51 protein-coding genes and 1 riboswitch (2 of these 52 cut by a window edge) are annotated in these 56,303 nt (G+C 77.3%); of the genes, 22 read left to right on the forward strand and 29 right to left on the reverse strand.

Features of this window, described 5'->3' with window-relative positions; all coding sequences use genetic code 11:
- The 5 genes in view from murF to rsmH are tightly spaced (at most 53 nt apart) and all read right to left on the reverse strand, a layout consistent with a single transcriptional unit that may run on beyond the window.
- Positions 1-431: the start of a UDP-N-acetylmuramoyl-tripeptide--D-alanyl-D-alanine ligase gene (gene murF, locus LO771_RS04205; RefSeq protein WP_230648206.1), read on the reverse strand. The gene continues 997 nt to the left of window position 1, outside the view; only the first 431 of its 1,428 coding nucleotides appear in the window; it begins with the start codon at positions 429-431; its stop codon lies beyond the left edge, outside the window.
- A gap of 6 nt (positions 432-437) precedes the next feature.
- Complete coding sequence (locus LO771_RS04210) at positions 438-2,147, reverse strand: UDP-N-acetylmuramoyl-L-alanyl-D-glutamate--2,6-diaminopimelate ligase (protein WP_374228061.1); 1,710 nt, start codon at positions 2,145-2,147, stop codon at positions 438-440.
- 20 nt (positions 2,148-2,167) lie between these two features.
- Positions 2,168-4,306, reverse strand: coding sequence for a penicillin-binding protein 2 (locus LO771_RS04215; RefSeq protein ID WP_230648207.1), 2,139 nt, complete (start codon positions 4,304-4,306; stop codon positions 2,168-2,170).
- A complete protein-coding gene (locus LO771_RS04220; RefSeq protein ID WP_230648208.1) occupies positions 4,303-4,842 on the reverse strand; it encodes a septum formation initiator family protein in 540 nt (179 codons plus the stop codon). The genes LO771_RS04215 and LO771_RS04220 overlap by 4 nt, the downstream gene beginning before the upstream one ends.
- A 53-nt stretch (positions 4,843-4,895) precedes the next feature.
- Positions 4,896-5,918 (reverse strand): 16S rRNA (cytosine(1402)-N(4))-methyltransferase RsmH, encoded by a 1,023-nt coding sequence (gene rsmH, locus LO771_RS04225; protein ID WP_255743722.1) that lies wholly within the window; start codon positions 5,916-5,918, stop codon positions 4,896-4,898.
- 748 nt (positions 5,919-6,666) lie between these two features.
- Between rsmH and LO771_RS04230 the strand changes: the two genes are divergently transcribed.
- The 4 genes from LO771_RS04230 (at position 6,667) to LO771_RS04245 (ending at position 12,493) form a co-directional block, all read left to right on the forward strand.
- Positions 6,667-7,161, forward strand: coding sequence for a CAP domain-containing protein (locus LO771_RS04230; RefSeq protein WP_230648209.1), 495 nt, complete (start codon positions 6,667-6,669; stop codon positions 7,159-7,161).
- Between the two features lie 415 nt (positions 7,162-7,576).
- Positions 7,577-8,578 carry a MoxR family ATPase gene (locus LO771_RS04235; RefSeq protein WP_230648369.1) on the forward strand — a complete coding sequence of 334 codons (1,002 nt, stop codon included), beginning with the start codon at positions 7,577-7,579 and terminating at the stop codon, positions 8,576-8,578.
- Between the two features lies 1 nt (position 8,579).
- Positions 8,580-10,064 (forward strand): DUF58 domain-containing protein, encoded by a 1,485-nt coding sequence (locus tag LO771_RS04240; protein ID WP_230648210.1) that lies wholly within the window; start codon positions 8,580-8,582, stop codon positions 10,062-10,064.
- The gene (locus LO771_RS04245) at positions 10,061-12,493 is read left to right on the forward strand and encodes a DUF3488 and transglutaminase-like domain-containing protein (RefSeq protein WP_230648211.1); all 2,433 of its coding nucleotides are present in this window, start codon (positions 10,061-10,063) and stop codon (positions 12,491-12,493) included. The genes LO771_RS04240 and LO771_RS04245 overlap by 4 nt, the downstream gene beginning before the upstream one ends.
- A gap of 422 nt (positions 12,494-12,915) precedes the next feature.
- Here the strand turns inward: LO771_RS04245 and LO771_RS04250 are convergent, their stop codons facing one another.
- The 4 genes from LO771_RS04250 to LO771_RS04265 all read right to left on the reverse strand — a co-directional run bounded on the left by LO771_RS04250 (position 12,916) and on the right by LO771_RS04265 (position 15,879).
- Positions 12,916-13,302, reverse strand: a complete 387-nt coding sequence (locus LO771_RS04250) for a DUF3040 domain-containing protein (RefSeq protein ID WP_230648212.1) — start codon at positions 13,300-13,302, stop codon at positions 12,916-12,918.
- A gap of 522 nt (positions 13,303-13,824) precedes the next feature.
- Complete coding sequence (locus LO771_RS04255; RefSeq protein WP_230648213.1) at positions 13,825-14,577, reverse strand: methyltransferase domain-containing protein; 753 nt, start codon at positions 14,575-14,577, stop codon at positions 13,825-13,827.
- 231 nt (positions 14,578-14,808) lie between these two features.
- Positions 14,809-15,516: an SAV_6107 family HEPN domain-containing protein gene (locus LO771_RS04260; protein WP_308188831.1), complete on the reverse strand. Its 708-nt coding sequence runs from the start codon at positions 15,514-15,516 to the stop codon at positions 14,809-14,811.
- Between the two features lie 15 nt (positions 15,517-15,531).
- Positions 15,532-15,879 carry a DUF6504 family protein gene (locus LO771_RS04265; protein WP_230648214.1) on the reverse strand — a complete coding sequence of 116 codons (348 nt, stop codon included), beginning with the start codon at positions 15,877-15,879 and terminating at the stop codon, positions 15,532-15,534.
- Positions 15,880-16,190: 311 nt separating this feature from the next.
- On the opposite strand from LO771_RS04265, the gene LO771_RS04270 reads away from it, so the two are divergent.
- The 5 genes from LO771_RS04270 to LO771_RS04290 all read left to right on the forward strand — a co-directional run bounded on the left by LO771_RS04270 (position 16,191) and on the right by LO771_RS04290 (position 22,558).
- Positions 16,191-17,051 carry an ATP-binding cassette domain-containing protein gene (locus tag LO771_RS04270; RefSeq protein ID WP_230648215.1) on the forward strand — a complete coding sequence of 287 codons (861 nt, stop codon included), beginning with the start codon at positions 16,191-16,193 and terminating at the stop codon, positions 17,049-17,051.
- Positions 17,038-19,308 carry a YhgE/Pip domain-containing protein gene (locus tag LO771_RS04275; RefSeq protein ID WP_230648216.1) on the forward strand — a complete coding sequence of 757 codons (2,271 nt, stop codon included), beginning with the start codon at positions 17,038-17,040 and terminating at the stop codon, positions 19,306-19,308. Before LO771_RS04270 ends, LO771_RS04275 begins: the two co-directional genes overlap by 14 nt.
- 47 nt (positions 19,309-19,355) lie before the next feature.
- On the forward strand, positions 19,356-19,946 hold the full coding sequence (locus tag LO771_RS04280) for a TetR/AcrR family transcriptional regulator (protein WP_230648217.1): 591 nt from the start codon (positions 19,356-19,358) through the stop codon (positions 19,944-19,946).
- Between the two features lie 480 nt (positions 19,947-20,426).
- Complete coding sequence (locus LO771_RS04285) at positions 20,427-21,053, forward strand: DUF4126 domain-containing protein (RefSeq protein ID WP_230648218.1); 627 nt, start codon at positions 20,427-20,429, stop codon at positions 21,051-21,053.
- 11 nt (positions 21,054-21,064) lie between these two features.
- Complete coding sequence (locus tag LO771_RS04290) at positions 21,065-22,558, forward strand: NAD(P)/FAD-dependent oxidoreductase (protein ID WP_230648219.1); 1,494 nt, start codon at positions 21,065-21,067, stop codon at positions 22,556-22,558.
- Positions 22,559-22,606: 48 nt separating this feature from the next.
- On the opposite strand, the gene LO771_RS04295 is transcribed toward LO771_RS04290, so the two are convergent.
- The gene (locus tag LO771_RS04295; RefSeq protein ID WP_230648220.1) at positions 22,607-23,560 is read right to left on the reverse strand and encodes a hypothetical protein; all 954 of its coding nucleotides are present in this window, start codon (positions 23,558-23,560) and stop codon (positions 22,607-22,609) included.
- A gap of 160 nt (positions 23,561-23,720) precedes the next feature.
- Positions 23,721-24,641 carry a methylenetetrahydrofolate reductase [NAD(P)H] gene (gene metF / locus LO771_RS04300; protein ID WP_230648221.1) on the reverse strand — a complete coding sequence of 307 codons (921 nt, stop codon included), beginning with the start codon at positions 24,639-24,641 and terminating at the stop codon, positions 23,721-23,723.
- A 138-nt stretch (positions 24,642-24,779) separates the two neighbouring features.
- On the opposite strand from metF, the gene LO771_RS04305 reads away from it, so the two are divergent.
- Complete coding sequence (locus LO771_RS04305; RefSeq protein WP_230648222.1) at positions 24,780-25,907, forward strand: polyprenyl synthetase family protein; 1,128 nt, start codon at positions 24,780-24,782, stop codon at positions 25,905-25,907.
- A 273-nt stretch (positions 25,908-26,180) separates the two neighbouring features.
- Here LO771_RS04305 and thiE read toward each other — a convergent pair whose 3' ends face one another.
- From thiE to LO771_RS04320, 3 genes are all read right to left on the reverse strand, one after another.
- Positions 26,181-26,846 carry a thiamine phosphate synthase gene (thiE, locus tag LO771_RS04310; protein ID WP_230648223.1) on the reverse strand — a complete coding sequence of 222 codons (666 nt, stop codon included), beginning with the start codon at positions 26,844-26,846 and terminating at the stop codon, positions 26,181-26,183.
- A 4-nt stretch (positions 26,847-26,850) separates the two neighbouring features.
- Entirely contained in the window at positions 26,851-27,216 is a 366-nt protein-coding gene (locus LO771_RS04315; RefSeq protein WP_230648224.1) for an Rv2175c family DNA-binding protein, read from the reverse strand.
- Positions 27,217-27,331: 115 nt separating this feature from the next.
- Positions 27,332-28,543 (reverse strand): NAD(P)/FAD-dependent oxidoreductase, encoded by a 1,212-nt coding sequence (locus LO771_RS04320; RefSeq protein WP_230648225.1) that lies wholly within the window; start codon positions 28,541-28,543, stop codon positions 27,332-27,334.
- A 72-nt stretch (positions 28,544-28,615) separates the two neighbouring features.
- Between LO771_RS04320 and LO771_RS04325 the strand changes: the two genes are divergently transcribed.
- The 6 genes from LO771_RS04325 (at position 28,616) to LO771_RS04350 (ending at position 34,307) form a co-directional block, all read left to right on the forward strand.
- Complete coding sequence (locus LO771_RS04325; protein ID WP_230648226.1) at positions 28,616-29,065, forward strand: SHOCT domain-containing protein; 450 nt, start codon at positions 28,616-28,618, stop codon at positions 29,063-29,065.
- Between the two features lie 64 nt (positions 29,066-29,129).
- Positions 29,130-29,223, forward strand: a riboswitch (TPP riboswitch).
- Between the two features lie 7 nt (positions 29,224-29,230).
- Positions 29,231-30,406 carry a glycine oxidase ThiO gene (gene thiO, locus LO771_RS04330; protein ID WP_230648227.1) on the forward strand — a complete coding sequence of 392 codons (1,176 nt, stop codon included), beginning with the start codon at positions 29,231-29,233 and terminating at the stop codon, positions 30,404-30,406.
- Positions 30,403-30,633: a sulfur carrier protein ThiS gene (gene thiS, locus LO771_RS04335; RefSeq protein WP_230648228.1), complete on the forward strand. Its 231-nt coding sequence runs from the start codon at positions 30,403-30,405 to the stop codon at positions 30,631-30,633. The genes thiO and thiS overlap by 4 nt, the downstream gene beginning before the upstream one ends.
- Positions 30,634-30,636: 3 nt before the next feature.
- Positions 30,637-31,434: a thiazole synthase gene (locus tag LO771_RS04340; RefSeq protein WP_230648229.1), complete on the forward strand. Its 798-nt coding sequence runs from the start codon at positions 30,637-30,639 to the stop codon at positions 31,432-31,434.
- A 137-nt stretch (positions 31,435-31,571) separates the two neighbouring features.
- The gene (pknB, locus tag LO771_RS04345) at positions 31,572-33,593 is read left to right on the forward strand and encodes a Stk1 family PASTA domain-containing Ser/Thr kinase (protein WP_230648230.1); all 2,022 of its coding nucleotides are present in this window, start codon (positions 31,572-31,574) and stop codon (positions 33,591-33,593) included.
- 123 nt (positions 33,594-33,716) lie between these two features.
- Positions 33,717-34,307 carry a GNAT family N-acetyltransferase gene (locus tag LO771_RS04350; protein WP_230648231.1) on the forward strand — a complete coding sequence of 197 codons (591 nt, stop codon included), beginning with the start codon at positions 33,717-33,719 and terminating at the stop codon, positions 34,305-34,307.
- 45 nt (positions 34,308-34,352) lie between these two features.
- On the opposite strand, the gene LO771_RS04355 is transcribed toward LO771_RS04350, so the two are convergent.
- The gene (locus LO771_RS04355; RefSeq protein WP_230648232.1) at positions 34,353-34,994 is read right to left on the reverse strand and encodes a sulfite oxidase-like oxidoreductase; all 642 of its coding nucleotides are present in this window, start codon (positions 34,992-34,994) and stop codon (positions 34,353-34,355) included.
- A gap of 274 nt (positions 34,995-35,268) precedes the next feature.
- On the opposite strand from LO771_RS04355, the gene bfr reads away from it, so the two are divergent.
- A complete protein-coding gene (gene bfr / locus LO771_RS04360; RefSeq protein WP_230648372.1) occupies positions 35,269-35,748 on the forward strand; it encodes a bacterioferritin in 480 nt (159 codons plus the stop codon).
- Positions 35,749-35,789: 41 nt separating this feature from the next.
- Here bfr and LO771_RS04365 read toward each other — a convergent pair whose 3' ends face one another.
- Positions 35,790-36,041 (reverse strand): bacterioferritin-associated ferredoxin, encoded by a 252-nt coding sequence (locus tag LO771_RS04365; protein WP_230648233.1) that lies wholly within the window; start codon positions 36,039-36,041, stop codon positions 35,790-35,792.
- A gap of 168 nt (positions 36,042-36,209) precedes the next feature.
- Positions 36,210-37,544: a class II 3-deoxy-7-phosphoheptulonate synthase gene (locus LO771_RS04370; RefSeq protein WP_230648234.1), complete on the reverse strand. Its 1,335-nt coding sequence runs from the start codon at positions 37,542-37,544 to the stop codon at positions 36,210-36,212.
- 332 nt (positions 37,545-37,876) lie between these two features.
- On the opposite strand from LO771_RS04370, the gene LO771_RS04375 reads away from it, so the two are divergent.
- Together LO771_RS04375 and LO771_RS04380 are read left to right on the forward strand one after the other, a co-directional pair.
- The gene (locus tag LO771_RS04375) at positions 37,877-39,898 is read left to right on the forward strand and encodes a chorismate-binding protein (protein WP_230648235.1); all 2,022 of its coding nucleotides are present in this window, start codon (positions 37,877-37,879) and stop codon (positions 39,896-39,898) included.
- A 102-nt stretch (positions 39,899-40,000) separates the two neighbouring features.
- A complete protein-coding gene (locus LO771_RS04380; protein WP_230648236.1) occupies positions 40,001-41,155 on the forward strand; it encodes a P1 family peptidase in 1,155 nt (384 codons plus the stop codon).
- On the opposite strand, the gene LO771_RS04385 is transcribed toward LO771_RS04380, so the two are convergent.
- From LO771_RS04385 to LO771_RS04405, 5 genes are all read right to left on the reverse strand, one after another.
- Complete coding sequence (locus LO771_RS04385) at positions 41,122-41,652, reverse strand: AAA family ATPase (protein ID WP_230648237.1); 531 nt, start codon at positions 41,650-41,652, stop codon at positions 41,122-41,124. The two genes, LO771_RS04380 and LO771_RS04385, sit on opposite strands and share 34 nt — an antisense overlap.
- A gap of 114 nt (positions 41,653-41,766) precedes the next feature.
- Positions 41,767-42,792, reverse strand: coding sequence for a 6-phosphofructokinase (locus LO771_RS04390; RefSeq protein ID WP_230648238.1), 1,026 nt, complete (start codon positions 42,790-42,792; stop codon positions 41,767-41,769).
- A gap of 127 nt (positions 42,793-42,919) precedes the next feature.
- On the reverse strand, positions 42,920-43,564 hold the full coding sequence (locus LO771_RS04395) for a response regulator transcription factor (RefSeq protein ID WP_230648373.1): 645 nt from the start codon (positions 43,562-43,564) through the stop codon (positions 42,920-42,922).
- 119 nt (positions 43,565-43,683) lie between these two features.
- Positions 43,684-44,856 carry a MacS family sensor histidine kinase gene (macS, locus tag LO771_RS04400; protein ID WP_230648239.1) on the reverse strand — a complete coding sequence of 391 codons (1,173 nt, stop codon included), beginning with the start codon at positions 44,854-44,856 and terminating at the stop codon, positions 43,684-43,686.
- 188 nt (positions 44,857-45,044) lie between these two features.
- Complete coding sequence (locus LO771_RS04405; RefSeq protein ID WP_230648374.1) at positions 45,045-45,896, reverse strand: 1-acyl-sn-glycerol-3-phosphate acyltransferase; 852 nt, start codon at positions 45,894-45,896, stop codon at positions 45,045-45,047.
- A 149-nt stretch (positions 45,897-46,045) separates the two neighbouring features.
- Here LO771_RS04405 and LO771_RS04410 point away from each other — a divergent pair, with 149 nt between their 5' ends.
- Together LO771_RS04410 and LO771_RS04415 are read left to right on the forward strand one after the other, a co-directional pair.
- Positions 46,046-46,813 (forward strand): carboxylesterase, encoded by a 768-nt coding sequence (locus tag LO771_RS04410; RefSeq protein ID WP_230648240.1) that lies wholly within the window; start codon positions 46,046-46,048, stop codon positions 46,811-46,813.
- 40 nt (positions 46,814-46,853) lie between these two features.
- Positions 46,854-47,564, forward strand: a complete 711-nt coding sequence (locus tag LO771_RS04415; RefSeq protein WP_230648241.1) for a hypothetical protein — start codon at positions 46,854-46,856, stop codon at positions 47,562-47,564.
- Between the two features lie 178 nt (positions 47,565-47,742).
- Here the strand turns inward: LO771_RS04415 and LO771_RS04420 are convergent, their stop codons facing one another.
- From LO771_RS04420 to LO771_RS04445, 6 genes are all read right to left on the reverse strand, one after another.
- A complete protein-coding gene (locus LO771_RS04420; RefSeq protein ID WP_230648376.1) occupies positions 47,743-48,483 on the reverse strand; it encodes an endonuclease/exonuclease/phosphatase family protein in 741 nt (246 codons plus the stop codon).
- Positions 48,484-48,717: 234 nt separating this feature from the next.
- Positions 48,718-49,662: an ROK family glucokinase gene (locus LO771_RS04425; RefSeq protein ID WP_230648242.1), complete on the reverse strand. Its 945-nt coding sequence runs from the start codon at positions 49,660-49,662 to the stop codon at positions 48,718-48,720.
- 222 nt (positions 49,663-49,884) lie between these two features.
- Positions 49,885-50,400, reverse strand: a complete 516-nt coding sequence (locus tag LO771_RS30985; RefSeq protein WP_304944755.1) for a DUF5304 family protein — start codon at positions 50,398-50,400, stop codon at positions 49,885-49,887.
- A gap of 209 nt (positions 50,401-50,609) precedes the next feature.
- A complete protein-coding gene (locus LO771_RS04435; RefSeq protein ID WP_230648243.1) occupies positions 50,610-51,830 on the reverse strand; it encodes an ArsA family ATPase in 1,221 nt (406 codons plus the stop codon).
- 151 nt (positions 51,831-51,981) lie between these two features.
- Positions 51,982-52,416 (reverse strand): SRPBCC family protein, encoded by a 435-nt coding sequence (locus LO771_RS04440; RefSeq protein ID WP_230648244.1) that lies wholly within the window; start codon positions 52,414-52,416, stop codon positions 51,982-51,984.
- Positions 52,417-52,521: 105 nt separating this feature from the next.
- Positions 52,522-53,289 (reverse strand): metallophosphoesterase, encoded by a 768-nt coding sequence (locus LO771_RS04445; protein WP_230648245.1) that lies wholly within the window; start codon positions 53,287-53,289, stop codon positions 52,522-52,524.
- A gap of 284 nt (positions 53,290-53,573) precedes the next feature.
- Here LO771_RS04445 and LO771_RS04450 point away from each other — a divergent pair, with 284 nt between their 5' ends.
- Positions 53,574-55,367, forward strand: a complete 1,794-nt coding sequence (locus LO771_RS04450; RefSeq protein ID WP_230648246.1) for a long-chain fatty acid--CoA ligase — start codon at positions 53,574-53,576, stop codon at positions 55,365-55,367.
- Positions 55,368-55,448: 81 nt separating this feature from the next.
- On the opposite strand, the gene LO771_RS04455 is transcribed toward LO771_RS04450, so the two are convergent.
- Positions 55,449-56,303, reverse strand: partial view of a glycosyltransferase family 4 protein gene (locus LO771_RS04455; protein ID WP_230648247.1) — the 3' portion only. It continues 285 nt past the right edge of the window; 855 of the gene's 1,140 nt are visible here — the last part of the coding sequence; its start codon lies beyond the right edge, outside the window — the gene reads right to left on this strand; the stop codon is at positions 55,449-55,451.

A 56,303-nucleotide genomic window follows, 5' to 3' on the forward strand; every position in this document is an offset into this window, starting at 1 on the left:
CCGATCTCGTTGTTGAAGCTGCCGGTGGGGCAGATCGTCGGGCCGACGCGCTCCAGGAGCTGGCCGATCAGGTCCTTGGTGCTGGTCTTGCCGGCCGAGCCGGTCAGGCCCACCACCGCGGTGGTCTCCCGCAGCCGGTCGACGACGGCGCGGGCGAGGCGGCCGAGCGCGTCGACGACGTCGTCGACGACGACGGCGGGGACGCCCACCGGCCGGGCGGCGAGCACGGCGGCGGCGCCGTCGGCGGCGGCCCCGGCGGCGAAGTCGTGCCCGTCCGCGTGCTCGCCGCGGACGGCGGCGAACAGCCCTCCCGGCTGCACCTGGCGGGAGTCCACGACCACCGGTCCGGTGATCCGGGCCTGCGGGTCGGGGGCGTCGTGCAGCGTCCCCCCGACGGCCGTGGCGACCTCGGCGAGGGTCAGTGCGATCACTGGGGGTTACTCCTTGGAGTCTGCCGCGCCGGCGCCCGCGGGGCGGGGCTCCTGTGCCGCGGCCTCCGGGTGGCTGCGGACGATGGCGTCGCGCAGCACCTCCCGGTCGTCGAAGGGTCGGATCTCGCCGCGGACGTACTGGCCGAGCTCGTGGCCCTTGCCCGCGACGAGGACGGAGTCGCCCGCATGGGCGCGGGCGACTGCGGCGGCGACCGCGTCGGCCCGGGAGGGCACGACCAGGACGTCGCCGCGCTCCGCCTCGGGGACCTCCAGCGCGCCGCCGAGCATGGCGGCGAGGATGGCGAGGGGGTCCTCGGTGCGGGGGTTGTCGCTGGTGAGGACGGCGGTGTCGGCGAGCCGGGCGGCGATGGCGCCCATGGGGCCGCGCTTGTGCGGGTCCCGGTCGCCGCCGCAGCCGACGACGAGGTGCACGCGGCCCTTGGTGACCTCGCGCAGCGACTCCAGGACGGACCGCAGGGCGTCCGGCTTGTGGGCGTAGTCGACGACGGCGACGAAAGGCTGGCCGGCGTCGACCCGCTCCATGCGGCCGGGCACGCCGGGCACGGCGGCGACGCCCGCCACCGCCTGCTCCAGCGGCAGCCCGGCGCTCGCCAGGGCCGCGATCGCGGCGAGGGCGTTGGCGACGTTGAACGGGCCGGGCAGCGGCACCGAGGCGTCGGCGGCGGCGCCGTCCGGGCCGACCACGCGGAACGTGGAGTCGGCCGGGCCCAGGTGGACGGCCTCGGCCCGCCAGTCGGCGTCCGGGTCGCCCTCGGCGGAGAAGGTGGTGACCGGGATGCCCGCCTCGGCGGCGAGGCGGCGGCCGTAGGGGTCGTCGAGGTTGACCACGCCCCGGCGGGCGCGGCGCTCGGTGAAGAGCTGCGCCTTGGCCCGGAAGTAGTCCTCCATGTCGGGGTGGAAGTCGAGGTGCTCCGGCGTCAGGTTGAGGAAGACCGCGACGTCGTAGACCACGCCGTCGACCCGGCCGAAGACCAGGGCGTGGCTGGAGACCTCCATGGCGACCGCGTCGGCGCCCTGCTCGCGCATCAGCGCGAGGACGGCGTGCAGGTCGGTGGCCTCGGGGGTGGTGCGCTCGCTCGGGATGCGGCGGTCGCCGACCCGCATCTCCACGGTGCCGATGACGCCCGGGGCGCGCCCGGCGCCGCGCAGGCCGCCCTCGACCAGGTACGAGGTGGTGGTCTTGCCGCTGGTGCCGGTGACGCCGACCATGAGCAGGTCCTCGGCGGGCCGCCCGTACACGGCGGCGGCGAGGGCGCCCATGCGGGCCCGCGGCTCGTCGACGACGAGGACCGGCAGGCCGCAGGCGGCTGCCTGCTCCGCCCCGGCCGGGTCGGTGAGCACCGCGACGGCCCCGGCGGCGGCCGCCCGGTCGGCGAAGGCCGCGCCGTGGTGGTTGGCGCCGCCGAAGGCGACGTACACGTCGCCGGGGCGCACCGCCCGGGAGTCGTGGGTGATGCCGGTGACCTCGGCCTCCGCGGCGGCCCCGGCCACGGCGGCGGACGGGACCGGGCCCAGCAGGGCGGCGACCTCGGCGAGCGGGGTCGGCCGCACCGCGTCGGGGCGGGGCGGGCCGGGGTGCTTCGGGGGCTGATCAGGTTTCGGCACGGCAGGCAGGGTATCCGGAGCGGCGGCGCCCGGGCCACGCGAGAGGCCGGGGGCGGACCCCGCGGGCTCCTGGGGTGTGATCGAGGTCACGTCGGCTCTCCTGTCGCTGCTCACGGGGAGGGCTTCCACTCGACGGGGAGCCCGGGGGCTGGGGCGCCGCTGGGCGGCACCTGGAGGGACTTCAGGGCGAACTCCATCACCTGCTTGAACACCGGCCCGCACAGCTGGCCGCCGAAGTGGCCGTTGACCGGGTCCTGGATGGTGCAGGAGACGGTGAGCCGGGGCCGGTCGGCGGGGGCGAAGCCGATGAAGGAGGCGGTGTAGCCGGAGTAGCGGCCCGTCCTCGGGTCGACGCGGTTGGCGGTGCCGGTCTTGCCGGCGACCCGGTAGCCGGGGATCTGCGCCCTGGCGCCGGTGCCCTGCTCGTCGGAGACGACCGACTCCAGCATCCGGGCGAGGGTCCCCGCGGTCTGCGGGCCGACCACGCGGGTCCGCCCGGGGGCGGGGGCGGGGGTGAAGCGGCCGTCGGGGCCGGTGGTGCCGCGCACGAGGCTCGGGTCGACCCGCACGCCGCCGTTGGCGATGGTGGAGTAGACCGAGGTCGCCTGGAGGGCGTTGAGCGAGAGGCCCTGCCCGAAGGGGATGGTGTACTGCTGCGAGCCCTGCCAGTCGGCCGCGGCGGCGAGGATGCCGCGGGTCTCGCCGGGGAAGCCGAGGCCGGTGGGGCGGCCGATGCCGAACTTCCGCAGGTAGCCCTCCAGGACCCGGTTGGACTCCTTCTGGGTCTTCCCGAGGTGCTCGGCGGCCTCGATGGTGCCGATGTTGGAGGACTTGGCCAGCACCCCGTTGAGGGTGAGGTACCAGGTGCCGTGGTCGACGTCGTCGTGGAAGATCCGGTCGGCGCGGTGCAGGGTGCCGGGGACGGTGACGTGGGTGTCCCAGGCGGCGGTGCCGGTGTCGAGGACCGCGGCCATCGTCATCAGCTTGGCGGTGCTGCCGGGCTCGTAGGCGTCCTGGAGGGCGGGGTTGCCGAGGGCACCGGGGGCGGCGTGGGCGAGGTCGCCGGCGTTGAAGCCCGGGGCGGTGGCCATGGCCAGCACCTGCCCGGACCGCACGTCCTGCACGATGACGTAGCCCTTCTCCGCGCCCGCCGCCCGCACCTGGTCGGTGATGGCGCGCTGGGCGGCCCACTGGATGTCGCGGTCCAGGGTGAGCCGCAGGGTGGAGCCGGGGACGGCGGCGCGCTCGTGGAAGCCCGCGGTGGGCACCAGCTGCCCGCCGGACTGGGCGTACGTGATGCGGCCGTCGCGGCCCGCCAGCTCGGCCTGGTACTGCTGCTCCAGGCCGCCCGCGCCGAGGCCCTCGCCGTTGACGAAGCCCACGACGTTGGAGGCCAGGCCGCCGTCGGGGTAGACGCGGCGGCTGGTCCCGCGGTGGAAGACCCCGGCCAGCACGTCGGCGCAGCCCGCGTCCACGGAGGTGCGGCCGCCCTGGTCCGCGGGCCTGCCGACCTGCGCGGCCTGCGCCTGGCAGGCGGGTGTGGCGGCCTGCTTGGCGAAGGCCGCCTTGAGCGCGCTGATCTGGGTCCAGGCCTGCGGCGGCTGGCGGCCGGCGAGGAGCGCGTACCGCTTGCCGGGGGCGCTGAGGGCGGCGGCGAGCTTCGCCCGGTCGGTGCCGAGGATCGGGGCGAGCAGGGCGGCGGCCTGCTGCGGGGCGTCGGGGACCTTCGTCTGCGCGGGGGTGAACATCGTCGGGTCGGCGGTGATGTCGTCGGCGTCGACGGTCGCGGCGAGGACGGCGCCCGAGGCGTCCGTTATGGCACCGCGGTCGGCGGGGAGCACGTCGTCGACGTACCGGTTGACGGCGGCCTCCCCGGCGAGGGCGGAGGCGTCCACCAGCTGGAGCTGGACGAGGCGGCCGACGAAGAGGGCGAGGACGGCGGCCAGGACGGCGGTGACCACCCGCAGCCGGCGGCGGGGGTCGCCCAGGCGGATGGCCTTCCCGGCGGACCCGCGGGCCGCCGGGGGGCGGCCGGGCCGGGCGGGGCGGCCCGGCCGCCCCTCGCGGTCCTGCGGCCTCTCGCGGTCCTGCTGCCTCTCGCGGTCCTGCCCGCGGTCGGGCCGGCCGGTACGGGGGCGGGGCGGGCGCGGCGCGGCGGCCCCGGCCGCCGGGCGGCCGCCCGCGGGCCGGGGGGCGGGGGCGGGCCGGGCCGCCGCGGGGCGGCGGGGCCGGCGGGGTTCGTCGGTCACCGGGCGGCACCCCCCGCGGCGGCCGGCGCGGCCTGGATGACGCCGTCGGCGCCGGCGGGCGCGGGCGCGGCGGCCTGGGGGCTGGGGCTGGGGACGCTCCACAGGGCGCCGGAGGAGCGGGTGACCGGCGGAGTGCCGACGGCCTTCCCGGGCTTCCCCAGCACCGTGCCGTCGTCCCGGAGGAAGGCGGGGCTGCCGCCGGGGACCATGCCGAGCCCGCGGGCGCGCCGCTCCAGCGCGTCCGGGGCGGACAGCTGCGCGATCTGCTGCTCCAGGCTCTGCTGCTCGTCGGTGAGCCGGGTGGTCTCGCTCTGCAGGCGCGACAGCTCGAAGGAGCCCTGGTTGAGCGCGGTGTTGAGGGTCAGCAGGCCGATCAGGCCCGCCGCCAGCAGCACCACCACCAGGACGGCGAAGGGCGTGCGGCCGCGGGCCGGGCGGCGGGGGGCGGAGAGCCGGCGGACGGTCGGACGCGGACCGGCCCCGGGGCGTCCCGGCTGCCGCCGCGCCCCCGCCGTCCCCGCTGCGGGCACCCTCAACTCCCTGCTCCTTCCCTCCCCCGGCGGACGCCCCGGGCGCCGCCGCGGGGCCGCTAGCCCCGGTCCGCCTTCCGCTCCCTGATCCTCTCCGCCGCGCGCAGCCTGGCCGGGGCGGCGCGCCGGTTCTCCTCGATCTCCGCCTCGGTCGGCAGTTCGGCGCCGCGGGTGAGCAGCCTCAGCCAGGGCTGGTACTCCTCCGGGACGACCGGCAGGCCGGGCGGGGCGGTGCTGGTGGCCCCGGCGGCGAGGTACTGCTTGACGAGGCGGTCCTCCAGGGAGTGGTACGAGAGCACGGCGATGCGGCCGCCGACCGCGAGCGCGTCCAGCGCGCCGGGGATCGCCCGGTCGAGCACCGCCAGCTCGCCGTTGACCTCGATGCGCAGCGCCTGGAAGGTGCGCTTGGCCGGGTTGCCGCCGGTGCGGCGGGTGGCGGCGGGGATGGCGTTCCGCACCAGGTCCACGAGGCGGGCGCTGGTGGTGAACGGCTCCTTCTCCCGCTCGCGGACGATCACCGAGGCGATCTTCTTGGCGAACCGCTCCTCGCCGTACACCTTGAGGATGCGGGCCAGCTCGCCGTGGCTGTAGGTGTTGAGCACCTCGGCGGCGCTCAGGCCCCGGGACTGGTCCATCCGCATGTCCAGCGGGGCGTCCTGGGCGTACGCGAAGCCGCGGTCGGCCTCGTCGAGCTGCATGGAGGAGACACCGAGGTCGAAGAGGACGCCCTGGACGCGGGGGATGCCGAGGCGCTCCAGCACGGCCGGGATCTCGTCGTACACGGCGTGCACCAGGGACGCCCGGTCCCCGTACGGGGCGAGGCGCCGCCCGGCGAGCTCCAGCGCGGCCGGGTCGCGGTCCACCGCGACCAGCCGGGCCTCGGGGAAGGTCCGCAGCAGCGCCTCGCTGTGGCCGCCGAGGCCCAGGGTGGCGTCCACGACGACGGCGCCGGGCTCGGCGAGGGCGGGGGCGAGGACGTCCAGGCACCGCCGGAGCATCACCGGGACGTGCCGGGGGCCCTGCTCCTGCCCGGTCGCCCGGCCTCCCGCGGCGGCGGTGCGTGCGGGGTCGTCGGTGCTCATGGCGGGGAGGGGCCCTTCTCGTGGTGCCGTCGCCCCGGGGCGGGGCGCCGTGCCGTCCCATGGTGGACGACGGCCCGCCGGCCCGGTCGCGCGGGGTGGGGGCGGCCGGGAGGGGGCCGCGCGCGGCGGGGCCCGCCCGGGGTGCGGACGCGGCGTCTGGTCCCCGCCCGCTCACTGGGGGAAGTGACCCTCCTGGCGCCGGGGAAGGGGAGCCAGGGGGTGCGGAGCGGGAGGAGGCCGGGCGCAGCGTCCGGCGGGTGGGGGCGGGGGCCGGCGGGCGTCGTCCCGCGGTGGACTGACGGCGTGTGACGACCCGTGGCGCTCCGCCGTCACTCTACTCCACCGCCTGCCGGGGTCAATCGTCCGCGACGGCGCACCACCCGTGCGGCGCACCGCGAAAGGCCAGGTCGGCGGGGAGCGGGGCGGCGGCGGCCGGGGCGCACCGCACCCGGTCCCGCGCCGGGCGGCCACCCGGGCGGGTGAAGGTCCGGCGGGCGGACGCGGACGGACGCGAACGGACGCGGTGCCGGCCCGGGGGCGGGCGCGGCGCCGGACCGGGGGCGGGGGCGGGCGGCACCGGGGGCGGCCCGCGGGCGGCTGGGCCGAACCGGCGAGCCGCCTCCGTCCGGTCGGCCGCAAAGCGTCCCCTCCCCGGGTGACACGGGGCGCCGCGGCGGGACAGGGCCCCCGGAACCGGTGATCGGGTGCCGGTGAGCCCCGCAGCCCCCTGCCCCGAGTGAGGTCGTCCGTGCGGAACCAGCGCAGCACCGCCCCCCGTCCGAGAGCGGCCGTCGCCGCGGCCGCCTGCCTGCTGGCGGTCGGCGCCCCCGCCGCGGCCCGCGCCGAGGGCCTGCACGTCTTCTCCGGGCAGACGGCGAACCGGGTGCTGGACCTGGTCAACGAGGAGCGGTGGCGCGCCGGGTGCGGGTCGCTGGTCCTGGAGGAGCGCCTGAACGCCTCCGCGCGGGAGCACAGCCGGGACATGGCCGTCCGCCACCTCATGTCGCACCAGGGATCCGACGGCTCCGGCCCGGTGGACCGCATCCGGCGCAGCGGCTACCGCCCCTCGGCCTGGGGCGAGAACGTCGCCCGCGGCTACGGCAGCGCCGAGGAGGTGGTGCGGGCGTGGATGTCCAGCCCCGAGCACCGCTGGAACATCCTCGACTGCGGGTACCGGGAGATGGGCCTCGGGGTGGCGGATCCGGGCGGCTACTGGACGCAGGACTTCGGCACCCCGCGGTAGCGCGCCGCGCGACGGCCCCGTCCGGCGGCGCCCCCTCCCCCTCCCCGCCTTCCCGTCCGGTTCCGCCCTCCCGCCCCAGCCCGGTCCGGTCCGCAGCGCACTCCCGATCCCGGGCAAAGCGGGCGTGTCGCCCGGCCGGGTGACTTGTGACACCGATGCAGGGAAGAATGCGTGGGGCAGGCCGGGTCCCCGCACCACCTGGGGCGGCCTGCCCGCGTGCCCGGAGCCGGGCGGCCGGTCCCCCTGGAACCGATCAGCCGGGGTGCGCGTAATCCGGGGTGGAGGGGCCGGTCCCTGGACCAGGAACGGCCGACAGGACGGGTCCGAGGAGCAGCGGGTGACGACCTTCAACGAGCGTGCCGGTCTCGACGGTCAGGGACCGGCCGGCGCCGCCTACCCCCGGGCGGGTGGGCCGGTGCCGGAGTTCCGGCGCGGGCCTGCGGCGCTGGACGAGCTCCGGGCCGTCGTGGAGCGGGTGCGGTCGTCCGTGGAGAGCGTCATCGAGGGCAAGCCGGAGGCGGTGCGGATCGCGCTGACGGTGATGCTGGCCGAGGGCCACCTGCTGATCGAGGACGTGCCCGGCGTCGGCAAGACGATGCTGGCCAAGGCGCTGGCCCGGTCGGTGGACTGCACCGTGCGGCGCATCCAGTTCACCCCGGACCTGCTGCCCTCCGACGTCACCGGCACCAACGTCTTCGACCAGAACCGCCGCGACTTCGAGTTCCGGCCCGGCGCGATCTTCGCCCAGATCGTCGTCGGCGACGAGATCAACCGCGCCTCGCCCAAGACCCAGTCGGCGCTGCTGGAGTCCATGGAGGAGCGCCAGGTCACCATCGACGGCACCAGCTACGAGCTGCCGTCGCCGTTCATGGTGATCGCCACCCAGAACCCGGTCGAGATGGAGGGCACCTACCCGCTGCCCGAGGCCCAGCGGGACCGCTTCATGGCCCGCATCTCCATCGGCTACCCCGGCCCCGAGGCCGAGCTGGCGATGCTGGACACCCACGGCGGCGCCTCGCCGCTGGACGACCTGCAGCCGGTGGCGCACGCCCACGACGTGCTGAAGCTCGTCGAGGCGGTCCGGGGGGTGCACGTCGCCGACACGGTCCGCCGGTACGCCGTCGAGCTGGTCGGCGCCACCCGCACCTCGCCCGAGCTGCGGCTCGGCGCCTCCCCCCGCGCCACCCTGCACCTGCTGCGGGCGGCCCGCGCGGCCGCCGCACTGGAGGGCCGCGACTACGTGCTGCCGGACGACGTGCAGGCGCTGGCGGTGCCGGTGCTCGCCCACCGCCTGCTGCCCACGGCCGAGACCCAGCTGAGCCGCCGCTCCACCGAGCAGGTCGTCCGGGACATGGTGCAGCGGCTGCCGATCCCGCGTCCGTTCGGGGACCAGGGCGCGCCGCTGCGGAGGGGCTGAGGTGGCCCCCCAGGGCCAGGGGGAGGCGTCGGGACTGCGCACCGGGCTGCGGGGGCTGACCACCCGGGGCCGCTCCTTCCTGGCGGCCGGCCTGACCGCAATCCTCTGCTCCTACCTGCTGGGGCAGGGCGCCCTGCTGCGGGTCGGCATCCTGCTCGCCGCCCTGCCGCTCGCCTCCGCGGTGCTGCTGCTGCGCACGCGCTACCGGGTCGCCAGCGGCCGCCGCCTCACCCCGCACCGGGTGCCCGCCGGACAGGAGGCACGGGTGCACCTGCGGGTCGACAACGTCTCGCGCGTGCCCACCGGGCTGCTCATGCTGGAGGACCGGGTGCCGTACGTCCTCGGTCCGCGCCCGCGCTTCGTCCTGGACCGGGTGGAGCCGCGCGGCCACCGCGAGGTGTCCTACCGGGTCCGCTCCGACCTGCGCGGCCGCTACCCGCTCGGGCCGCTGCAGCTGCGGCTGTCCGACCCGTTCGGCATGTGCGAGCTGGCCCGGGCCTTCACCGCGGCCGACACCCTCACCGTGGTGCCGCAGGTCGAGCCGCTGCCCCCGGTCCGGCTGGCCGGCGAGTGGACCGGCCACGGCGACAGCCGGTCGCGGGCGGTGGCGCTGGCCGGCGAGGACGACGTGGTGCCGCGCGGCTACCGGCACGGCGACGACCTGCGGCGGGTGCACTGGAAGTCCACCGCGCGCTACGGGGAGCTGATGGTGCGCCGCGAGGAGCAGCCGCTGCGCTCCCGCGCCACCGTCCTGCTGGACACCCGCGGCGTCGGCCACCGCGGCAGCGGGCCCGCCTCCTCCCTGGAGTGGGCCGTCGCCACCGCCGCCTCGGTCGCGGTGCACCTGCTGGAGCGGGGGTACGCGGTGGGGCTGCTCACCGACACCGGGCTGTCGGTGCCCGGCACCGCCGGGGAGGGCGGGGCGGCCTCCGAGACGTCGGGGCTGATCCTGGACACCCTGGCCGTGCTGCAGGCGTCGGACGGCGGGGGGCTCTCCCGCGCCGAGGACGTGCTGCGGCTCGGCGGCGAGGGCCTGGTGGTCGCCGTCCTGGGGACGCTCGACGAGGAGCAGGTGGCGCGGCTCGGCAGACTGCGGCGCCGCGCCGGCGCGGCGGTCGCCTTCCTGCTGGACACCGCCACCTGGGCCGCCGTGCGCACCGCGGCGCACGGCGCGGACGCCCTCGGCGCCGGCACCGGGGAGCGGCTGCTGCGGGAGGCCGGCTGGACGGTGCTGCGCGCCGCCGCCGGGGACACCGCCGCCGCGCTGTGGCGGCAGGCCGACCGCGCCGCCCGGCCGGGGCCGCGGGAGGCGTCGGGGGCGGCGGGCCCGCCCGGGGGCGCGCCGCAGGGGACCGGCACCGGGGCACGGGCCGACGGGACCCGGGCCGACGGGACATGGACCGACGGAACCTGGACCGACGCGGCACGGACCGCCGCAGCGCGGGCCGAGGGAGCACGGACCGACGGAGAGGGGGGTCCGCAGTGACGGGCCGCACCCGGCTGACGCTGTGCTCGGCGGCGGCCGTCATGCTGGTGTCCTTCTGCCTGGAACCGCTGGTGAAGCCCGCAGGGTGGATCCTGCACGCCGCGTTCCTGACCGCGGCCGCAACGGGCGTCGGCGCCCTCGGGCGGCGGCTGCGGCTGCCCCGCCCGCTGACCCCGGCCGCGCAGGTGGCCGCGGTGGGGTGCCTGCTGGCCCTGGGGTTCGCCCGCGACGCCGCCGTGTACGGGCTGCTGCCCGGCCCGGCCTCGGTGAGCCGGCTGGTCCAGGTGCTGCAGGGCGGCGTGAACGACGTCGGCAACTACGGCACGCCCGCGCCCGCCACCCCCGGCCTGCGGCTGATCCTGGTCGGCTCGGTGGCCCTGGTCGCGGTCGCGGTCGACACGCTGGCGGTGACCTACCGGCGGGCCGCGCTGGCGGGCCTGCCGCTGCTGGCCCTGTACTCGGTGGGAACCGGCCTGGACGACCGGGGGCCCGCGTGGCTCTGGTTCCTGCTCGCGGCGGGCGGCTACCTGGCGGTGCTGTTCGCGGAGGGCCAGGACCGGCTCTCCCGCTGGGGCCGGGTCTTCCACGGCGCGGGCGGCGGCTCCGGCGGTCCGCTCACCGGCGGCGGCCGGCGGGCCGGGGTGGCGGCGCTGGCGGTCGCCCTCGCGGTGCCGTTCTTCCTGCCGGACCTGGACGGGGGCCTGATCGGGGGCCGCCTGGGCCACGGGGGCGGCAAGGGCGGGGGGACCATCACCGCGATCAACCCGGTGGTGTCCCTCCAGTCCGACCTGAACCAGCCGGACAACATCGAGCAGCTGAGCTACACCACCACCTCGAAGAACGCCGGCAGCATGTACATCCGGGTGGCGGTGTCGGACGACTTCGACGGGGTCGAGTGGCGGCCCTCCCCGCAGCGGGTCGAGGACGTCCCCTCGCCGCTGCCGGACCCTCCGGGGCTCTCCGGCGCGGTGGAGCGCACCGAGGTCACCACCCGGATCGCCGTCGGCAGTCATCTCAGGCAGGAGTGGCTGCCCATGCCGTACCCCGCCTCCCGGGTGGACGTGCCGGGCAGGTGGCGGTTCGAGCCCAACAGCCGCACGGTGGTCGGCGACAACGGGCAGAAGACGCTCGGCCTGTCGTACACGGTGACCAGCCTCGACCTGGACCCCACACCGGAGCAGCTGCGCGCCGCGGCGGCGCCGCCCCAGGACATCGCCGAGCGCGACCTCGCGCTGCCCGCCGACCTGCCCGACGTGGTCCGCACCACCGCCCGGCAGGTGACCCAGGACGCCGACACCCCGTACGACAGGGCGGTGGCGCTGCAGGACTGGTTCTCCCAGTCCGGCGGCTTCTCGTACAACACCGAGGTGCGGGCCGGCACCGGCATCGACGCCATCACCTCCTTCCTCCGCCGGAAGGAGGGCTTCTGCGTGCACTTCTCCGCCACCATGGCGGCGATGGCGCGCACCCTGGGCATCCCCGCGCGGGTGGCCGTCGGCTTCACCTCCGGCAGCCCCCGGTCCGACGGCAGCTGGACGGTGGGCAGCAAGGACGCCCACGCCTGGCCCGAGCTGTACTTCGAAGGGGCGGGCTGGATCCGCTTCGAGCCCACGCCCAGCCGAGGCACCACGCCCGACTACACCCGGCAGCAGACGCCCGCCGCGCCGGGCGCCGACGACCGGGAGCCGCGGACCAGGCCGACGGCCCGGCCCTCGGCCGGTCCCAGCACCGCCCCCGGCTGCACCGTCCAGGAGCGGCGGGCGGGCGAGTGCGGCAAGCAGGTCGCGGCCGTGCCCGAGGCGGCGCCGCGGCGGTCGGCGTGGCCGACGGCGGCCGTGCTGGCGGGTGCCGGGGTCGGACTCCTGCTGCTGGCGCTGCTGCTCGTCCCCATGCTGTGGCGGACCAGGCTGCGGCGGATCCGGCTGCGGCCGGTGGACGGCGGCGGGGGGAGCAGGGGCGGGCCGGAGGGCGCGTCCGGACCGCCGGAGCTGACGGAGGCCCAGGTGATCGCCGCCTGGCAGGAGCTGGTGGACTCGGCCTGGGACCTGGGCATCGCACCGGACGGTGCGGAGACCCCGCGGCGCACCCTGGAGCGGATCGCGGCGGCGGCGCCGCTGGAGGACGGGCCGCGGGAGGCCGCCGGGCGGGTGGCGCTGGCCACCGAGCGGGCGCTGTACGCGCGCTCCGCGCAGGCGCCGGCCGGGCTGGGCGACGACGTGCGGGCGGCCAGCGAGGGGCTTCGGGCCGCCGCGGGCAGGTGGACCAGGGTGCGGGCGGTGGTGCTGCCGCCGTCCTCGGTGCGGATGGTGTGGCGGGTCGCCGGGCGGTACGCCGCCGTGCGGGACACGGTCCGGGACGCCTGGTGGTCGGCGCGGCGGCGGGCCGCGGACGCGGTCGGCGGGCTGCTGCGGCGGGGCGGGCGCGGCTGACCGGGCGCGGCGGGTGGACGGGCACCGTTGAACGGGCGCGGCTGCGCAGGCGCGGGTGGACAGGCGCGGGTGGACAGCCGCCGTGGCCCCGGCGGGCGGCGAGCGGGCTGCCGGCGCCGGACGGACGGGGGCGCGGCCGGGGACGGGTGCCCGGGCCACCCCTCCGGGCGGCGGCCGGGCCGTCCGGCCGGGGGCCGTGCCCCGCTCCGGCGGGGCGGGCCGGGATGCGGACCGGTGGCGGTGCAGGCCACCAGGGGCAGGGCGCCGTCACCGGCGGGGACCAGGACGAGGACGGGGACGGAGACGGGGATGGGGGGGCGGCCGGGCCGCCGAGGACCGGCCGCGCACGAGGGCGGCGGGCGGACAGTGCCCCTGTCCGCCCGCCGCCCGCCCCGTGCCGCCGCGCCCCGGAGGCGCGGCCCTCAGGGGCCCTGCTGCTCGTCCCGGCGCCGCTGCCAGCGCTGTTCGATGCGGTCCATCATCCCCGCCCTGCGGCGCGGGGCGGGTGCGGAGCGGGGACCCCGGTCGCCGAGTCCGCGCGGTGCGCGCCTCCACCCGGTGACGGCGAGGACGGCACACCCCAGCATGACCAGGAAGCCGACCACACTGACCGGCACGATCTTGGCGACCATGCCCCCCATCAGGAGGCCGACCCCGACCACGAACCCGGCGGCGGCCAGGTAGACGCGCCGGCGGGTGTAGGTGCGCAGTCCGGTTCCCTCAAGCGCTGTCGCGAACTTGGGATCTTCGGCGTACAGCGCTCGCTCCATCTGCTCGAGCAGTCGCTGCTCGTGCTCCGAGAGCGGCACGGAGTCCTCCTACTCGTCGGTCGCGGGGGCGACCGTCGCCACCCCGGCGGGGGTAGCGAGTCCCTTCAGGATAGGCAGGGAGGCGACTCCCCGGAACCCAGCCCGATGCAGACGGACACAGCGCGGTTCCGGACGGTTGCGACTCCGCCATGCCATCCGGGCCCTGATGTGGTCCATATGCCCCATGCGCCTGGCTGCCATGCTTCGTTGCTTTACCCAGATCATACGGTTCGGCGCCCTGTCGTGGTGGGGTCACCCGAAGGTGCGTTGGACCACTCCCGGGCGGCGACCCGCCGTCCCTCCAACGGCGGAAGGGGGCGGGGAGTGCCCGCCGGGCCGTCCCGCGGGTCCGGCGGCCGCCCGTCGCCTCCGCACCGGGGGGCGGACGGACACGGGTGGACGCGGTCCGGCGGCCGGCCGGAGCGGGGCGGCCAGGGCGGTGGCGCGGGGCGGAAGGACGCGGGGCGGCCAGGCCGGTGGCACGGGGCGGCCCGGCGGGCGCGAGGGTCGGGCGGAGGGGGGTCAGGCGAGCTCGGCGAGGAGGTGGAGCTGGGTGGCGACCGCGTGGAAGGCGGGCTGCCGGGCGGCGGCCTCCTCCAGCCTGAGCAGCGACTCCAGGGCGCCGGGCTCGCTGTCCACCAGCACGCCGGGGACCAGGTCCGCGAAGACCCGGATGCCGTGCACCGCGAGCACGTGCAGCCCCGCGCCGCCGGCCAGGCCCCGGAGCTCGTCGGCGGTGAAGCGGCGCGGCACGGGGTCGCCGGCGCCCCAGCGGCCCGTCTCGTCCTCCAGCGCGTGGCGCGCCTCCGCGAAGTGGCCCGCCAGGGCGCGGGCGAGGACGGCCCCGTCCCGGTTGGCGGCGAGCAGGCTGGCCAGGCCGCCCTTGCGCAGGACCGCCGCGAGGCCGGACAACGCGTCGGCCGGGTCGTCCACGACCTCCAGGACGCCGTGGCAGAGCACCGCGTCGACACTGCCGGGCTCGACCAGGTCGGCCAGGGTCTGGGTGTCGCCCTGCACGGCGCGGACCAGGTCGGTGACGCCGGCCTCGGCGGCGCGGCGCTCCAGGGCGAACAGGGCGTCGGGGCTCGGGTCGACCACGGTGACGCGGTGGCCGAGGCGGGCGACGGGCACGGCGAAGTTGCCGGTGCCGCCGCCGGTGTCCAGGACGTCGAGCACCGGCCGGTCCTGCTCCGCGGCCCGGCGGTCGAGGGCCTCGCTGAGCACCTCCCAGACCACGGCGGTGCGCAGGGAGCTGCGGGGACGCGTCGGGTACACGGAGGGACTCCTCAGGCACGGCGGGACGGGACCGGACGGGACCACCTTAGAGCGTGGACCCGGGGCGCGGCGCACCGGCGCGGCCCGACGGCCGGGACCCCGGCGGACGACAGGTCGGCAGCCCGCCCGGCGCCGGGACGTCCGGTCAGGAGCCGTGCGGCCAGGAGGGATCGGGTCAGGAGGGGTCGGGTCAGGGGGTCGGGTCAGGGGGTCGGGCCCGGGGGCGCCCGTTCAGCCGGTCCGGGGCATCGGCGGCGCCGGGTCGTCCCCCGCCCCGCCGCGGGCGTCCGGGTCGCCCACGTCACCGGGGGCACCCGCGTCGCCGAGCGGGAGGGTCGGGTCGAGGTCCGGCCGCAGGGAGAGCAGCCGCTCGACGATCCGCAGGAAGAGCGCGGTGTTGCGGACCAGGTCGTCGGCGTCGCGCAGGGTGGCGGCCCCCTGGATGCCCGCCTCGGCGGCGGCGCGGCGGCGCGCGCCCGCGGCGAAGTACACCGCCCACTCCGCGAGTTCGGGGGCGACCTCGGGGAGGACGTCCCAGGCGCTGCGGATGGCCTTGCGCCTCCGGGGGCTCTTCTCCGGGCGGCCCCGCACGGCCAGGACGGCGGCGGAGGTCCGCAGCGCCGCGAGGTGGGCGGCGGCGTAGCGCTCCAGCGGGTCCTCCAGGGAGCGGGCCCCGTCGAGCGTGCGGTGGGCGTGCGCGAGCAGGTCGAGGGCGGCGGGCGGCGCGGCGGCGCGGCGCAGCACCGGGTGGACGTCGGAGGGCGGGCGGTGGGGGGAGCCCCGGTGGCCGGCCGGCGCGCCGCCGGGCCCGCCCCACGGGTGCCCGGCCGGTCCGCCGAGCGGGCCCGGCCCCGCGGCCTGGGCCTGGACGGGCAGGGTGCCCTGGACGGGTCCGCCGCCCAGGCGGATGACACGGGCGTCGCCGCCGGTGGTCGCCATCTGCTCCAGCCCCCTTCAGTCGGCGGTCCGGGTGAGGGTCCATCGGCCGGCGGGGTCGAGGCTGAGGTCGTAGACCCCGGCGGCGAAGGCCCGGCCGGGGCTCGCCTCGACCCGCCACACCTCGCGCCCGGTCCGCTCGGCGCGGATCCGGCCCGCCGCCGCGGGCGGGGGCGCCTCGGCCACCGGCCGGGAGCGGCCGGCCGCGGGCGCGGCGGACCGCCGGGCGCCCTCCGGCCGGGGCACGCCCTCCCGCCAGTGGCCGAGCACCTCGCGGACCGCGTAGACCCGGTCGTGCCAGAGGAAGTGGGTGGGCCTGTCGCCGGTGCCCCGGACCTCGACGGGGTCCGGGTGACGCCTGGTCATGGTGCCTCCTGGCTGTTCCTCGTGCCGACGGTCCGGGCCGCGGGTGCGCCGCCCGGGGACGCCCCGCACCCTCGGTCGAAAACCCGTTCGAACGCCTTCAAGGTAACCCCGTGGTCGGACACCACGTCAACGCCACCCCCTCCGCCCGCCGTACGGGCCCGAACGGCCCGCACGTCCCATGGTGGACGCCGCCACTGACAATCCGGCCGGAGCGCGGGGGGTGCGGGAGCTCACACCGGGGGCGCACATGGGCCGTACGGACCCGGGCTAGTATTTAAACTGACCAGTCAGTGCAAAAGGGGGAACGACAGATGACCGACCCCGGATCGGGCGCGGCCGTCACGGCGCGGGCCCTGTCCCTGCGCGGTCCGCGCGGCTGGGTGTACCGGGACGTGGACCTCGCCGCCGGGCCCGGCACCCTGGCCGCCGTCGAGGGGCCCGCCGGCTCCGGCCGCACCTCGCTCCTGCTCACCCTGGCCGGGCGCATGCGCCCCACCGGCGGCGAGGCCGCCGTGGACGGGCTGGAGCTGCCCCGGCAGGCGGCGCGCGTGCGGCGGATCGCGGCCCTCGGGCACATGCCCGGCGTCAACCAGCCGGACCCGGCGCTCACCGTGGGCGAGCACCTGCGCGAGCGGCGGCTGCTGCACGCGCCGGTCCTCTCCCTGCTGGGCCGCGGCCGCGACCGGCAGGTGTCCGACGCCCTGGCCCGGGCGGGACTGGCCGTGGACGGGCTGCCGCGCGGTGCGCGCACCCCCGTCCGCGACCTCGACGCCCTGCAGCTGCTGCGGCTGACCGTCGGCCTCGCGCTGGCCGGACGGCCCCGGCTGCTGTGCGTGGACGACACCGACGACCGGCTGCACGCAGGGGACCGCGAGGCCGTCTGGCGGCTGCTCCGCTCCGTCGCCGAGGACGGGGTCACCGTCCTGGCCGCCACCACCGACGCCGCCGCGGCCGGCGGCCTGGCCGGCCTGGTGGTGCGCCTGCCGGGCGGCCCCGCCGACGACGCCCCGGACGCTCCGCGGGACCGTCCGGGCGACGACGCCTGTCCGGCGGGCGGCGGGGACCGCCGGGGACGAGGCGGTCGCAGCGGCGACGGCACCGGCAGCACCGGCGGCGAGGGCCGCCGGGACGACGACGAGAACGAGGGGGAAGCCGCGGATGCGCGCGTTTAGCCTGGCCCGCCTGGAGCTGCGGAGGTTCGCCCGCGGGCGCCTCCCCCGGGCCGCGATGGCGGCCCTGCTGCTGCTCCCCCTGCTCTACGGCGCCCTGTACCTCTGGTCGTTCTGGGACCCGTACGGACGCCTGGACCGGCTGCCCGTCGCCCTGGTCGTCCAGGACCGGCCCGCCACCGTCCACGGCACCCGGATCGACGCGGGCCGGCAGCTGGCCGGGGAGCTGGAGCGGCGCCGCGTCTTCGACTGGCGGGAGACCACCCCGCAGGAGGCCGCGTCGGGCGTCGCCTCCGGGAAGTACTACCTGTCCCTGACGGTCCCGCAGGACTTCAGCCGGAACATCGGCTCCAGCGACAGCGACCACCCCGAGCGCGGCGCCCTGCAGGTGCGCACGGACGACGCGAACAACTACATCGTCGGCCAGATCTCCCGCTCCGTCTTCACCGAGGTCCGAGCCGCGGCCTCCGCGAAGGCGTCCGCGGGCTTCTACGACCGGATCTTCGTCGCCTTCTCCGACCTGCACGACCGGACGGCGCAGGCGGCCGGGGGCGCCGACCGGGTCCGCTCCGGCGCCGACCGGGCCCACCGGGGGGCGGGCGAACTGGCCGACGGCGCCGACCGGGCCGAGAGCGGCGCCGGGGCGCTCGCCTCCGGCGCGGACCGGGCGCAGCAGGGAGCGGGCGCGCTCGCCGACGGCCTCGCCCGGGCCCGGAAGGGCAGCAGCGCCCTCGCCGACGGACTGTCCGGCCTCGACCGCGGCGCGGCGCAGCTCGCCGCGGGCAGCCGCGAGGCCGCCGCCGGCACCCAGCGCCTCGCCGACGCGGTCGACCCGCTCGCCGCGGACGTCTCGCCGCTGCTCCACGGCCACCCGGAGGAGATCGCCGCCTCGGCCCGGCTGGTCGCCGACGCCGCGCACGCGATCTCCGCCGACCTGGGGAGGCTGCCCGCCGCCTCCGCCGAGGCGCTCGCCGACGCACGGTCGGCCGCCGCCCGGATGGACGCCGTGTACGCCGCGCAGTGCCCCGGCGGCTCCCCCGCCGCGCCCCCGGGCCCCTCCGGTGCGGCGGCCGACTGCGCCGCCCTGGGGCGGGCCGACCGGGCCGCCCGCCAGGTGGTGGACGCCGCCGAGCGGGTCGACGCGGCGGTGCGGCGGGCGGGCCCGCGGCTCGACGGCCTGGCGGCGGACGCCGCCCGGGTCGAGCGGCTCGCCCGGCAGCTCTCCCGGCCCGGCCTCGCCCGCGACGTCGACCGGGCGGTCGCCGACGTCCACCGCCTGAACGCGGGCGTGCACCGGCTCGCCGCCGGATCCGCCGAGCTCAGCGACGGCACCGGCCGGGCCCTCGGCGGCGCCCGCGCCCTGGACTCCGGCCTCGGCCGGCTCGCCGACGGCGCCCGGTCGCTCAGCGGCGGCCTGTACCGGCTCTCCGACGGCGCCCGGAGCCTCGACTCCGGGCTGGGGGCCCTCGCCGACGGCGCCGACCGGCTCGACTCCGGGCTCGGGCGGCTCACGGACGGCGCCGGCACCCTGGCGGACGGCCTCCACGACGGCGCCGCGAGGATCCCCGACCACGACCGGGCGCAGCGGGACGCCCGCGCCGCGGCGATGAGCGACCCGGTGCAGCTGGCGAGGAACGAGCTGCACCGGGCGCCCAACTACGGCACCGGCTTCGCGCCCTACTTCATCCCGCTCGCCCTCTGGGTCGGCGCCATGGTCGCGTACATGCTGCTGCGGCCGCTCAGCCCCCGGGCGCTCGCCGCCAACGCGCCCTCCTGGCGGGTGGCGGCGGCCGGCTGGCTGCCCGCCGCCGGGATCGGCGTGCTCCAGGCCGGGGCGCTGCTGGCGGTGCTGCACTGGGGCGTCGGCCTGCAGATGGAGCGGGGCGCCGGGGTGGCCGCCTACCTGGTCCTCACCGTGCTCTGCTTCACCGCGCTGATGCAGTGGCTGAACGCCCGCTTCGGCCCGGCGGGGCGGCTGCTCGCCCTGGCCCTGCTGATGCTCCAGCTCACCTCGGCCGGCGGCACCTACCCGGTGGAGACCAGCCCCGGGTTCTTCGGCGCCGTGCACCCCTTCCTGCCCATGACGTACGTGGTGCAGGGGCTGCGGCGGCTGATCAGCGGCGGCGGCCTGGCACCGGTGTGGACGGGCTGCGCGGTGCTGGCCGCCTTCTGGGCCGCGGCGCTCGTCCTCACCGCGCTCACCGCACGCCGCCGCCAGGTGTGGTCGGTGTCCCGCCTCCACCCGGAGCTGGCGCTGTGACGGCGGCCGTGGCGGCCGCACGGCCCGCCGGCGGCGAGAATGGCGCCATGAGCACCAGCAGCACGCGGCGCGACGCGACCCGGCAGAAGCTGTACGAGGCGGCGGTGACCCTGATCGCCGAGCAGGGCTTCTCGGGGACGACCGTGGAGGAGATCGCGGACCGCGCCGGGGTCGCCAAGGGCACCGTCTACTACAACTTCGGCAGCAAGACCGAGCTGTTCGAGGGACTGCTGCGGCACGGGGTGGGGCTGCTGACCGACGCGCTGCGGCGGGCGGCGGCGGACCGGCCGCCGGTGGAGGGCCTGGAGGCCATGGTGCGGGCCGGGCTGGAGTTCATCGCCGCCTACCCGTCCTTCGCGCAGCTCTTCGTCGCGGAGACGTGGCGGACCAACCGCGCCTGGCACGACACGCTGCGGCTGCTGCGGGACGAGGCGGTGTCGGTGGTGTCCGGGGTGCTGGACGAGGCCGTGCGGCAGGGCGCGCTGGCGGCGGACCTGGACACCCGGCTGACCGCCTCGGCGCTCTTCGGGATGGTGCTGGTGGTGGCGCTCGACTGGCTGGCCTTCCAGCCGGAGCGCAGCGTGGACGACGTGCACGCGGCCCTGGTGCGGCTGCTGCGGGGCCGCATCCGCGGCTGAGGGCGGCCGGGGGCGGCCCGGGGCGCGTTCGCGGGGCCGCGGGGCGGGCCGTCCCGGCGTCCCCCGGGCCGGCCTCCCCGCGCCGCCCGCCGGGTCCCGCTCCGCCGCCCCGTGTCGGCGGTGCGGGACCCGCGGCCGGCTCCCCCGCGACGGCCGTGCCCGGCCGGTACCGGGGGGAGCACGGCCCCCGTGTCCCCCGTGGCCCGTGCTCCCCGCCGGCCCCCGTACCCGCCGGGCACCGTCCGTCGCGCCCGGGCCGGCGGCGCCTCGCGGCCCGCCGTCCCGGTCCCCACACTCTGCCGTCCGCGCAGGTCGGACGGCATCCGCGCAGATACTCAGAACCGCGGGCGAGTACCTCTGAGTACGCGTACTCAGGTTCCCCGGACGCCGGGCCGGGCGGAACCGGCCGCCCCGGTGCGGACGTCCCCTCCCCTACCCTGTGGAGGGGCCCCGGGACCGCCGGGAACGAGGGAGGCGGACGTGTCGATCGTCCCGATGATCTTCACCAGCGGCTGGGCGAGCGGCATCAACGCCTATGCGGTGGTGCTGCTGCTCGGCCTCTTCGGCCGGTTCGGCGGTGCGGACTCGGTGCCGCCCGCCCTGGAGCGCACGGACGTGCTGGTCGCGGCCGGCGTGCTCTTCCTGTTCGAGGCGGTGGCCGACAAGATCCCGTACGTGGACTCCGCGTGGGACGCCGTCCACACGGTGATCCGCCCGGTGGCGGGCGCCACCGTCGGCGCCCTGATGGCCGGTCACGCCGACGGCTCGCTGGGCGAGGTCGCGGCCGGCGCGGTGGGCGGCACCACCGCCCTGCTCAGCCACCTCACCAAGGCGTCGCTGCGGATGGCGGTGAACACCTCGCCCGAGCCCGCCAGCAACATCGTCGTCAGCACCGCGGAGGACCTCTCCGTCGCCGGGATCGTGACCCTCGCGGTCTTCCACCCCGTGGCGGCCGCCTCGATCGCGGGCGCGCTGCTGCTGGCCGGGCTGCTGCTGGTCTGGTTCGCCGTCTCCCGCATCCGCCGCTTCCTGGAGCGGCGCCGCGAGCGCAGGGCCCTGCGGGCCGCCGCCGCGGGCGCCGCGCAGCCGGCCGCGGGGCGCCGTTAGGATCCTCCTCCATGGCGAGGATCGTGGTCATCGGTGCGGGTATGGGAGGTCTGGCGGCCGCGGCGCGGCTGGCCACGGTGGGCCACCGGGTGCTGGTCTGCGAGGCGTCCGGCACCTACGGCGGCATGGTCGGCCGGTACGCGCGGGACGGCTTCGCCTTCGACACCGGCCCGGCGCTGCTCGCCCTGCCCGCCGTCTACCGCGACCTGGCGCTGAAGACCGGCCGGGAGCGGCTGGAGGACCTGGTGGACCTCGCCCCGGTCGACCCGGAGAGCCGCCACCTGCTGCCCGACGGCACCGAGGTGCTGCTGCCCAACGTCTCCCGCGCCGGGGTGGTGCGGGCGCTCGACGACGCGTTCGGCGCCGGGGCGGGCGAGCGGTGGGGCGCGGTCATGGACCGCGGCCGGCAGGTCTGGGAGGCCACCCGCCGCCCCCTGCTGGAGGAGCCGCTCGCCGACGACCCCCGCCCGCTGCACGCCGACCCCTACCCCGCCGTGCGGCGCGGCCTGGCCCGGCTGCGCCGCGGCCCGTGGACGCTCGCCGACGTGGCCCGCCACGAGCTCGGCGGGCAGCCGGGGCCCGCCGCGCTGCTGGGCGAGTACGCGCTGCGCCACGGCCTGGACCCGCGCCGGGCGCCCGCGAGCACCACCGTGGTGCCCTACATGGAGCAGACCTTCGGCGTGTGGCGGGTCGGCGGCGGCCTGCGGGCCCTGGCCGACGCGGTGCACGCGCGCTGCGAGCAGCGGCGGGTGGAGTTCCTGTACCACGCGCCGGTCTCCGAGGTGGTGGTGGAGGACGGCCGGGCGGCGGGCGTGGAGCTCTCCGACGGCAGCCGCATCGACGCCGACCTGGTGGTCTCCGCGATCGACGTGCGGGCGCTGTACGGGCAGCACCTGGTGCCGTGGGAGCGGCAGGACGCGTGGCCGCCGGTGCCGGCCCCCGCGCCGGGCCGCCTCACGGTGCTGCTGGCGCTGCGCGGCGCCCGCCCGGAGGGGACCGCCCACCGCACGGTCGTGCACGCCGCCGACCCCGCCGACGAGCTCGACGCCCTCTTCTCCGCCTCGCCGCGGCCCTGCGACCGGCCCACCGTGCAGGTGCTGCGGCCCGGCGACCCGGCGCAGGTGCCGGACGGCGCCCACGAGGCCGCCGTGCTGACGGTGACGGTGCCCCGGCACGGGCCGGTGGACTGGACGGCCCCGGGCCTGGCCGACGCGTACGCCGACCGGGTGCTCGCCCACGTGGACGCGGCCGGGCTCGGCCTGGCCGGACGGGTGCTGTGGCGGGTCGTGCGCACCCCAGCGGACACCGAGCGGGAGACCGGCGCCCCGGGCGGCTCGGTGCCCGCGCCGTCGCTGGCGGGGGCGGGCGGCGCCTTCCTCGCGCCGGCGAACCGCTCGCCGCTGCCGGGCCTGCTCCTGGCGGGCGGCTCGGCCCACCCCGGCGGCGGGCTGCCGCGGGCGGGGATGTCGGCGGCGGTGACGGCCGCGCTGGCCGGCACGCCCTGAGAGCGGCGGGACCCGGGCGCGGGGGCCGCCCGGCGCACCGGCGCAGGGCTAGGCGGAGGGCTGCCAGGTGCCGGTCTGCGGCTCGTAGTGGTACTGCTGGTGCTGCTGGGGGTCGCCGCCCTGCTGCGGCACGGTGTACCCGGCGTAGGCCTGCTGCGACCAGTCCGCCTGGGCGTACTGGCCCTGCTGGGCGTAGGCCTGGGCGTACTGGGCCTGCTGGTCGTAGCCGCCCTGGGCGGCCGCCGCGTACGGGTCCTGCTGCGGGTGGCCCGCGTAGGAGGCGTCGTACCAGCCCTGCTGGGCGTAGCCCTGGGCGTACTGGGTCTGCTGGCCGTAGCCGCCCTGGGCGGCCGCCGCGTACGGGTCCTGCTGCGGGTGGCCCGCGTAGGAGGCGTCGTACCAGCCCTGGCCGTCCGCCCCCGCCGCGGCGCCCGGGTCCGCGCCGACGCCCGCGCCCGCGCCCGCGCCCGTGTAGACGCCGTAGCCGTCGGAGTCGTCGTCGTGCAGCGGCTGCATCTCGTAGACCTGCTGCCCGGCGGGCGCCTGCGGCCCGCCGTGGCCCCCGCCGTCGTGGCCCCCGCCGTCGTGGTCCGCGCCGTCGTGGTCGAACCCTGCGGACCCGAACTCGACGGGGCCGACCTCGCCGACCGGCTCGGCCGGCTCCTCCCAGGGCTCCCCGGCCGGCCCGGGGCCGGCGGAGAGGAACGGCAGGCGTCCCAGCGGGCCGGGCAGCGAGCCGTCCGGGCGGTGCAGGGACCAGCCCGCCTCGTAGCCGCGCTTGACGGAGAGCGTGACGAAGGTCTGCCCCACCGCGAAGGCCGCCGCGCCCAGGCCGATCACCGCGACGGAGGCCATCCGCATCCCGCCGACCACGCCGAGGAACCCGGCCAGGGCGGCCGCCCGCCAGACCAGGGGGGCCTTGTACTGGAGCAGCAGCTCGCCGACCAGCCAGAGCGCCACGACCGCGAACGCGGCGTACAGCAGCAGGTACCCGACGCCCATCGAAACCTCCACTCCGCGGTCCGGCACCGCACCGGCCGGCCCCTCCGCGCCGCGCGCGGGTCGAGCGAGCGTACCGCGCCCGCGCGGCGGTGGGGCCGCACCGTGCCGGGTGCGCGCACGGGCTCCGGACGGGCCGGGGCGCCGGGCCGCGCGGCCCGCGTCAGCGGACCCGCTCGTGGAGCCCGAGGCTCTGGTAGATCTCCAGCGTCGCGGTGGAGTGGTTGAGCGTGATGAAGTGCAGGCCGGGCGCGTCCTCGGCCAGCAGGCGCTCCGCCATCCCGGTGGCGTACTCCACGCCGATGGCGCGCACCGCCGCCGGGTCGTCGGCGACGGCCAGGATCCGCTCGGCCAGCGCGGGCGGGAAGTCGGCGTTGCTGAGCTTGGCGAAGAAGTCGATCTGCCGGACGTTGGTGACCGGCATGATCTCCGGGATGATCGGCACGTCGCAGCCCGCGGCGGCGACCCGGTCGCGCAGCCGCAGGTAGTCCTCCACGTGGAAGAACATCTGCGTGATGGCGTAGTCGGCCCCCGCCCGGACCTTGGCGACGAAGTGCCGGACGTCCTCCTCCCAGGTGGCCGACCGGGGGTGCATCTCGGGGAAGGCGGCGACGCCGACGCAGAAGTCGCCCGCGTCCTTGATGAGCTCCACCAGCTCGCTGGCGTAGGAGACGCCCTGCGGGTGGCGGACCCACTCGCCCATCGGGTCGCCGGGCGGGTCGCCGCGCACGGCCAGCACGTTCCGCACGCCCTCGTCGGCGTAGTGGCCGATGATGTTGCGCAGCTCGGCGACCGAGTGGCCGACGGCGGTGAGGTGCGCGACGGGCGTGAGGGTCGTCTCGCCGGCGATCCGGCCGACCATGTCGACGGTGCGGTCGCGGGACTTGCCGCCCGCGCCGTACGTCATGCAGACGAAGTTGGGGGCCAGCGCCTCCAGGCGGCGGATGGCGTCCCACAGCCGGCGCTCGCCCTGCTCGGAGCGCGGCGGCATGAACTCGAAGGAGAACGAGCGGTGCCCCTCCGCCAGCAGCTCGCGGACGGTCACCGCGCGGTCCGTTCTGGTCGAGGGGATGCCGAGTGCCATAAGGGCAGGTTATCCGCGATACGGACGGCCGGGGCACCTCGCGTCCACCCCGTGAGACGCGGCACCGGCCAGGTGATCGCGCGATGCGCGCAGGCGGCCGGTTAGGCTGGCAGCCCCGTCTTCCACCGGAGCCGCATCGTGACCCTGCCCGCCGACGCAGCCGCACTCCTCGACGAGAACGCCGGCAACCCCGTGGACCGGGAGGGGCTGCGCATGCGCGTCAACGACGCACTGGCGGACTTCCTGGACCGCCAGGAGGCGGTGCTCTCCTCCATCTCGCCGCGGCTCTCCGACGCCTCGACGGCGCTGCGCGACTTCCTGCTGGACGGCGGCAAGCGGCTGCGCCCGGCCTTCTGCTACTGGGGCTGGCGCGGCGCGGGCGGCGCGACGGGGTCGGACGGGATCGTCGCGGCCGCCGCCGCGCTGGAGCTGCTGCAGGCGAGCGCGCTGGTCCACGACGACCTGATGGACCGCAGCGACACCCGCCGCGGGCTGCCCTCGGTGCACCGGCGGTTCGAGGCGCTGCACCGCACGAGCGGCTGGCGGGGCGACCGGGGCCAGTTCGGCACGGCCGCCGCCGTGCTGCTGGGCGACATGCTGCTCTGCTGGTGTGACGAATTGTTTCTGCGCTGCGGGCTGGAGCCGTCGGCGGTCCTGGCGGCCAAGCCCGTCTTCGACGTCATGCGCACCGAGGTGATGGCGGGCCAGTACCTGGACGTCCTGGAGCCGGTCGCGGGCGGCTCGATGGGCGAGGGCGCCGCCGAGCGGGCCCTGGCGGTGGTCCGGTACAAGTCGGCGAAGTACTCGGTGGAGCGGCCGCTGCAGGTGGGGGCGCTGCTGGCCGGCGCCGGACCGGAGCTGGTGGAGGCGTACTCGGCGTTCGGCCTGCCGCTGGGCGAGGCCTTCCAGCTGCGCGACGACCAGCTGGGCGTCTTCGGCGACCCGACGGTCACCGGCAAGCCGGCCGGCGACGACCTGCGGGAGGGCAAGCGCACCCTGCTGGTGGCGCTGGCCGTGGAGTCCTCCCCGGCCGCCGACGCCCGCATCCTGGACGACCGGCTGGGCGCCCCCGACCTGGACGGGGACGAGGTGGAGCGGCTGCGCGGGATCATCGCCCGCAGCGGCGCCGCCGAGCAGGTGGAGCGGCGGATCGACGCGCTGCTGGGCCAGGCGCTGGAGGCGCTGGAGGCGGCGCCGCTCGCCGACGGGCCGGCCCGCGACGCGCTGCGCTCGCTGGCGACGGCGGCGACCGTCCGGCGGTACTGAGCGGGACGGGGCGGGGCCGGGCGGGGACAGGGCGGGGACGGACGGACTCCGGGGCCCGGCGGTCCACCGGGAGCGCGGGCCGGGGCGGGCGGCCGGTGCCGCCCGCCCCGGCCGTCCGGTACGGGTCCCACGGGTCCCACGGGTCTGCGGCCCGTCGGACGGCGCGGTCGTGCGCCGCGCCGCCGGGCGGGCCCTGCCGGACGGTCCGGCCACGAGGCCGGGCCGGACGGCCCTTCCGGACGCCCGGTCAGGTGCCCCTGCCGGACGGCCCGGTCAGGCGGTGCGGAGCCTGCGGGCGAGGTCCGCGGCGGCGGCCCCCGGGTCGTCGGCCGCGGTGATCGCCCGGACCACCACGACGCGCTCCGCCCCGGCCTCCAGCACCCGGTCGAGGTTGCCGGCGTCGATGCCGCCGATCGCGAACCACGGCCGGGCCTGGTGCAGCCCCGCCGCGTACTCCACCAGGCCGAGGCCGGGCGCGGGCCGGCCGGGCTTGGTCGGGGTCGGCCACACCGGTCCGGTGCAGAAGTAGTCCACCCCCGGCTCGGCGGCGGCCGCGTCCACCTCCGCCTCGGTGTGGCAGGACCGGCCGACGAGGATGCCGTCGCCGAGGATCGCCCGCGCGTGCCGCACCGGCAGGTCGCCCTGCCCGAGGTGGAGCACGTCGGGGCGGGCGGCGTGGGCGACGTCGGCGCGGTCGTTCACGGCCAGCAGGCGGCCGTGGCGGCGGCAGGCGTCGGCGAGGACCTCCAGGACCTCCAGCTCCTCGGCGGCCTCCAGGGCCTTGTCGCGCAGCTGGACGACGTCCACGCCGCCGGCGAGCACGGCGTCCAGGAACTGCGGCAGGTCGCCCTGCTCCCGCCGGGCGTCGGTGCACAGGTACAGGCGGGCGTCGGCGAGACGGGCCCGCGCCGCGGCGGCGCGGGCCTGCGGTTCGGCCACCGGCTCAGACCGCCATCGCCTGGGCGCGGCGCTTGACCTCGGTGCCGCGGTTCTCGCGCAGTGCCTGGACGGGCGTGCCCGGGAGGGTCGGGTCCTCGGTGAAGAGCCACTCCAGGGCCTCGGCGTCGCTGAACCCGGAGTCCCGCAGGACGGTCAGGGTGCCCAGCAGCCCCTTGACGGGCTTGTCGTCGCCGATGAAGTCGGCGGGGACCTGGAGGGCGTTGTTCTCGCCGCGGCGCACCGCGATGAGGTCGCCCTCCTTCACCATCTGGCGGACGCGGGTGACCTCCACGCCCCACCGCTCGGAGATGTCGGGAAGGTACAGCCAGGCCGGGACAAGGGCCTCAATCTTGGGATCGATCTCGCTCACCCGTCCAGACTGCCATCCGCAGGGCCCGGATGGGTAACTCCGGGCCCCGGCGGTGTCGCGCCGCGCCGCCCCGGCGCGCGGGGGCCGGGGCGGCGCGGGACCGCGGCGGCGGGGCTCAGCGGACGGCGGACTTCAGCGGCACGGCCGGGTCGGCGGCCGCCGCCGGGTCCAGCGGCGTGCCGCGCTCCAGGAGGCGCCGCCCCTGGGCGAGGTCGCGCGGCCGGTCCACGGCCAGCAGGGCGACCGGCACGTCGCCGCGCAGCCACAGCACGGTCCAGGCGGGGTCGTCCGGCGAACCGCGCCACAGCACGCGGTCACCCGACGGGTGGTGCCCGGCGTACTGGACCGTACGGCCGAACTGCTCGGACCAGAAGTACGGCACCGGGTCGTACGGCGGCACGTCGAGGCCGAGCAGGTCGGCGGCGGCGGTGCGGGCGGCCTGCACGGCGTTGTCCCAGTGCTGCACCGTCAGCCGGGCGCCGTAGCGGGCGGAGGGGAAGGAGGCGCAGTCGCCGATCGCGTGCACGCCGGGGAGGGTGGTGCGCAGCCGGTCGTCGGCGAGGACCGCGCCGTCGTCGCCGAGGGCCGCCCCGGAGTCGCCCAGCCAGCCGGTGGCGGGCCGGGCGCCCACGCCGACGACCACGGCGTCGGCGTCCAGGCGGGTGCCGTCGGCCAGGTGGACGGCGCCGGGCTCGACGTCCGCGACGGGCGCGCCGGTCCGCAGGTCGACACCGGCGGCGTCGTACCAGGCGCGGGTGAGACGGCCGATCTCCGCGGGCAGGGCGCCGGACAGCGGTTCGGCGGCGGCCTCCACGACGGTGGCCTCGCAGCCGAGCGCCCGGGCGGCGGTGGCGGTCTCGGCGCCGATCCAGCCGGCGCCGACGACCACGACCCGGGTGCCGGGGCGCAGGGCGGCGCGCAGCGCGAGCGCGTCGTCGACGGTCCGCAGCAGGTGGACCCCGGGCACGCCGAGCGCGCCGGGCAGCGGGGCGGCGGAGGCGCCGGTGGCGGCCACCAGCCGGTCGTAGGGGACGGGTCCGGCGTCGGTGAGGACGGTGCGGTCGGCGCCCTCCAGGCGCAGGGCCCGGCGCCCGGTGAGCAGCTCGACGTCGAGGGCGGCCCAGTCGAGGTCGAGGGTGGAGGAGTCGGCCTTGCCCAGCAGCACGTCCTTGGAGAGCGGCGGCCGGTCGTACGGGGCGTGCGGCTCGTCGCCGAGCAGGGTGACCCTGCCCGTCCAGCCGTGCCCGCGCAGGGCGGCGGCGGTCTGGGCGCCGGCGACGCCCGCGCCGACGATCACGATCCTGTCCTTGCCGGTCGGTTCAGCCATCCGGTCAATCTAACGGCTCAGCGCCGCGGCCCCCGGGGTGCGGGGGCCGGACGGCGGGGTTCCACTCGCACCATGGACGACACGTACCCGCAGGGCGGTCTGCTCCTCACCGCGAGCAGCACGGACTACCCGCTGCTCAACCTCTTCCTGACGATGCTCTGGATCTTCGTCTGGGTGCTCTGGTTCTTCCTGCTGTTCCGAGTGATCACGGACCTGTTCCGCGACCGGTCGCTCAGCGGCTGGGCCAAGGCGGCGTGGCTGATCTTCGTGATCGTGCTGCCGTACCTCGGCGTGCTGGTGTACCTCATCGCGCGCGGGCGCAGCATGGGCGAGCGCGAGGCGGAGCGGATGCAGGAGCAGAAGCAGGCCATGGACGCCTACATCCGCGAGACCGCCGGCGGCGGCGGGGGCGGGGGCGGGGGCAGCAGCGTGGACCAGCTCCACAAGCTGTCCGAGCTCAAGAGCCGCGGCGACCTGACCCAGGAGGAGTACGAGCGGGCCAAGGCGAAGCTGCTGCCCTGAGCCCCGCACCCCGCCCGGGCCGCCCCTCCGGGAGCGCCCCGGGCGGGGATAAGCTGGACCGCGTACACACGGGAGCCCGGCGCACCGGGCTGAGAGGGAGGCTGGCGCGGCCTCCGACCGTCGGAACCTGATCCGGGTCATGCCGGCGAAGGGAGAGTCGCGGCCGTGGCGCGCACACCCACCGACGTGCTGGTCGTCGGCGGCGGGATCATCGGACTGGCCGTCGCCTGGCGGACGGCGCAGCGCGGCCTGTCCACGGCGCTGCTCGACCCCGACCCGGGCCGCGGCGCGGCGCAGGTGGCGGCCGGGATGCTGGCTCCGGTCACCGAGCTGCAGTACGGCGAGGAGCCGCTGCTGCGCCTGGGCACGGCGTCCAACGCCCGGTACGCGGCGTTCGCCGCCGAGCTGGAGGACGCCTCCGGCCTGCCCACCGGCTACCGCGCCTGCGGCACCCTGGCCGTGGCGCTCGACGCCGACGACCGCGCCGAACTGCGCGAGCTGCACGCCTTCCACCGGCGGCTGGGCCTGGAGTCGGACTGGCTGACCGGGCGGGAGGCCCGCCGCCTGGAGCCGATGCTGGCGCCGTCGGTGAGCGGGGGGCTGCTCGCCTCCGACGACCACCAGGTGGACGGCCGCCGGGTCGGCGCCGCCCTGGTGGAGGCCTGCCGGCGCGCCGGCGTGGAGCTGGTGCGGGGCTCCGCGCAGCGGCTCCTCGTGGCGGGGGGCCGGGCGGTCGGGGCCGCCGTCGACGACGGCGGGGAGCTGCACGCCGGACAGGTCGTGCTGGCCGCCGGGAGCCGCAGCCACCTGCTGCCGGGCCTGCCCGAGGGCGTGCTGCCGCCGGTGCGGCCGGTCAAGGGCCAGGTGCTGCGGCTGCGGGTGCCGCCCGTGTACGCGCCGTTCCTCTCCCGCAACGTCCGCGCCGTGGTCCGCGGCCACCACGTCTACCTGGTGCCGCGCGCCGACGGCGAGCTGGTGGTCGGCGCCACCACCGAGGAGATGGGGTACGACACCACGGTCACCGCGGGCGGCGTGTACGAGCTGCTGCGCGACGCGCACGCACTCGTCCCCGGCATCACCGAGCTGCCGCTGGTGGAGACCGGCGCCGGGCTGCGCCCGGGCTCGCCGGACAACGCCCCGCTGCTCGGTCCGACCGCCCTGGACGGGCTGGTCGCCGCCACCGGCCACCACCGCAACGGGGTGCTGCTCACCCCGGTCACCGGCGACCTCGTCGCCGCGTACCTGGCGACCGGCCGGGTGCCGGACCTCGCCGCGCCCTTCCTGCCCACCCGCTTCGCCCGCACCACCCGCACCACCGCCGCCCAGGAGGCCCAGCGATGACCGCACCCGACCGGACCGCCCAGGAGATACCGCTGTCGGTGAACGGCGAGCCGCGCCGCTTCCCGGACGGCGCCACCCTCGCCGACGTCGTGGCGACGCTGAGCGCCGCGCCCTCCGGCGTCGCCGCCGCCGTGAACGAGGCCGTCGTGCCGCGCGGCGCCTGGGGCGGCACGCCGCTGGCCGCCGGCGACCGGGTCGAGATCCTCACCGCCGTGCAGGGGGGCTGAGCCGTGGCCGACGATCCGCTCGTCATCGCCGGGACGCCCTTCTCCTCGCGCCTGATCATGGGCACGGGCGGCGCCCCCAGCCTGGAGGTGCTGGAGCAGGCGCTGCGCGTCTCCGGCACCGAGCTGACCACGGTGGCCCTGCGCCGCGTGGACCCGACCGTCAAGGGCTCGGTCCTGGAGGTGCTGGCCCGCAACTCCATCCGGGTGCTGCCCAACACCGCGGGCTGCTTCACCGCGGGCGAGGCGGTGCTGACCGCCCGGCTGGCGCGGGAGGCGCTCGGCACCGACTGGGTGAAGCTCGAGGTGGTCGCCGACGAGCACACCCTGCTGCCGGACCCGGTGGAGCTGCTGGACGCCGCCGAGACCCTCGTCGACGACGGCTTCACCGTGCTGCCGTACACGAACGACGACCCCGTGCTGGCGCGGCGGCTGGAGGACGTGGGCTGCGCGGCGGTCATGCCGCTGGGCTCGCCGATCGGCTCCGGCCTCGGCATCCGCAACCCGCACAACTTCCAGCTGATCGTGGAGAACGCCGGGGTGCCGGTGATCCTGGACGCGGGCGCGGGCACCGCCTCCGACGCGGCCCTCGCGATGGAGCTGGGCTGCGACGCGGTGATGCTGGCCTCGGCGGTCACCCGGGCCCAGGACCCGGCGCTGATGGCCGACGCCATGCGCCGGGCGGTGGAGGCGGGCCGGCTGGCCCGGCGGGCGGGGCGCATCCCGCGCCGGTTCCACGCGGAGGCGTCCTCGCCGGTCGCGGGCCGCGCCGTCCTGGAGCACCGGGAGACCCCCGCGTTCTGACCCGCCCGCGCGCCCCGCGCCGGGTCCGCCGGCCGGGGCGCGGAGGGGGCGCGCCGCGCCGCCCGGGGTCACCCGCAGGGCTTGCGCGCTGCGCCCTCCGAGGCACCTGCGGCGGCCCCCGCCCGTACACTCCCCTCGTGGACACGACGCTGCACGACCCGCTCATCGGAGCGCTGCTCGACGGCCGCTACCGGGTCGAGCAGCGCCTCGCGGTGGGCGGCATGGCCACGGTCTACCGGGGCACCGACACCCGTCTGGACCGGGTGGTGGCGCTGAAGGTGATGCATCCGGCGCTCGCCGCCGACGCCGCGTTCACCAGCCGCTTCATCCGCGAGGCCAAGGCCGTCGCCCGGCTCTCGCACCCCAACGTCGTCAACGTCTTCGACCAGGGCGCCGACGGCTCCTGCGTCTTCCTGGCCATGGAGTACGTGCCCGGCTGCACCCTGCGCGACGTGCTGCGCGACCGGGGGGCGCTGTCCGTGCGCGCCGCGCTGGACATCCTGGAGCCGGTCCTGGCCGCGCTGGGCGCCGCCCACCGCGCCGGGCTGGTGCACCGGGACGTCAAGCCGGAGAACGTGCTGATCACCGACGCCGGCCTGGTGAAGGTCGCCGACTTCGGGCTCGTCCGCACCGTCGCGGCGGACGCCGGCGGGCCCGCCGGCGCCACCCCGGCGGGCACCGTGATCGGCAGCGTCTCGTACCTCTCCCCCGAGCAGATCCGGCAGCAGCCCGCCGACCCCCGCTCGGACGTGTACGCCTGCGGCATCGTCCTCTACGAGATGCTGACCGGCCGCAAGCCGCACTCCGGCGACTCCCCGACCCAGATCGTCTACCGGCACCTCGGCGAGGACGTCCCGCCGCCGTCCCTCGCCGTGCCCGGCCTGCCGCGCGAGCTGGACGCCGTCGTGGCCGCCGCCACCGCCCGCGACCCGGGGCGCCGCCCGTACGACGCCGTCGAGCTGCTGGCCGTGCTGCAGCGGCTGCGCCGCGACCTGGACCCGGCGCTGCTGGACGCCGAGCCGCCGGCCTCCACCCGCCCGACCCCGCAGTACCCCGCCAACGAGGCCACCGCGATGCTCCCGGCGCTGCCGCCGGACGGGGGACCGCCGTTCGGCGGACCGCTCCCCGGCGGCCGGGCGCCGGGCGGGCCGGTGCCCGGCTCCTCCGCGGCGCCCGAGCACACCAGCGTGCTGGAGCTGCCGTCGGACCTGGTGATGCCGCAGAGCCGGGCGTACGACGAGACGGCGGAGTTCGCCGGGCTCCCCGCCCCCGCGCGCCGCTCCCGGCGCGGACCGGTGACCGTGGCCGTCCTGACCGCGCTGGTGGTGGTCGTGGGCCTGGCGACCTGGCTGCTCTCCGGCGCCCTGTACGCGACCACGCCGAGCGTGCTGGGGATGGACCGGCAGGCGGCCGCCGCGCGGCTGCAGTCGGCGGGGCTGAGCGCCTCCTTCACCGAGGCGTTCTCCGAGACCGTGCCGCGGGGCCAGGTGGTCGAGAGCGACCCCGGTCCGGGCGCGCGCGCCCGCAAGGACCACCCGGTCACCGTCGTGCTCTCCCGGGGGCCCGAGCGGATCGCCGTGCCGACCGTGGCGGGCAGGGCGGTGGACGAGGCCCGCCGGCGGCTCACCGACGCGGGCCTGTCCCCGGGCACCGTCAGCGAGGACTTCAGCGACTCCATCCCGCAGGGGTCGGTGATCCGCACCGACCCGGCGGCCGGCCGGGAGCTGGCCCGGGAGACCCCCGTGTCGCTGGTGGTGAGCAAGGGCCCGGCGCCGCTGCCGGTGCCGCAGGTGGTGGGCGTGCCCGTCGACGAGGCGCAGGCGCAGCTGACCGACGAGGGCTTCACCGTGCGGATCAGCCCCGACCAGGTGTTCTCCGACACGGTGGAGGCGGGGTCGGTCGCCTCCCAGGACCCGGACGACCGGGCGGGCCCCGGCGCCACGGTGACGCTGACGGTCTCCAAGGGCCCGCAGGTCTTCCCGGTGCCGGACGTGCGGGGGCGCTCCGAGGCGGACGCCACCGCGACCCTGCGGGCGGCCGGGTTCCAGGTGCGGGCGCTGCGGCTCAACCCGTTCGGCACGCCCGTGGTGCGCAACCAGAACCCGGGCGGCGGGGACCAGCAACCGAAGGGCGCCACGATCACCATCGTGCTGCTCTGAACCGCGCCGCCCCGGCCCGCCCCGCCTCGGACGGCGCCGCCCTGCACCGGACCGCCCCGGACGGCGCCGCCCCGGCCGGTCCGCCCGGCGGAGCGGCGGGGGCGGTGTGATGGGATGGCCGGCATGCGCGCCGAGCCCGTCGTCACCGCCGTCACCACCTGGTACCTGGAGCAGACCTCCCCGGAGGCGCTGCGGCCGGCCGCCGGGCCCGACGCCGCCGAGGGCCTGTCCGTGGTGCGCGCCGAGCGGACCTACCCGGCCTTCAACCGCTTCCTGTACACCGCCGTGGGCGGCGACTGGTCGTGGACCGACCGGCTGCCCTGGACCCACCGCCAGTGGGAGGAGTACCTGGGCCGCGACGGCACGGAGACCTGGGTGGCCTGGGTGCGCGGCACCCCGGCGGGCTACGTCGAGCTGTCGCCGAGCGGCCCCGGCGAGGTGGAGATCGCCTACTTCGGCCTGGTCGCGGCCTTCCACGGGCGCGGCATCGGGAGCCGCCTGCTCGCCGAGGGCCTCGCCCGCGCGTGGGACCTCGCCGACCGGTGGCCGGCGCTGGGGCCCACCCGGCGGGTGTGGGTGCACACCTGCAGCCTGGACGGCCCGGCCGCGCTGCGGACGTACCGGTCCCGGGGCATGGAGGTGTACGACGTGCGGACGGCGGACGAGGAGGTCCGCCCGGCCCCCGGCCCCTGGCCGGGCGCGCGCGGGGAGTGACGGGCCTGGGGTGACCGGCCGGCGGGCGGGCGGCCGGGCCGGGGGTCAGGTCTCCGGGCCGTCCCCGGGCTGCTCCTGGTAGGAGTAGCGCTGCTCCCGCCAGGGGTCGCCGAGGTTGTGGTAGCCGCGCTCCTCCCAGAAGCCGCGGCGGTCGGCCCGCATGTACTCCACCGCGCGCACCCACTTGGGGCCCTTCCACGCGTACAGGTGCGGCACGACCAGGCGCACCGGGAAGCCGTGCTCCACGGTGAGCGGCTCGCCGCCGCGGTGGGTGGCGAAGAGGGACCGCTCGTCGGCGAAGTCGGCGAGCCGCAGGTTGGAGCTGTAGCCGTACTCGGCCCACACCATCACATGGGTGACGTCGGGGGCGGGCGGCGCCAGCTCCAGCACGGTCCGGGTGGCGACGCCGCCCCACTCGTTGCCGAACATGGTGAAGCGGGTGACGCAGTGCAGGTCGCCGACCACGGTGGTGCGGGGCAGGGCCGAGAACTCCTCGTGGTCCCAGGTGTGCTTCGCGCCCGAGGCGGTGGCGCCGAAGACCTGGAACTCCCAGGTCAGGGGCTTGAAGCGAGGCACGGGGCCGTAGTGCAGGACCGGCCAGCCGCGCTGCGGCCGCTGCCCCGGCGGCAGGCGCGGGTCGGCCTCGCCGGGCCGGGCGCCCTGCTGCTGGTGTTCGGACTGGCCCATGCCCCCATGGTCGCAGAGCGGCGCCCCTGCGCCTCCCCCGACCCCGCCCGCCGGGGGACGCACCCTCCCGCACCCGGGCGAACCCGCTGGCACCGCCGGCCCCGCGGGGGGACGATGCCCTCGGGTGCCGGCGCCCCCGCGGACCGTCCACGCCCCCGGCGCACGGCCCGGCAGTCCCCACCCCGACAGCCCGACCCCGACAGCCCCGACCCGACAGCCCCGACCCGACAGTCCCGACCCGACAGTCCCGACCCTCACAGACGTGGAGCGGCCCATGCAGGGCGACCCCGAGGTCCTCGAGTTCCTCAACGAGCAGCTGACCGCCGAGCTCACCGCGATCAACCAGTACTTCCTGCACGCGAAGATGCAGGAGAGTGCCGGCTGGACGAAGCTCGCCGCGTACACCCGGCACGAGTCGTTCGACGAGATGCGGCACGCCGAGGTCCTCACCGACCGGATCCTGCTCCTCGACGGGCTGCCCAACTACCAGCGGCTCTTCCACGTCCGGGTGGGCCAGACGGTGCGGGAGATGTTCGAGGCGGACCGGCAGGTCGAGGTGGAGGCCATCGACCGGCTGCGGCGCGGGATCGTGGTGATGCGGGCGAAGGACGACGTCACCTCGGCGAACGTCTTCGAGGCGATCCTCGCCGACGAGGAGGAGCACATCGACTACCTGGACACGCAGCTGGAGCTGCTGGAGCGGCTCGGCGAGGCGCTGTACCTGGCCCAGCAGATCGAGCAGCCCGCGACCTGAGGGGCCCGCCGGGCGGCGCCGGCGGCCCGGGGCCCGGACGGTCAGGCCGCCTCGGCGGTCCCGTCGCCGGGGCCGCCGGGCGCGGCGGCGAGGCCGAGGCGGGCGGCGAGGCGGGGGGTGGGGCAGGGTCGGGCGCCGTGCTGCCCGAGGAGGGCCTGGATGCGGCGGACGCAGGAGCCGCAGTCGGTGCCGGCCCGGCAGCCCCTGGCGACCTGGCGGGGGGTGGCCGCGCCCCGGTCGATCTCCTCGCGGACCCGCTGCTCGGTGACCGCGTGGCAGCTGCAGACGTACATGGGCGCGGTCTCTCCTCACGGCTGATCAGCCAAGGCTCGCCTTACTCCGGTAAGCCTCACCTTACCTGGCCGTCCCGGGCGGCGGAAAGCCCTCCCGGCACCGGATGTCCGGTACGCCGGGAGGGCTTCGTCACACGCGGGGGGACCCGGGGCCCGGAGGCCGGCGGATCACTGGCCGCGGTACATCTCCGCGACCAGGAAGGCCAGGTCCAGGGACTGGCTGCGGTTGAGCCGCGGGTCGCAGGCCGTCTCGTAGCGCTGGTGCAGGTCGTCGACGAAGACCTCGTCGCCGCCGCCCACGCACTCCGTGACGTCGTCGCCGGTCAGCTCCACGTGGATGCCGCCCGGGTGGGTGCCGAGCGCCCGGTGCACCTCGAAGAAGCCCTTGACCTCGTCGAGCACGTCGTCGAAGCGCCGGGTCTTGTGGCCGGTCTCCGCCTCGAAGGTGTTGCCGTGCATCGGGTCGCAGATCCAGACGACCTGCGCCCCGGAGGCGGTGACCTTCTCCACCAGCTCGGGCAGCCGGTCGCGGACCTTCCCCGCGCCCATGCGGGTGATGAAGGTGAGCCGGCCGGGCTCCCGCTCCGGGTCGAGGCGGTCGATGAGGGCGAGGGCCTCCTCCGGGGTGGTGGTCGGGCCGAGCTTCACCCCGACCGGGTTGCGGATGCGGGAGGCGAACTCGACGTGCGCCCCGTCCAGCTGCCGGGTCCGCTCGCCGATCCAGACCATGTGGCCGGAGACGTCGTACAGGTGCCCGGTGCGCGAGTCGGTGCGGGTGAGCGCCGTCTCGTAGTCCAGGATCAGCGCCTCGTGCGAGGAGAAGAACTCGACCGTCCGGAACTCCTCCGGCTCGGCGCCGCAGGCCCGCATGAAGGCCAGCGCGTTGTCGATCTCCTTGGCCAGCGACTCGTAGCGCTGCCCGGCCGGGGAGTTGCGCACGAAGTCCTGGTTCCAGGCGTGCACCTGCCGCAGGTCGGCGTAGCCGCCCGTGGTGAAGGCGCGGACCAGGTTGAGGGTGGCGGCGGAGGCGTTGTACATCCGCTTGAGCCGCTCCGGGTCCGGGATGCGGGACTCGGGGGTGAACTCGAAGCCGTTCACCGAGTCGCCCCGGTAGACCGGCAGCGTCACGCCGTCGCGGGTCTCCGTCGGCTTGGAGCGCGGCTTGGAGTACTGGCCGGCGATGCGGCCGACCTTCACCACCGGCACCGAGGCGGCGTAGGTCAGCACGACCGCCATCTGGAGCAGTGTCTTGAGCTTGTTGCGGATGTGGTCGGCGGAGACGCCGTCGAAGGCCTCGGCGCAGTCGCCGCCCTGCAGCAGGAACGCCTCGCCACGCGCGACAGCGCCGAGCCGGGCGCGCAGCTGGTCGCACTCGCCGGCGAAGACGAGGGGCGGATACGACGCGAGGTCCGCGAGTGCGGTGCGCAGAGCCTCGGGGTCGGGCCATTCGGGCTGCTGCGCCGCGGGCAGGGACTGCCAGGTGTGGAGATCGTTCACGGTCACACACCCAAGGCTACGGGGTGTGTGCACGGATGTGTCCGAAGGGCCCGAGGACTGAGACGCGTCGCGGACACGCCTGGTGGCGGGCGCGGCCGCGGCGGCGCGGCGCGCGGACCGCCCCTCCGGGGGCGCCCGATCCGCTAGAGTCGGAGCCATGCACGCGCCGCACACCTTCTCCTGGTGGTGGACCGTCCCTCACGGCGGCCCACACCTCGCGCGTCCCTAGACGACACGACGGCCGCCCCGCGGGGCGGCCGTCGGCGTACCGGCCAGGCGACCCTCCCCGGACGGCGGAAGCACCCGCTCCCCGCAGCCCCCTCGGAAGGAAGCCCGCCATGGCCCCCGAACCGCACCCGGCACCCCCCGCCCCGCGGACACCCCCCGCCCCCGGCACCCCGGCGTCCGGCGCCGCGGCTTCCGGGGCGCCGGCGTCCGGGACCCCGGCGCCCGAGGCGCTGGTCGCCCGCCTCACCGCTCCCGGCGCCCCCGCGTTCGCCCTGCTCCACCGCCGGGCCCCGCGCCTCGCCCCGGACACCGTCGAGGTGCTGCTCGGGGAGGTCGGCACCCACGAGCGCCTGGCCGACCTGCCGGTCCCCTCCGGCGCGCCCGCCTCCCGCACCCCCGTGCACGACCTGCTCGCGCTGGTCCCGTACCGGCAGATCCGCGAGCGGGGCTTCGAGGTCCGCGACGACGGCACGCCGCTGCAGGCGCTGCGGGTCGCCGAGCAGTACGCGCTGCCGCTGGACGCCCTGCTGGCCGCCCTCCCCCGCGAGCGGGTGGTGCTGCGGGACGGCGCCTTCGACGTGGACGACGCGCGGTACGCCGAGACCGTGCGCCGGGTCGTGGAGGAGGAGATCGGCCGGGGCGAGGGCGCCAACTTCGTGGTCCGCCGCGACTTCACCGGCACCCTGGAGGGCTTCTCGCCCGCCGTGGCGCTCACCCTCTTCCGGCGGCTGCTGGAGCAGGAGCGCGGCGCGTACTGGACGTTCCTGGTCCACACCGGGGAGCGGGTGCTGGTGGGGGCGAGCCCGGAGGTGCACGTCCGGCAGACCGGCGGCACCGTCGTGATGAACCCGATCTCCGGCACCTACCGCTACCCGGCGGGCGGGCCGACCCTGCCGACGCTGCTGGACTTCCTGGCCGACCCCAAGGAGCTGGAGGAGCTCACCATGGTGGTCGACGAGGAGCTGAAGATGATGTGCACGGTGGGCGACCTCGGCGGCCAGGTGCTCGGACCGCGGCTGAAGGAGATGGCCCACCTCGCCCACACCGAGTACGAGCTGCGCGGGCGGACCAGCATGGACGTGCGGGACGTGCTGCGGGAGACCATGTTCGCCGCCACCGTCACCGGCAGCCCGGTGCAGAACGCCGCCCGGGTGATCGCCCGCCACGAGCCCACCGGGCGCGGCTACTACTCGGGGGCGCTGGCCCTGATCGGGCGCACCGGGAGCGGCGGGCAGCTGCTGGACTCCCCCATCTGCATCCGCACCGCCGACGTCGACGCCGCCACCGGCCGGCTGGCCGTGCGGGTCGGCGCGACCCTGGTCCGGCACTCCGACCCCGCCTCCGAGGTCGCCGAGACCCACGCCAAGGCCGCCGGCGTCCTCACCGCGATCGGCGCCCGGCCCGCCCCCGCGGGCCGCCCGGCGCGGCGGGCCGCGCCGCGGCTCGCGGACGACCACCGGGTGCAGGCCGCCCTGGACGCCCGGCGGGCCGGCCTGGCGCCGTTCTGGCTGCGGATGCAGCAGCCGCTCCCCGCGACCGGCCCGCACGCGCTCGTCGTCGACGCCGAGGACACCTTCACCTCGATGCTGGCGCACCTGCTGCGGTCCCTCGGCCACCGGGTCACCGTGCTGCGGCACGACGCGCCGGGCCTGCGGGAGGCGGTCGCCGCCCACGACGGGCCGCTCGTCCTCGGCCCCGGCCCGGGCGACCCGTCCGACCCGGACGACCCGCGGATCGCGGTGCTGCGGGAGCTGGCGGACCACGCCCTGGCGGAGCACCGCGGCGGGCTGCTGGCCGTCTGCCTCAGCCACCAGCTGGTCGCCGGGCGGCTCGGCCTGCCGCTGCGGCGCCGGACCGTCCCGTACCAGGGCGCGCAGGAGCAGGTCGACCTCTTCGGGCGGCGGCGGACGGTCGGCTTCTACAACACCTTCGCCGCACGCTGCGACGACGCGGACGCCGCCCGGCTCGCCGCCCTGGGGGTGGAGGCGGCCCGCGACCCGCTGACGGGGGACGTCCACGCGCTGCGCGGGCCCGGCTTCGCGAGCGTGCAGTTCCACCCCGAGTCGGTGCTGACCCGGGAGGGCGCCGCGATCACGGCGGAGCTGCTGCGGGCCGCCGTGCCGGCGGTCTGACCCGGGCCCGGCGGCCGGGTGCGGGGCCGGGGCGGCCCGCGCCGCCGGATCCGCCCCGCGGCCCCCCTTCCCCGGGGCGCCGCGGGCTGGGAGGCTCGCCCCATGAGCCAGCTCACCGCGCCCGGCTCCCCCACCGGCCCCGTCCCGGTCCACGGCCCGGTCCCCGGCCCGCGCAACGCGATCACCGACGTACCGGGCCTGCGGGTGGGCCACGCCCGGCTGCCCGGCGCGCTCGCCCTCAGCGGCACCACGGTGGTGCTGGCACCGCCGGGCGGGGCGGTGGCGGCGGTCGACGTGCGGGGGTCCGGTCCGGGCACCCGGGAGACGGACGCGCTCACGCCGGGCAACGTGGTGGAGCGGGTGGACGCCGTGGTGCTGACCGGGGGCAGCGCGTACGGCCTGGCGGCGGCCGACGGGGTCGCGGCCTGGCTGGAGGAGGCGGGCCGCGGCCACCGGGTCGGGCCCGACCCGGCGCAGGTGGTGCCGGTGGTGCCGACGGCCGCCCTCTTCGACCTGGGGCGCGGCGGCGACTTCCGGGCCCGGCCCGACGCGGCGACCGGCCGGGCCGCGGTGGCGGCGGCCGCCGCCTCCCCGGAGGGCGCGCCGGTGGAGCAGGGGGCGGTGGGCGCGGGCACCGGTGCGATGACGGCCGGGATGCGGGGCGGGGTCGGCACGGCCAGCGCCGTCCTGCCGGGCGGGGTGACGGTGGCGGCGCTGGTGGCGGTCAACGCCCTGGGGTCGACGGTGGACCCCGCGACCGGGCTGCCGTACGGCGTCGGCGACGGGCTGCGGTACGCGGACGGGACGCCGGAGTTCCCGCTGCGGGTGCCGGGCCCGGAGGCGGCGGAGCGCGCCCGGCGGCGGCTGCGGGAGCTGGCGGCGGAGCGGGAGGCGCTCTCCCCGCTGAACACCACCCTCGGCGTGGTGGCGACCGACGCCCGGCTGGACCGGGCGCACACCCGCAAGCTGGCCGCGGTCGCCCACGACGGCATGGCGCGCGCGGTGCGCCCCTGCCACTCGCTCGCCGACGGCGACACCGTCTTCGCCCTGGCCACCGGTACCGCCGGGCCGCCGCCCGCGCGGCCGGGCCTGCTGCCGGAGCACGCCGCCGCGGACGCGGTGAACGCCCTGCTGGCGGCGGTCGCGGACGTGTTCGCGCGCGCCGTGGCGCACGCGGTGCTGCACGCGGAGCCGGCGACGACGCCGTGGGGGCACCTGCCGTCCTACCGCGAGCTCCACCCCGAGGCCTTCGCCTGAGACTCCAGGGCGAACATCAGCTCGGCGAGGCAGTCGCTGACGCCGCGCCCGGCGGTGTCCAGGACGATCCGGTCGCGGTGCCACGGCTCGTACGCGCGGCGGCAGACCGCGTCCCAGTCGGGGAGCGGCAGGCCGGGGACGTCGGCGGAGCGGGAGGCCACCCGGCGGCGGTGCTCGGCGCGGTCCGAGCAGACGACCTCCACCTCGGCGACCTCGGCGCCCGCCCGGCGTCCGGCGTCCCGCCAGGCGTCTCGGGTGACGGCCAGCGGGTTGACGGACTCGGCGACCACGGACAGGCCCTGCCGCAGGTGGTCCTCGGCGAGGGCGTACCCGACCGCGTACCCGGCCGGGCCGACCGGGTGGACCGCCAGGCCGGAGCGGACGATCGCCTGCTCCACCGTGCCGGTCCGCAGGTGGACGGCGCCGGTGCTGCGGGCCAGGGCCCGGCCGACGGTGGTCTTGCCGGTGGCGGGGAGGCCGCCCAGGACGATGAGCATGCTCCATCCTGGCGCACGCCCGCCCCCCGGCGGGGGCGGACGCCGGTGACGTCCCGCCGGTCCCGCGGGAGAGGGGCCGGTCCCGCGGGAGGGCGCCGGGCGCACCGGGGGCCGTCAGCCGAAGAAGACGCCGAACTCCTCGTAGAGGGCGAGGTCCACGGTCTTGACGCGGGCGGTGGCGGCCTCCAGCGGGGCGCGGACGATGTCCGTGCCGCGCAGGGCGACCATGGTGCCGAAGGCGCCGTCGCGCACGGCGTCGACCGCGTGCAGGCCGAAGCGGGTGGCGAGCCAGCGGTCGGCGGCGGTGGGGGTGCCGCCGCGCTGGATGTGGCCGAGGACGGTGGTGCGGGCCTCCTTGCCGGTGCGCCGCTCGATCTCGCCGGCCAGCCACTCGCCGATCCCGGAGAGCCGGACGTGCCCGAAGGCGTCCCGTGAGTCGTCCTTGGTGACCATGCCGCCGTCGGCGGGGACGGCCCCCTCGGCGACGACCACGATCGGCGCATAGTTGATCTTGAACCGGTTCTCCACCCACCCGCAGACGCGGTCCAGGTCGAAGGGGTGCTCCGGGACGAGGATCACGTTGGCGCCGCCGGCGACGCCCGCGTGCAGCGCGATCCAGCCCGTGTGGCGCCCCATCACCTCCACCACCAGCACCCGCCGGTGCGACTCCGCGGTGGTGTGGAGGCGGTCGATGGCCTCGGTGCAGATGTTGACGGCGGTGTCGAAGCCGAAGGTGTAGTCCGTGCCGTCGAGGTCGTTGTCGATGGTCTTCGGCACGCCCACGACGCGCACCCCGGCCCGGCCCAGTTCGGCCGCCACGCCGAGGGTGTCCTCGCCGCCGATGGCGATCAGGGCGTCCACCCCGTGCCGGTCGAGGTTCTCCCGGACCCGCCGCACCCCGCCGTCGACCCGGAGCGGGTTGGTGCGCGAGGAGCCGAGGACGGTGCCGCCGCGGGGCAGGATGCCCCGCACGGCCGGCACGTCCAGCCGCACCGCCAGGTTCTCCAGCGGCCCGCGCCAGCCGTCGCGGAAGCCGACGAACTCGTAGCCGTGGCTCTGCACGCCCCTGCGCACGATGGCCCGGATGACCGCGTTGAGCCCGGGGCAGTCGCCGCCGCCGGTGAGCACTCCGATCCGCATGGTCCGTTCCCTCCAGCCGTGCGGCCCCCGGCCGTGCGGTGGCGCGGGGGCCCGCAGGACGAGTGTGACCCGGATCACCCGGCGGCGGGAGGGGGCCGGGTGCCCGGCGGGCCCCGCCGGCGGACCGTCAGTCCCCGTCCAGCCCCTGCTCGATGGCGTACCGGACCAGCTCCACCCGGTTGTGCAGCTGGAGCTTGCCGAGGGTGTTCTGGACGTGGTTCTGCACGGTGCGGTGCGACAGCACCAGCCGGTCGGCGATCTGCCGGTACGACAGGCCCTTGGCCACCAGCCGCAGCACCTCGGTCTCCCGGGGGGTGAGCTGCGGCGGCGCCGGGGCGCGGGTGTCCGCGGACGGCGGCTCGGCGGCGAGGCGGCGGAACTCGCCCAGCACCAGGCCGGCCAGCCCCGGCGTGAAGACGGCGTCGCCCGCGGCGGTGCGGCGTACCGCGTCCAGCAGCTCCTCCCGGCCCGCGGACTTCACCAGGTAGCCGGTGGCCCCGGACTTCACCGCCTCCAGCACGTCGCCGTGCTCGCCGCTGGCGGAGAGCACCAGGACCCGCACGCCCGGGTCGGCGGCGACGACCTCCCGGCAGACCTCCACGCCGGGCAGGCCGGGCAGGTTGAGGTCGAGCACCAGCACCCGGGGGCGCACGGCGCGGGCGCGGCGCACCGCCTCGTGGCCCTCGCCGGCGGTGGCCGCCACGTCGAACCCGGCGTCGGCGAGGTCCCGGGCGACCGCGTCGCGCCACATCGGGTGGTCGTCCACCACCATCACCCGGAGCGGTGCCCCGCCGTCCGAGGGCGCCCCCTCCACGGGAGCCCCCTCCACGGGAGCCCCGCCCTGCGGGGCCCCGTCCTGCGGTGCCCCGCCCGCCGCTCCGCCGTCTGCCGTCACGCCGTCCCGTCCTTCCCGGCGCCGCGCGGCCGCGGCACCCGCATCTCGACCTCCGCGCCCTGGCCCGGCACGGAGACCACGTCGGCACTGCCGCCGAGGTCGCGCAGCCGGCCCCGGATGGACTGGGCGACGCCCAGCCGCCCCTCGCGCTCCGCGTCGCCCAGCCGCCCGGGCGGGAAGCCGGGCCCGTCGTCGCGGACGCCGACCACCACCTCGTCCGGCTCCTCCTCGACCAGGATCCAGGCGCGGGCGCCCTCCCCGGCGTGGACGCGCACGTTGTCCAGCGCCGCGCCCACGGCGGCGGCCAGCTCGGCGGCGGTGCGGCCGGGCAGCAGCACCGGCGTGCCGGGCGCGGAGACGGTGACTCGGACACCCGCGTACCGGCCGAGCAGCGCCCGCAGGTCCTGCGGCGCGGCCGGGTCGGGCGCCGGGGCGGCGCCCCGCGGTCCGGCGGGACCGCCCTGCTGCGGGACCCCGCCCACCAGGGCGCGCAGCGCCGCCTCCTGCTCGCCGGCCCTGCGGCCCAGTTCCGCGGCCTCCCCGCCGAGCTCCGCGCCGCGGCGCTGCACCATGGCGAGCACCTGGAGGACGCCGTCGTGGATGTCCCGGGCCAGCCGCTCGCGCTCCCGGGTGGCCGCCTCCAGCTGCAGGGCGCAGGCGAGCGCGGTCTCGCTGGCGCGGGCGAGGTCGACGACCCAGCCGATGGCGCAGCCGGCCACCAGAAGCAGCACGATGTTGTGGACGTTGTCGGTGGTGACGGCACCGCGCTCGGCGATGTCCGCGGTCCCGACGACGGCCGCGGCGAGGGCGGCGGTCCGCCAGCCGCCCTTGGCGGCGAAGCCCAGGACGGGGCCGGCCGCCCAGATGGTCGGCAGGGTGACCTCCTGCGGCAGGGCGATGCGGGCGGGGTCGTCGAGGAACCGGGTGAGCATGATGCCGGTGACGGCCATGCCGAGGTCGGAGGCGAGCAGCGGCCAGGCGCACCGCTCGGCGGAGAGGAACGAGCGGGCGGTGGCGAGGGTCCAGGCGGCGAGCACGGCCATGAAGAGCCAGCCGCCCAGCGGGTGGGCGTACTCGCGGTGGACGGCGAGGTAGCGGAGGGCGGCGTAGGCCAGGGTCAGCAGGCGGAAGACCGCGATGGCGCGCCAGAGCGGGAGCTCGACGGACATGCCCCCGCCCGGACCGGCCCCCGCCGCCCGCCCGTCCGCGGCCGCCCTCTCCCCCGTCCCGGCGGCACCCGCCGTCCCGGCGGTCCCCGCCCTTCCGGCCCGCACCATCCCGACGCCCCCCATCCCGACGGCCCCCGCCCCTTCCGGTCCTCGTTCCCCGGCCCCGTCCCGCGCCGCGGCGCCCGGCGTCAGCCGGCCGCCGGGCGCTCGTCCCGCTGCTCCGGCTCCTCCGACTGCGACGGCTGCGACGGCTGCGACGGCTCCGCAGGCTGCCCGGCGTCGTGCGCCTGGGCCTGGGCCTGCTGGGCCTTGGCGGCGGCCTGCTCGGCCTTCCGCTCGGCCTTGCGCTCGGCGTCGGCCTGCTTCTTCTCGTCGGCGATCCGGCGCTTGGCGGCGGTGGCGTAGATGTCCACGTACTCCTGGCCGGAGAGCTTCATGATCTCGTACATGACCTCGTCGGTCACCGAGCGGAGGATGAAGCGGTCGTTCTCCATGCCCTGGTAGCGGGAGAAGTCCAGCGGGCGGCCGACCCGGATGCCCGGGCGGACGCCGAAGTTGGGGACGACCTGGCCGGGGGGCTGCACCTTCTCGGTGTCGATCATCGCGACGGGGATGACCGGGGCGCCGGTGGCCAGCGCGACGCGGGCGAGGCCGCCGACCTTGCCGCGGTAGAGCTTGCCGTCGGGCGAGCGGGTGCCCTCCGGGTAGACGCCGAACAGCTCGCCGCGCTCGATGACGGCGATGCCGCTGCGGATCGCCGCCTCGCCCGCGCCGCGGGTGCCGGAGCGGTCGACCGGCAGCTGGCCGACGCCCTTGAAGAAGGCGGCGGTGAGCTTGCCCTTGAGGCCGGGGGTGGTGAAGTACTCGGCCTTGGCGATGAAGGTCACCCGGCGCTTCATCAGCGCGGGCAGGAAGAAGGAGTCCGAGAAGGACAGGTGATTGCTGGCGATGATGGCGGGGCCCTCGTCGGGGATGTTCTCCATGCCCTCGACCCACGGGCGGAAGAAGATCCGCAGCAGTGGTGCGACGATCATCTTCATGAACCGGTAGAACAACGCCTGACCTCCTGAGTCCCGGACCGATAGAACCTTAATGCCGATCCGGGGAAAGTCTCTCCCGGGACCGGGCCGCTGTACGACTCCGGCACCGCCGTGGGACGATGCGCTCCCGCCCCGCGAAGGAGCCCGTCATGACGCTGCTGCCCGGTGCCGAACCGTTCCACCACGAGGGCGGCCCGGTGGGGGTCCTCCTCTGCCACGGATTCACCGGTACGCCGCAGTCGCTGCGCCCCTGGGGCGAGCACCTGGCCGCGAACGGCCTCACCGTCTCCCTGCCGCTGCTCCCCGGCCACGGCACCCGCTGGCAGGACATGCAGGTCACCCGGTGGGAGGACTGGTACGCGGAGGTGGACCGCGAGCTGCGGTCCCTGTCCGCCGCCTGCGAGCAGGTCTTCGTCTGCGGCCTCTCCATGGGCGGGGCCCTGGCGCTGCGGCTCGCGGCGCAGCACGGCGACGCCGTCTCCGGCCTGGTGCTGGTCAACCCGTCGGTGCGGTCCGACAGCCCGGCGACCGCGCTGCTGCCCGTCCTGCGGCACCTGGTGCCGAGCATCCCGGGTGTGGCGAACGACATCGCCCGCGAGGGCTCCACGGAGGTCGCGTACGACCGCACCCCGCTGCACGCCGCGTGGTCGCTCTCCCGGCTCTGGCGGACGGTGCAGGCCGAGCTCCCGCAGGTCACGCAGCCGCTGCTGCTGTTCCGCAGCCCGGAGGACCACGTGGTCTCCCCCGGCAGCGCACGGCTGCTGCTCGGCCGCATATCCTCCACTGATGTGGAGGAGCGGCTCTGCGAGCGCTCGTACCACGTGGCGACGCTGGACCACGACGCCGAGGTGATCTTCGAGGGCGGCCTCGACTTCATCCGCCGTCTGGCGCCGGCCGCGAAGGCCGACCCGGTCTGAGCCGGGCGGCGGGCCACCGACACAAGGCTGGGGACCACGGGTGCAGGAGAGCGACAGGACGGGCGGCGACGCCGACCTCCCGGAGGACGGCGCGCAGGGCGCCGCGACACCCGGGGGCAGTTCCGGGCGGCCGCTCGGACCCGGGACGCCCGCGGGCGGACCCGCCGGACCCGAGGGGCCCGGCAGGCCGGACGGGCGCCGGCCGGCGGGGGGCAGCCAGGCCGAGCAGGACGCGATCTTCCGGGAGCTGGTGGCCTCCTTCGACGCCCCGGTGGACCTGCGCACCTGGCCCGACTCCGAGGACCTGAACGAGGTGCCCGGCCCCGGCGGCGCGGGCGGCCGGGACCGGTCCGGCGGCCCGAAGGGGCTCGACGGGCTCAACGGGCTCAACGGCCTGGAGGACTTCGCCCCGCAGCCGCGGCCGCGGCCGGGCGCGGCGCACCCGTCCTCCGGCGGGCCGCTGCCCGGCCCCCGGGACTGGGACGCGGCCGAGGACCCGGAGGACGACCACTACGTCCCGCCGGAGCCCCCGCCGCTGCCGACGGGCGACACCACGAGCCGGTTCGCCTGGATCGCGGTGCTCGGCGGCCCCGCCCTGCTGCTCTTCTCCGCGCTGGTGTGGGGCGAGGTCGGCGGCTGGCCCGCCCTGCTCGGCGTCGTCGCCTTCATCGGCGGCTTCGTCACCCTGGTGGCCCGGATGAAGGACCGCGACGAGGAGGACGACGACCCGCACGGCGGCGCCGTCGTCTGACGCCCGGTCGGCTCCGGCCCGGCCGCCGGGCCCCGCCCCACCATCGGCTCCCGCCCCACTACGGGGTCTTCCAGGACCCCAGGGTCCGCCGGCCGGCCGCGCGGCAGGGGCCGGACGGGCCGGGCCGCCCGCGTCCCGGCCGACCCGCCCACCGGCCGGGGCCCGCCTGCGGGCCGTCTCACCCGGCGGGGACCCGCAGCACCGCGAGGACCGGCAGGTGGTCGGTGGCGGCGACCAGGTCCGCCGGGTCGACGCCGGGCAGCCCGTGGGGGACGCCGCAGGCCAGCACCTCCACGCCGGGGGTCGCGAACACCGCGTCGATGCGCTGGTGGGGGTCGGCGGGCACCGAGGTCATCGTCCCGCCCCAGGGCGCCACCGCGTGGCCGTCGCGCAGCCGCCCGGCGAGCAGCCGCCAGGCCGGCCCGTCCGGCCGCTCGTTGAAGTCGCCGCCCACCACCCCGTACGGGACGCCCTGCCCGGCCATGTGGTCGAGCAGCGCGGACGCCTGCTCCAGGCGCTCGGCGGCGTCGAGGCTGAGGTGGCAGCTGGTGACGCAGAGGGGCGCGGCCCGGCCGATCCGGACCACGGCGGTGGCGAAGCCGCGCTGGTGCAGGCCCGGCGTGCGGGGCAGCAGCACGTCGGCGGTGCGCAGCACCCGGACGCGGACCCTGCCGAGGAGCAGCGGACCGGCGGCGCGGCGGCCGCCGGAGAGGACGGCGGTGCCGGTGCCGCGGGCGAGGCGGGCGGCCTGGTGGGCCGGGCGCCAGAAGCGGGGCGACTCCTGGACGCAGACCAGGTCGGGCTCGCAGGCGCGGACCACCCGGGCCAGGGCGGCGCGGTCGTCGCGCAGCGAGCGGACGTTGTAGCTGAGGACGCGGACGCACTCGGACCCGTCGGGCCCGGGTCCGGAGGGCGGCAGGGCGGGCGGCGGAGCCGGTGCGCCGGACGCGGCGGGGGCGCCGGGAACGGCGGGTGCGTCGGGTGCGTCGTCCACGGCGGCCTCCTCGCGGCGGTGCGGCGCCGCCCGGGGACGACGATACGGCGGGACGGGAGGTGAGGGCTCCCGCCCCGCCGCAGGGGTCGTGCTGCCGGGCCGCCGCGCACCCGGCGTGCGGGGCGGGCGGCGGTCCGGGGTGTCCGGTGGGACCGGCCGTCAGGCGGTGCGGGCGAGGTCGCCCGCACCGGCGATGCCGGCCGCCGAGCCCATGGAGGCGAGGACGACCTCGGCGCGCGGCCGGTGGACGCCGCCGGTGAGGTACTTCTCGAAGGCCTTGGAGACCGGGTCGAGCAGCAGGCTGCCCGCGTCGGAGACGCCGCCGCCGAGCACGAAGACCGCCGGGTCGAAGAGGGCGGCCAGGTCGGCCATGCCGCGGCCGAGCCAGTCGGCGACCTCGGCGTAGACCTCCAGGGCGAGCGGGTCGCCCTCCTCCGCGGCCTGGGTGATGTGGACGCCGCGGATGGTCTCGGCGACGCCGTCGTTGAGGTCGAGCATCCGCTTGCCGGCCACCGGGTCGGCGGCGGCCTTCTCGCGGCCGTAGCGGCGCAGCGAGCGGCCGGAGGCGTACTGCTCCCAGCAGCCCCTGCCGCCGCAGCCGCAGGGCAGGCCGTCGGGGACCATGTTGAGGTGGCCGATCTCGCCGGCGACGCCGAAGCGGCCGCGGTGCAGGCGGCCCTCCAGGACGATGCCGCCGCCGATGCCGGTGCCGACCGTGATCATGACCATGTCGTCGTGCTCGGCCGCGGCGCCGAACCGGAACTCCGCCCAGGCGGCGCAGTTGGCGTCGTTCTCGACCACGGTGTCGAGGCCGGTCAGCTCCTCGATGCGGGACTTGAGCGGCTCGTTCTCCCAGGCGATGTTGGGCGCCATGATCACGGTGGAGCGCTCGCGGTTGATGTACCCGGGGGCGCCGACGCCGACCGCGGACACCTCCGGGTGCTGCTCCTTGAGTTCGCGCACCGCCTGGGCGATGGCGTCCACGGCCCACTGCGGATCGGCCGGCGTGGGCACCCGCGTCCGACCCAGGATCCGGCCGCTCTCGTCGACCACTCCTGCAGCGATCTTGGTCCCGCCGACGTCGACGCCGATGGTGAGTCCCATGTGTCCCTCAGTCATTCACTCGGTCCCCGCTGGGCGGTACCGTACCCGGCCGCAGGCCGCGGGACCACACCGCCCCGTACATTATCCGAAGACAACTCCCGGCCGGAAGGTCCGCGCGCCTTCAGAAGTCGTACGGTCCGTCCCGCTCCGTGACAGCGTCGAACGCCTCGGTGACCGGCCGCGACCTGCACGTTCGGCCCTGCGCCAGGGGCGCGGGGAGGGTCAGTCGAGGTCGATGCGCTCACTGCCGGACGGCCCCCGGCCGGACCAGCGCCGCTCGTGGCCGGAGACGGCCGCGCGGTAGGCGGCGAGCAGCTCGCCGCCGGCGGCCGCGAGGTGGCGGTACACCTCGGGGTGGCGCTCGCGCAGCGGTGCGGTGAACTGGCCCAGGCCGTCGCCCGCGCCGGCCCCGAGGCCGCGGGACGCCTCCTGCACGCGCTCGCCGACGGCGGACGCGAACCGGCGCACCTCGTCGACGAGCGGGCCGAGTTCGGGTCCGAGGTACGGGCCGGCCCCGGACCCGGAGGCGCCGGACGGCCCGCCGCCGGCACCCTCCCCGCGGGCGCCCTCCCCGTGCTCGCCGGAGGCCTGCTCCCCGCGGGCCTCCCGGTGCCGGGCGCGCTCCGCCTCGGCCTCCCGGCGCCGGCGCCGCTCCTCGGCGGCCTGCTCCGCCGCGTCCTCGGCGACCACCCGCGCCCAGACGTCCTCGTCCTCGCGGCGGTCGTCTGCACTGCTCATGGGGGTCTCCTCGACTGGGGGGGTGTACGGCGCGTCGACTGCGGGGGAATCCCTGGTGCTTCGACGCTACCCGACCGGGCGCCCGCGCGGAGCGCTGTCGGCGGGCCGGGTCGCGCGGGGCACCGGCCGGCGGGCCGGCGCCGGGCGCGGGCACCGGACGCGGGGGCCGGGCACGCGGCCCGGGGAGGGCTGCGGCGCGGGCCGGGGCGTCAGCCGCGCGGCCACAGGCCGGGGTCGGGGGTGAAGCGGACCGAGAGCAGCCCGTCGCGCAGGCCGGCGCCGGACACGGTGCAGCGGCGCAGCGCGGAGGGCAGCCGGACGATCCGCCGGTAGGCGCCGGTGCCGACGACCAGCTCGTCGCCCCGGCGCACCAGCTCCAGGTCGGCCCGCTCGGCGCCGGGCAGCGGCAGCCGCCAGACCAGCAGGCCCTCCTCGGCCAGCCGGTCCTCCACGGTCCAGGGCGCCCCGGGGGCCGGTCCGGGCCCGGCGGAGTCGCCGTGCAGCTCGGCGCCGAGCTCGGCGAGGTCGTCGGGGCCCTCGGGCGCCCGGCCCAGGTGGGGGGCGGACAGCAGCGGCGCCGCGCCGGCGAACTCGGCGGCCAGGGCGGCGAGCCGGTCGCGCTCCTCGCCGGCCAGGGCGGCGAGCCAGGGGTCGGCGGAGCCGGCCGCGGTCGGCGGCAGGGTGCGGGAGGCGACGACGGCGTCCGGGTGGTGCCCGTACAAGGCGAGTCCGGCGCGGGCCCGGCGGACCTCCGGCAGGGTGTGCGCCCCGGCGTCGACCACCAGCCGCACGGAGGTCTCCGGCGCCTCGACGACGGCGCGGGCGGCGGCGAGCCGCCCGGCGGCCCAGGCCCGGGCCTCGAAGAGCCGGTCGGCGGGCATGGGGACCCCGGCGAGGGCGGCGAGGACGGGGCGCAGCGCCCGGGCGGCCTGGCGCTGCTCGGGCAGCAGCCGGGCGAGGTAGCGCTCCAGCCGCTCGGGCAGGGCGAGGGCGGCGACGAGCTCGGGCACCGGCGGGGCGTCGACGACGACGAGGTCCCAGCGGCCGGAGGCGGTGTGCTCGCCGAGGGCCCGCAGCAGGACGAGGTGGCGGGTGCCGGGGAGGGCGGTGAGCTCCTCGGGGTCCAGCGGGTCGACGCCGAGCAGGTCGAAGGCGGGCCGGACGCGGTCGGCGAGCTGCCGGGCCTCCTCCTGGAAGGAGCGCTCCTCGTCGATGCGGGCCGCCTGCGGCCCCAGGCCGCCGTCGCCCGCGGGGGCGGGCGCCTCGCCGAGGCGCACCCCGAGGAGGGTGTCGAGGGTGCGGTGCGGGTCGTGGGCGGCCAGCAGCAGGGTGCGCAGGCCGTGCCGGGCGGCGTGCACGGCGGTGGCGGCGGCGGCCGTGGTGGCGCCCGCCCCTCCCCTGCCGGTGACCAGCACCGTACGGGTCGTCATGGCGTGGGGCCCTCCGCTCGGCGGTCCGGCGGCCGGCGGCCGCCTCCTCCTTCATGGCCTTCGTCGGCGCGCCCCTGGGGGACTCCCCTCCAGGATGGCCGTCCGGCCTCCGGCGCGCCTCCCGGCCCCGGCGCCGCCGGGGCCCGGCCCCTCAGGCCTCGACGCGCTTCTTCAGCCCGGCGAGGGCCCGGTCGATGATGACCTTCTCGGCCTTGCGCTTGATCATGCCCAGCATGGGGATCTTGACGTCGACGGCGAGCTGGTAGGTGACCTCGGTGGCGCCGGCCGCGGCGGGGGCGAGGGTGTAGGAGCCGTCGAGGGCCTTGAGCATCTGGCTCTTGACCAGGGTCCAGGTGACGCGGCGGTCGCCGTCCCAGGTGTAGGCGAGGACGTGCTCGTCGCGGATGGCGCCGGCGTCCAGCAGCAGCCGCACCTGCTCGGCGCGGCCGTCGGCGTCCCGGGAGAGGACCTCGATCTCCTTGACCTCGCCGGTCCACTCCGGGTAGGCGGCGAAGTCGGCGATCACGCCCATGACCTCGGCCGGGGTCGCGTCGATCGTGATGCTCGACCTGGTGTGCTCCGCCATCGGGTGGCCCTCCGCGTCTCGGCCGCTGTGCTGTGGTCAGGCTGATCGGGTGCTGCGTGCTGGAAGGTTATCGCGGCCGTCCCCGGACACCGCGGCGGCGGGGTGTCACCACTCCAGGACGTAGGGGCGGCCGGTGGCGCGGAAGTGGCCGACGTTGACGCACTCGGTGCGGCCGATGCGCATCCGCCGCACCAGCGGCTGGTGGACGTGCCCGAAGAGCACGAGCTCCGGCCGGGTGGCCCGGATCGCCTCCAGCACGGCCTCGCTGCCGCGTTCGAAGCGGCGGGCCACCGTGTCGTACGTCAGCTCCGGGACGGCCGGGGGGATGTGGCAGCACAGGACGTCGACCGCCCCGACGGCGGCGACCTTCGCGGCGTACTCCTCCTCGTCCACCTCGTAGGGGGTGCGCATCGGGGTCGGCAGCCCGCCGCCGACGAAGCCGAAGGTGCGGCCGCCGATCTCGGCGGTCTGGCCGTCGAGGACGGTGACGCCCTCGCGGGCGAAGTCGGGCCACAGGCGCGGCACGTCGACGTTGCCGTAGGTGGCGAAGGTGGGGGTGGGGAAGGCGGAGAACAGCTCGGCGTACTGGCGGCGGACGGCGTCCTCGACGGCCTCCCGCCGGGGGCGTCCCAGCGTCCTCCACAGCCCGTCGGCGAAGGCGCGCGCCTCGTCGAAGAGGCGGGCGGTGCGCAGTTCGACGTAGCGGGAGGCATTGGCGGCGCCGAAGAGGTCGGGGAAGATGCCGCGGCCGTGGTCGGCGTAGTCGAGGAAGAGGACCAGGTCGCCGAGGCAGAGCAGGGCGTCCGCGCCCTCCCCCGCCCGGGCGAGGGCGTCGGCGCTGCCGTGTACGTCACTGACCACGTGGACCCGCATGACCGCCACCCTAGGCCGTGGGAGGGGGTTCGGACACGGACGGTCCACCCTGGGCCTGCGACGGACGTTCACCGGGCCGTGATCCGGCTGCCGTAGGGTTCGGGTGGAGGGGCCGCGCCGACGGGTGCGGTGCGCTCCCCCGCCGTCACCGGCCGGAGGCGGGCGGCAACCTGCGGTCAACAGCCGTGTGACACAACGAACACATTGCCCGGCCCCCCTACCTGAACGTACCTACCCGGCAGTAACGTCCTGGCGTCCCGCAGCGTCGCAGACGAGGAGCAGTCTTGCGCGAGTTCAGCCTTCCGGCCCTCTACGAGGTTCCGAGCGGCGGCAACCTCACCGACCCGATCCACCGGAACGCCGAGGCGCACGCCGACGTGGCCGTGGTGAGCCGCAAGATCGACGGCCGGTGGCAGGACCTGACCGCCGTGCAGTTCCTCGCCGAGGTGCGCAGCGCCGCCAAGGGGCTCGTCGCCTCCGGCGTGCGCCCCGGGGACCGGGTCGGCCTGATGTCGCGCACCCGCTACGAGTGGACGCTGCTGGACTTCGCGATCTGGTGCGCGGGCGCCGTCACCGTGCCCGTGTACGAGACCTCCTCCGCCGAGCAGGTCGAGTGGATCCTCGGCGACTCCGGCGCCGTCGCCGTCATCGCCGAGACCCCGGCCCACGAGGCGACGGTGGCGCAGGTGCGCGACCGCCTCCCCGAGCTCAAGCAGGTCTGGCAGATCGAGGCCGGCGCCGTCGACGAGCTGGAGCGGGCCGGCGCCGGCGTCGCGGACGCCGAGATCGAGGAGCGGCGCGCCGCGCTCGGCCCGGACACCGTCGCCACCATCGTCTACACCTCCGGCACCACCGGCCGGCCCAAGGGCTGCCAGCTGACGCACGGCAACTTCCTGGCCGAGCTGGGCAACGTCACCCGGCGGCTGGAGCCGCTCTTCCGCCCCGGCGAGGGCTCGGTGCTGCTGTTCCTGCCGCTGGCCCACGTGCTCGGCCGGATCGCCGAGATCGCCTGCGCCATGGCGCCGGTGAAGATCGGCCACGTCTCCGACATCCGGGACGTCACCGCCGAGCTGGGCGCCTTCTCCCCCACGCTGATCCTCGGCGTGCCGCGCGTCTTCGAGAAGGTCTTCAACACGGCCCGCTCCAAGGCCCAGGCCGACGGCAAGGGGAAGATCTTCGACCAGGCCGCCGAGACCGCCATCGCCTACAGCCGCGCCCTGGACGCGGGCGGCGCGGGCCTGGCCCTGCGGCTCAAGCACAAGGTCTTCGACCGGCTGGTCTACAGCAGGCTGCGGGCGGCGCTGGGCGGCCGGGCCACCCACGCCATCTCCGGCGGCGCCCCGCTCGGCGAGCGCCTGGGCCACTTCTACCGCGGCATCGGCTTCACCGTGCTGGAGGGCTACGGCCTCACCGAGACCTGCGCCGCCACCGCCTTCAACCCGCACGACCGGCCGAAGATCGGGACCGTCGGCCAGCCCCTGCCGGGCTCCTCCGCGCGGATCGCCGAGGACGGCGAGGTGCTGCTCAAGGGCCCGCAGGTGTTCACCGGGTACTGGAACAACCCGGCCGCGACCGCGGAGGCGCTGCGGGACGGCTGGTTCGCCACCGGCGACATCGGCACCCTGGACGACGACGGCTACCTGGTGATCACCGGCCGCAAGAAGGAGATCATCGTCACCGCCGGCGGCAAGAACGTCGCCCCCGCCGTCATCGAGGACCGGGTCCGCGCGCACCCGATCGTCGGCGAGTGCATGGTGGTCGGCGACCGCAAGCCGTTCATCGCCTGCCTCGTCACCATCGACGAGGAGTTCCTGCCGACCTGGAAGCAGCTCCACGGCAAGCCCGCCGACGCCACCGTGGCCGACCTCAAGGACGACCCGGACCTCCTCGCCGCCGTGCAGGCCGCCGTGGACGACGGCAACAGCGCGGTCTCCAAGGCCGAGGCGGTGAAGAAGTTCCGCATCCTCGACACCCACTTCTCCGAGGACAGCGGCCACCTGACGCCGTCGATGAAGCTCAAGCGCAACGTGGTGCTCAAGGACTACGCCGCGGACGTGGACGCGCTCTACCAGCGCTGAGCCGCCCTCCGCACACGGCCGGGGGGCCGCCGGCGACCGCCGGCGGCCCCCCGGCCGTTCCGCGCCCGGCCCCGGCGCGGCTCAGTCCGCGTGCAGCAGCTCCGCCAGGCGCCCCGCCAGCAGGTCCCAGCGCCAGGACTCCTCCACCCAGCGGCGCCCCCGCTCCCCCATCCGCCGCCGCAGGCCCTCGTCGAGCAGCAGCTCCGCGATCCGGTCCGCCGCCGCATCCGGCGAGCGCCCCGGCACGACGTACCCGGTCTCCCCCTCCAGCACCGCGTCCGGCGCGCCGCCGGAGTCGCCCGCCACCACCGGCAGCCCGGTCGCCGACGCCTCCAGGTACACGATCCCGAGGCCCTCCACGTCGAGCCCGCCGCGCCGGGTGCGGCACGGCATGGCGAAGACGTCGCCCGCGCCGTAGTGCGCCGGCAGCTCCTCCCACGGCACCGCCCCCGTGAACCGGACCGACCCGCGCACCCCGACCGCGTCCGCCAGCCTCTCCAGGTCGGCCCGGTAGGGGCCGCCGCCCACGACGAGCAGCACCGCGTCCGGCACCCGGGCCAGGATCCGCGGCAGCGCCCGGATCAGGGTGTCCTGGCCCTTGCGCGGCACCAGCCGGGAGACGCACACCACGACCGGCCGGTCCGCCAGCCCCAGCCGGCGGCGGACCTCCGCACCGCCCGAGCCCGGGTGGAAGGTCTTCTCGTCCACGCCGGGCGGCAGCTGCGCCATCCGGGCCGCCGCCTCCGGGCCGACCGCGGCGGCGATCCGCGAGCGGGTGTACTCGCCGAGGTAGGTGAGGACGTCGGTGCCCGCGCCGATCCGGCGCAGCAGCCGCCGGGAGCCGGGCAGCTGCGCCCAGGCCGCCTCGTGGCCGTGGGTCATGCCCAGCAGGCGGCGGGCGCCCGCCCGGCGCAGGGCCGGCGCCATCAGGCCCAG

Source organism: Streptacidiphilus sp. ASG 303, from assembly GCF_020991365.1.
In the GTDB taxonomy this organism is placed as follows: Bacteria; Actinomycetota; Actinomycetes; order Streptomycetales; family Streptomycetaceae; genus Peterkaempfera.

Coding starts and splice junctions, on each gene's coding strand:
- LO771_RS04390 (WP_230648238.1), bottom strand. CDS start 42,792: ATGCGGATCGGAGTGCTCACCGGCGGCGGCGACTGCCCCGGGCTCAAC.
- thiS (WP_230648228.1), top strand. CDS start 30,403: ATGACCGCACCCGACCGGACCGCCCAGGAGATACCGCTGTCGGTGAAC.
- LO771_RS04270 (WP_230648215.1), top strand. CDS start 16,191: ATGACCGACCCCGGATCGGGCGCGGCCGTCACGGCGCGGGCCCTGTCC.
- LO771_RS04350 (WP_230648231.1), top strand. CDS start 33,717: ATGCGCGCCGAGCCCGTCGTCACCGCCGTCACCACCTGGTACCTGGAG.
- LO771_RS30985 (WP_304944755.1), bottom strand. CDS start 50,400: ATGAGCAGTGCAGACGACCGCCGCGAGGACGAGGACGTCTGGGCGCGG.
- LO771_RS04410 (WP_230648240.1), top strand. CDS start 46,046: ATGACGCTGCTGCCCGGTGCCGAACCGTTCCACCACGAGGGCGGCCCG.
- rsmH (WP_255743722.1), bottom strand. CDS start 5,918: ATGAGCACCGACGACCCCGCACGCACCGCCGCCGCGGGAGGCCGGGCG.
- LO771_RS04435 (WP_230648243.1), bottom strand. CDS start 51,830: ATGACGACCCGTACGGTGCTGGTCACCGGCAGGGGAGGGGCGGGCGCC.
- LO771_RS04320 (WP_230648225.1), bottom strand. CDS start 28,543: ATGGCTGAACCGACCGGCAAGGACAGGATCGTGATCGTCGGCGCGGGC.
- LO771_RS04445 (WP_230648245.1), bottom strand. CDS start 53,289: ATGCGGGTCCACGTGGTCAGTGACGTACACGGCAGCGCCGACGCCCTC.
- LO771_RS04355 (WP_230648232.1), bottom strand. CDS start 34,994: ATGGGCCAGTCCGAACACCAGCAGCAGGGCGCCCGGCCCGGCGAGGCC.
- LO771_RS04275 (WP_230648216.1), top strand. CDS start 17,038: ATGCGCGCGTTTAGCCTGGCCCGCCTGGAGCTGCGGAGGTTCGCCCGC.
- LO771_RS04440 (WP_230648244.1), bottom strand. CDS start 52,416: ATGGCGGAGCACACCAGGTCGAGCATCACGATCGACGCGACCCCGGCC.
- macS (WP_230648239.1), bottom strand. CDS start 44,856: ATGTCCGTCGAGCTCCCGCTCTGGCGCGCCATCGCGGTCTTCCGCCTG.
- LO771_RS04405 (WP_230648374.1), bottom strand. CDS start 45,896: ATGAAGATGATCGTCGCACCACTGCTGCGGATCTTCTTCCGCCCGTGG.
- LO771_RS04385 (WP_230648237.1), bottom strand. CDS start 41,652: ATGCTCATCGTCCTGGGCGGCCTCCCCGCCACCGGCAAGACCACCGTC.
- LO771_RS04395 (WP_230648373.1), bottom strand. CDS start 43,564: ATGGTGGTGGACGACCACCCGATGTGGCGCGACGCGGTCGCCCGGGAC.
- LO771_RS04380 (WP_230648236.1), top strand. CDS start 40,001: ATGAGCCAGCTCACCGCGCCCGGCTCCCCCACCGGCCCCGTCCCGGTC.
- LO771_RS04325 (WP_230648226.1), top strand. CDS start 28,616: ATGGACGACACGTACCCGCAGGGCGGTCTGCTCCTCACCGCGAGCAGC.
- metF (WP_230648221.1), bottom strand. CDS start 24,641: ATGGCACTCGGCATCCCCTCGACCAGAACGGACCGCGCGGTGACCGTC.
- LO771_RS04375 (WP_230648235.1), top strand. CDS start 37,877: ATGGCCCCCGAACCGCACCCGGCACCCCCCGCCCCGCGGACACCCCCC.
- LO771_RS04295 (WP_230648220.1), bottom strand. CDS start 23,560: ATGGGCGTCGGGTACCTGCTGCTGTACGCCGCGTTCGCGGTCGTGGCG.
- LO771_RS04425 (WP_230648242.1), bottom strand. CDS start 49,662: ATGGGACTCACCATCGGCGTCGACGTCGGCGGGACCAAGATCGCTGCA.
- LO771_RS04260 (WP_308188831.1), bottom strand. CDS start 15,516: ATGGCGACCACCGGCGGCGACGCCCGTGTCATCCGCCTGGGCGGCGGA.
- LO771_RS04280 (WP_230648217.1), top strand. CDS start 19,356: ATGAGCACCAGCAGCACGCGGCGCGACGCGACCCGGCAGAAGCTGTAC.
- bfr (WP_230648372.1), top strand. CDS start 35,269: ATGCAGGGCGACCCCGAGGTCCTCGAGTTCCTCAACGAGCAGCTGACC.
- LO771_RS04265 (WP_230648214.1), bottom strand. CDS start 15,879: ATGACCAGGCGTCACCCGGACCCCGTCGAGGTCCGGGGCACCGGCGAC.
- LO771_RS04365 (WP_230648233.1), bottom strand. CDS start 36,041: ATGTACGTCTGCAGCTGCCACGCGGTCACCGAGCAGCGGGTCCGCGAG.
- LO771_RS04290 (WP_230648219.1), top strand. CDS start 21,065: ATGGCGAGGATCGTGGTCATCGGTGCGGGTATGGGAGGTCTGGCGGCC.